Source organism: Rhodococcus sp. NPDC079359 (genome assembly GCF_040702585.1).
Taxonomy (GTDB): Bacteria; Actinomycetota; Actinomycetes; order Mycobacteriales; family Mycobacteriaceae; genus Rhodococcoides.
Genome location: NZ_JBFBLH010000002.1, coordinates 686,247 through 732,076, shown reverse-complemented (window position 1 = coordinate 732,076; position 45,830 = coordinate 686,247). Strand labels below are relative to the sequence as shown.

Annotated in this window: 49 protein-coding genes and 1 pseudogene (1 of these 50 only partly in view); 26 read left to right on the top strand and 24 right to left on the bottom strand. The window is 64.6% G+C overall.

Annotated elements, in window-relative coordinates:
* Together AB0362_RS08095 and AB0362_RS08090 are read left to right on the top strand one after the other, a co-directional pair.
* Positions 1–100 (top strand): annotated as a pseudogene (locus AB0362_RS08095) (acyl-ACP desaturase); the annotation flags it as partial.
* A 76-nt stretch (positions 101–176) separates the two neighbouring features.
* Positions 177–881, top strand: a complete 705-nt coding sequence (locus tag AB0362_RS08090) for a M50 family metallopeptidase (protein ID WP_094640494.1) — start codon at positions 177–179, stop codon at positions 879–881.
* Positions 882–906: 25 nt separating this feature from the next.
* Here AB0362_RS08090 and AB0362_RS08085 read toward each other — a convergent pair whose 3' ends face one another.
* Positions 907–1,377: a YdeI/OmpD-associated family protein gene (locus AB0362_RS08085; protein ID WP_188078737.1), complete on the bottom strand. Its 471-nt coding sequence runs from the start codon at positions 1,375–1,377 to the stop codon at positions 907–909.
* Between the two features lie 130 nt (positions 1,378–1,507).
* Here AB0362_RS08085 and AB0362_RS08080 point away from each other — a divergent pair, with 130 nt between their 5' ends.
* Both AB0362_RS08080 and AB0362_RS08075 read left to right on the top strand, forming a co-directional pair.
* A complete protein-coding gene (locus AB0362_RS08080) occupies positions 1,508–2,470 on the top strand; it encodes an SMI1/KNR4 family protein (protein WP_149406907.1) in 963 nt (320 codons plus the stop codon).
* Between the two features lie 40 nt (positions 2,471–2,510).
* Positions 2,511–3,119, top strand: a complete 609-nt coding sequence (locus tag AB0362_RS08075) for a YdeI/OmpD-associated family protein (RefSeq protein WP_366235418.1) — start codon at positions 2,511–2,513, stop codon at positions 3,117–3,119.
* A gap of 7 nt (positions 3,120–3,126) precedes the next feature.
* Here AB0362_RS08075 and AB0362_RS08070 read toward each other — a convergent pair whose 3' ends face one another.
* A complete protein-coding gene (locus AB0362_RS08070; protein ID WP_366235417.1) occupies positions 3,127–3,705 on the bottom strand; it encodes a TetR/AcrR family transcriptional regulator in 579 nt (192 codons plus the stop codon).
* Positions 3,706–3,761: 56 nt separating this feature from the next.
* Here AB0362_RS08070 and heR point away from each other — a divergent pair, with 56 nt between their 5' ends.
* Both heR and AB0362_RS08060 read left to right on the top strand, forming a co-directional pair.
* Positions 3,762–4,544, top strand: a complete 783-nt coding sequence (gene heR / locus AB0362_RS08065) for a heliorhodopsin HeR (protein WP_149406910.1) — start codon at positions 3,762–3,764, stop codon at positions 4,542–4,544.
* Positions 4,541–5,326: an SDR family NAD(P)-dependent oxidoreductase gene (locus tag AB0362_RS08060; RefSeq protein WP_366235416.1), complete on the top strand. Its 786-nt coding sequence runs from the start codon at positions 4,541–4,543 to the stop codon at positions 5,324–5,326. The genes heR and AB0362_RS08060 overlap by 4 nt, the downstream gene beginning before the upstream one ends.
* Here AB0362_RS08060 and AB0362_RS08055 read toward each other — a convergent pair.
* Complete coding sequence (locus tag AB0362_RS08055) at positions 5,323–6,726, bottom strand: GntP family permease (protein ID WP_366235415.1); 1,404 nt, start codon at positions 6,724–6,726, stop codon at positions 5,323–5,325. The genes AB0362_RS08060 and AB0362_RS08055 overlap by 4 nt on opposite strands.
* Positions 6,727–6,842: 116 nt before the next feature.
* Between AB0362_RS08055 and AB0362_RS08050 the strand changes: the two genes are divergently transcribed.
* From AB0362_RS08050 to fabG, 5 genes are all read left to right on the top strand, one after another.
* A complete protein-coding gene (locus tag AB0362_RS08050; protein ID WP_366235414.1) occupies positions 6,843–7,808 on the top strand; it encodes a lysophospholipid acyltransferase family protein in 966 nt (321 codons plus the stop codon).
* Between the two features lie 95 nt (positions 7,809–7,903).
* Positions 7,904–8,899 (top strand): ATP-binding cassette domain-containing protein, encoded by a 996-nt coding sequence (locus tag AB0362_RS08045; RefSeq protein WP_366235413.1) that lies wholly within the window; start codon positions 7,904–7,906, stop codon positions 8,897–8,899.
* On the top strand, positions 8,896–9,651 hold the full coding sequence (locus AB0362_RS08040; RefSeq protein ID WP_366235412.1) for an ABC transporter permease: 756 nt from the start codon (positions 8,896–8,898) through the stop codon (positions 9,649–9,651). Before AB0362_RS08045 ends, AB0362_RS08040 begins: the two co-directional genes overlap by 4 nt.
* A 15-nt stretch (positions 9,652–9,666) precedes the next feature.
* Positions 9,667–10,404 carry a 1-acyl-sn-glycerol-3-phosphate acyltransferase gene (locus tag AB0362_RS08035; RefSeq protein WP_149406915.1) on the top strand — a complete coding sequence of 246 codons (738 nt, stop codon included), beginning with the start codon at positions 9,667–9,669 and terminating at the stop codon, positions 10,402–10,404.
* 66 nt (positions 10,405–10,470) lie between these two features.
* The gene (gene fabG / locus AB0362_RS08030; RefSeq protein WP_068048880.1) at positions 10,471–11,229 is read left to right on the top strand and encodes a 3-oxoacyl-ACP reductase FabG; all 759 of its coding nucleotides are present in this window, start codon (positions 10,471–10,473) and stop codon (positions 11,227–11,229) included.
* A gap of 79 nt (positions 11,230–11,308) precedes the next feature.
* Here the strand turns inward: fabG and AB0362_RS08025 are convergent, their stop codons facing one another.
* The 5 genes from AB0362_RS08025 to AB0362_RS08005 all read right to left on the bottom strand — a co-directional run bounded on the left by AB0362_RS08025 (position 11,309) and on the right by AB0362_RS08005 (position 16,045).
* Positions 11,309–12,202 (bottom strand): glucose 1-dehydrogenase, encoded by an 894-nt coding sequence (locus AB0362_RS08025; protein ID WP_366235411.1) that lies wholly within the window; start codon positions 12,200–12,202, stop codon positions 11,309–11,311.
* Positions 12,203–12,325: 123 nt separating this feature from the next.
* The gene (locus tag AB0362_RS08020) at positions 12,326–13,120 is read right to left on the bottom strand and encodes an SDR family oxidoreductase (RefSeq protein ID WP_366235410.1); all 795 of its coding nucleotides are present in this window, start codon (positions 13,118–13,120) and stop codon (positions 12,326–12,328) included.
* 118 nt (positions 13,121–13,238) lie between these two features.
* Positions 13,239–14,087 (bottom strand): 3-hydroxybutyryl-CoA dehydrogenase, encoded by an 849-nt coding sequence (locus AB0362_RS08015; RefSeq protein WP_317533528.1) that lies wholly within the window; start codon positions 14,085–14,087, stop codon positions 13,239–13,241.
* Between the two features lie 5 nt (positions 14,088–14,092).
* Complete coding sequence (locus AB0362_RS08010; RefSeq protein WP_068048956.1) at positions 14,093–15,250, bottom strand: acyl-CoA dehydrogenase; 1,158 nt, start codon at positions 15,248–15,250, stop codon at positions 14,093–14,095.
* 147 nt (positions 15,251–15,397) lie between these two features.
* Positions 15,398–16,045 (bottom strand): TetR family transcriptional regulator, encoded by a 648-nt coding sequence (locus tag AB0362_RS08005; protein WP_094640460.1) that lies wholly within the window; start codon positions 16,043–16,045, stop codon positions 15,398–15,400.
* Between the two features lie 116 nt (positions 16,046–16,161).
* Here AB0362_RS08005 and AB0362_RS08000 point away from each other — a divergent pair, with 116 nt between their 5' ends.
* From AB0362_RS08000 to xylB, 3 genes are all read left to right on the top strand, one after another.
* Positions 16,162–16,506, top strand: a complete 345-nt coding sequence (locus tag AB0362_RS08000) for a metalloregulator ArsR/SmtB family transcription factor (protein ID WP_149406920.1) — start codon at positions 16,162–16,164, stop codon at positions 16,504–16,506.
* Positions 16,507–16,614: 108 nt separating this feature from the next.
* Positions 16,615–18,312, top strand: coding sequence for a SulP family inorganic anion transporter (locus AB0362_RS07995; protein WP_149406921.1), 1,698 nt, complete (start codon positions 16,615–16,617; stop codon positions 18,310–18,312).
* Between the two features lie 40 nt (positions 18,313–18,352).
* Complete coding sequence (xylB, locus tag AB0362_RS07990; RefSeq protein WP_366235409.1) at positions 18,353–19,765, top strand: xylulokinase; 1,413 nt, start codon at positions 18,353–18,355, stop codon at positions 19,763–19,765.
* Positions 19,766–19,806: 41 nt separating this feature from the next.
* Here xylB and AB0362_RS07985 read toward each other — a convergent pair whose 3' ends face one another.
* The 7 genes from AB0362_RS07985 to AB0362_RS07955 form a co-directional block, all read right to left on the bottom strand.
* Positions 19,807–20,880: an SDR family oxidoreductase gene (locus AB0362_RS07985; protein ID WP_366235408.1), complete on the bottom strand. Its 1,074-nt coding sequence runs from the start codon at positions 20,878–20,880 to the stop codon at positions 19,807–19,809.
* 65 nt (positions 20,881–20,945) lie between these two features.
* Complete coding sequence (locus AB0362_RS07980; protein WP_366235446.1) at positions 20,946–21,671, bottom strand: sulfite exporter TauE/SafE family protein; 726 nt, start codon at positions 21,669–21,671, stop codon at positions 20,946–20,948.
* 11 nt (positions 21,672–21,682) lie between these two features.
* Positions 21,683–22,678: an oligopeptide/dipeptide ABC transporter ATP-binding protein gene (locus AB0362_RS07975; RefSeq protein ID WP_366235407.1), complete on the bottom strand. Its 996-nt coding sequence runs from the start codon at positions 22,676–22,678 to the stop codon at positions 21,683–21,685.
* A complete protein-coding gene (locus AB0362_RS07970; protein ID WP_366235406.1) occupies positions 22,671–23,690 on the bottom strand; it encodes an ABC transporter ATP-binding protein in 1,020 nt (339 codons plus the stop codon). The genes AB0362_RS07975 and AB0362_RS07970 overlap by 8 nt, the downstream gene beginning before the upstream one ends.
* Positions 23,687–24,673: an ABC transporter permease gene (locus AB0362_RS07965; protein ID WP_269595176.1), complete on the bottom strand. Its 987-nt coding sequence runs from the start codon at positions 24,671–24,673 to the stop codon at positions 23,687–23,689. Before AB0362_RS07965 ends, AB0362_RS07970 begins: the two co-directional genes overlap by 4 nt.
* A gap of 8 nt (positions 24,674–24,681) precedes the next feature.
* Positions 24,682–25,611 (bottom strand): ABC transporter permease, encoded by a 930-nt coding sequence (locus AB0362_RS07960; protein ID WP_068048905.1) that lies wholly within the window; start codon positions 25,609–25,611, stop codon positions 24,682–24,684.
* A gap of 1 nt (position 25,612) precedes the next feature.
* Positions 25,613–27,190 (bottom strand): ABC transporter substrate-binding protein, encoded by a 1,578-nt coding sequence (locus AB0362_RS07955; protein ID WP_366235405.1) that lies wholly within the window; start codon positions 27,188–27,190, stop codon positions 25,613–25,615.
* 338 nt (positions 27,191–27,528) lie between these two features.
* On the opposite strand from AB0362_RS07955, the gene AB0362_RS07950 reads away from it, so the two are divergent.
* Both AB0362_RS07950 and AB0362_RS07945 read left to right on the top strand, forming a co-directional pair.
* Positions 27,529–28,524: a 2-hydroxyacid dehydrogenase gene (locus tag AB0362_RS07950; protein ID WP_366235404.1), complete on the top strand. Its 996-nt coding sequence runs from the start codon at positions 27,529–27,531 to the stop codon at positions 28,522–28,524.
* Positions 28,521–28,916, top strand: coding sequence for a universal stress protein (locus AB0362_RS07945; protein ID WP_366235403.1), 396 nt, complete (start codon positions 28,521–28,523; stop codon positions 28,914–28,916). Before AB0362_RS07950 ends, AB0362_RS07945 begins: the two co-directional genes overlap by 4 nt.
* 7 nt (positions 28,917–28,923) lie before the next feature.
* Here the strand turns inward: AB0362_RS07945 and AB0362_RS07940 are convergent, their stop codons facing one another.
* Positions 28,924–29,100, bottom strand: a complete 177-nt coding sequence (locus AB0362_RS07940) for a hypothetical protein (protein WP_188078738.1) — start codon at positions 29,098–29,100, stop codon at positions 28,924–28,926.
* 319 nt (positions 29,101–29,419) lie between these two features.
* Here AB0362_RS07940 and AB0362_RS07935 point away from each other — a divergent pair, with 319 nt between their 5' ends.
* Together AB0362_RS07935 and AB0362_RS07930 are read left to right on the top strand one after the other, a co-directional pair.
* On the top strand, positions 29,420–29,755 hold the full coding sequence (locus AB0362_RS07935) for a hypothetical protein (protein WP_366235402.1): 336 nt from the start codon (positions 29,420–29,422) through the stop codon (positions 29,753–29,755).
* The gene (locus AB0362_RS07930; protein WP_188078739.1) at positions 29,752–29,916 is read left to right on the top strand and encodes a hypothetical protein; all 165 of its coding nucleotides are present in this window, start codon (positions 29,752–29,754) and stop codon (positions 29,914–29,916) included. Before AB0362_RS07935 ends, AB0362_RS07930 begins: the two co-directional genes overlap by 4 nt.
* Positions 29,917–30,054: 138 nt before the next feature.
* On the opposite strand, the gene AB0362_RS07925 is transcribed toward AB0362_RS07930, so the two are convergent.
* Positions 30,055–30,948 carry a LysR substrate-binding domain-containing protein gene (locus AB0362_RS07925; protein ID WP_068048920.1) on the bottom strand — a complete coding sequence of 298 codons (894 nt, stop codon included), beginning with the start codon at positions 30,946–30,948 and terminating at the stop codon, positions 30,055–30,057.
* Positions 30,949–31,102: 154 nt separating this feature from the next.
* Here AB0362_RS07925 and AB0362_RS07920 point away from each other — a divergent pair, with 154 nt between their 5' ends.
* Positions 31,103–32,611 carry a SulP family inorganic anion transporter gene (locus AB0362_RS07920; RefSeq protein ID WP_269595170.1) on the top strand — a complete coding sequence of 503 codons (1,509 nt, stop codon included), beginning with the start codon at positions 31,103–31,105 and terminating at the stop codon, positions 32,609–32,611.
* A gap of 30 nt (positions 32,612–32,641) precedes the next feature.
* On the top strand, positions 32,642–33,049 hold the full coding sequence (locus AB0362_RS07915; RefSeq protein ID WP_366235401.1) for a MerR family transcriptional regulator: 408 nt from the start codon (positions 32,642–32,644) through the stop codon (positions 33,047–33,049).
* Between the two features lie 8 nt (positions 33,050–33,057).
* On the opposite strand, the gene AB0362_RS07910 is transcribed toward AB0362_RS07915, so the two are convergent.
* Both AB0362_RS07910 and AB0362_RS07905 read right to left on the bottom strand, forming a co-directional pair.
* Positions 33,058–34,314 (bottom strand): lipase family protein, encoded by a 1,257-nt coding sequence (locus tag AB0362_RS07910; protein ID WP_366235400.1) that lies wholly within the window; start codon positions 34,312–34,314, stop codon positions 33,058–33,060.
* 158 nt (positions 34,315–34,472) lie between these two features.
* Positions 34,473–36,098 carry a ribonuclease J gene (locus AB0362_RS07905; protein ID WP_094640472.1) on the bottom strand — a complete coding sequence of 542 codons (1,626 nt, stop codon included), beginning with the start codon at positions 36,096–36,098 and terminating at the stop codon, positions 34,473–34,475.
* A 339-nt stretch (positions 36,099–36,437) separates the two neighbouring features.
* On the opposite strand from AB0362_RS07905, the gene AB0362_RS07900 reads away from it, so the two are divergent.
* The 4 genes from AB0362_RS07900 to AB0362_RS07885 are packed head-to-tail and all read left to right on the top strand — an operon-like array spanning position 36,438 to position 41,018.
* Positions 36,438–37,928, top strand: a complete 1,491-nt coding sequence (locus tag AB0362_RS07900; RefSeq protein ID WP_366235399.1) for a SulP family inorganic anion transporter — start codon at positions 36,438–36,440, stop codon at positions 37,926–37,928.
* A gap of 56 nt (positions 37,929–37,984) precedes the next feature.
* Positions 37,985–39,523 carry an NAD(P)/FAD-dependent oxidoreductase gene (locus tag AB0362_RS07895; RefSeq protein ID WP_366235398.1) on the top strand — a complete coding sequence of 513 codons (1,539 nt, stop codon included), beginning with the start codon at positions 37,985–37,987 and terminating at the stop codon, positions 39,521–39,523.
* Positions 39,520–40,365: an SDR family NAD(P)-dependent oxidoreductase gene (locus AB0362_RS07890; RefSeq protein ID WP_366235397.1), complete on the top strand. Its 846-nt coding sequence runs from the start codon at positions 39,520–39,522 to the stop codon at positions 40,363–40,365. The genes AB0362_RS07895 and AB0362_RS07890 overlap by 4 nt, the downstream gene beginning before the upstream one ends.
* Positions 40,362–41,018, top strand: coding sequence for a TetR/AcrR family transcriptional regulator (locus AB0362_RS07885; protein WP_366235396.1), 657 nt, complete (start codon positions 40,362–40,364; stop codon positions 41,016–41,018). Before AB0362_RS07890 ends, AB0362_RS07885 begins: the two co-directional genes overlap by 4 nt.
* A gap of 1 nt (position 41,019) precedes the next feature.
* Here the strand turns inward: AB0362_RS07885 and AB0362_RS07880 are convergent, their stop codons facing one another.
* The 5 genes from AB0362_RS07880 to AB0362_RS07860 are packed head-to-tail and all read right to left on the bottom strand — an operon-like array spanning position 41,020 to position 44,222.
* On the bottom strand, positions 41,020–41,244 hold the full coding sequence (locus AB0362_RS07880) for a ferredoxin (protein WP_366235395.1): 225 nt from the start codon (positions 41,242–41,244) through the stop codon (positions 41,020–41,022).
* Positions 41,241–42,455 carry an NADH-ubiquinone oxidoreductase-F iron-sulfur binding region domain-containing protein gene (locus tag AB0362_RS07875; RefSeq protein ID WP_366235394.1) on the bottom strand — a complete coding sequence of 405 codons (1,215 nt, stop codon included), beginning with the start codon at positions 42,453–42,455 and terminating at the stop codon, positions 41,241–41,243. The genes AB0362_RS07880 and AB0362_RS07875 overlap by 4 nt, the downstream gene beginning before the upstream one ends.
* Complete coding sequence (locus AB0362_RS07870) at positions 42,452–43,009, bottom strand: ferric reductase-like transmembrane domain-containing protein (protein WP_366235393.1); 558 nt, start codon at positions 43,007–43,009, stop codon at positions 42,452–42,454. Before AB0362_RS07870 ends, AB0362_RS07875 begins: the two co-directional genes overlap by 4 nt.
* A complete protein-coding gene (locus tag AB0362_RS07865) occupies positions 43,006–43,965 on the bottom strand; it encodes an FAD:protein FMN transferase (protein WP_366235392.1) in 960 nt (319 codons plus the stop codon). The genes AB0362_RS07870 and AB0362_RS07865 overlap by 4 nt, the downstream gene beginning before the upstream one ends.
* A complete protein-coding gene (locus tag AB0362_RS07860; RefSeq protein ID WP_149406941.1) occupies positions 43,962–44,222 on the bottom strand; it encodes a hypothetical protein in 261 nt (86 codons plus the stop codon). Before AB0362_RS07860 ends, AB0362_RS07865 begins: the two co-directional genes overlap by 4 nt.
* A gap of 113 nt (positions 44,223–44,335) precedes the next feature.
* Between AB0362_RS07860 and AB0362_RS07855 the strand changes: the two genes are divergently transcribed.
* Together AB0362_RS07855 and AB0362_RS07850 are read left to right on the top strand one after the other, a co-directional pair.
* Positions 44,336–45,010, top strand: coding sequence for a response regulator transcription factor (locus AB0362_RS07855; RefSeq protein WP_317533460.1), 675 nt, complete (start codon positions 44,336–44,338; stop codon positions 45,008–45,010).
* Between the two features lie 6 nt (positions 45,011–45,016).
* Positions 45,017–45,830, top strand: the 5' portion of a protein-coding gene (locus tag AB0362_RS07850; protein ID WP_317533459.1) for an ATP-binding protein. Its footprint extends 572 nt past the window's final position; 814 of the gene's 1,386 nt are visible here — the first part of the coding sequence; the start codon lies at positions 45,017–45,019; its stop codon lies off the right edge, out of view.

Sequence of the window (45,830 nt, the reverse complement as noted above, 5' to 3'; positions counted from 1 at the left end):
ATTCCTCGAAGACCTCGAGCGGCAGGCCACCAAGTTCGAGGAGATGCGCGATCGCTCCCTCGCCCGCGAACGCGCGAAGGCCGAAGCACGCGCCTCCTAGTGCCTGGGCAGTGGCACGGTTAAGTGCCTTCGGCGGCACTTGACCGCACCACTGCGGCGAAGCCGCATACTGGGGTGTGAACGAATTCTGGGACCGCATTTCCGCGGTGAGTCCTGATCCGCCGGTGTGGATCGTCCAAGTTGCCGCGCTGGCCGCTCTTGTCATCGTGGTACTGCCGCAGACCTGGCGCATCGCCCGCAATGTCGTGACCATCGCGCACGAGGGTGCGCACCTGTTCGTTGCGCTGATCACCGGCCGACAGCTGATGGGCCTGCGACTGCACTCCGACACCTCGGGCGTCGCTATCTCGAAGGGCAAGCCCACCGGCCTCGGCGTGATCGCGATGACCTTCGCCGGCTACGTGGGGCCGTCGCTGCTCGGTCTCGGCGCCGCGTTCGTGCTCGGAACCCAGCATGCAGTCGCGGTGTTGTGGATCGGCGTCGTGTCGATTGCGTTGATGCTGTTGATGATTCGCAACATCTACGGGCTGCTCTCGCTCGTCGTCGTCGGAGCTGCCCTGTTCGTCGTGTCCTGGTGGGGCACCGGAGAGCAGCAGGTCGCTGCGGCGTACTTCATCACGTTCTTCCTGCTGATCGCCGGTCCGCGTCCCGTTCTCGAACTGCAGAAATCACGCAGCGCAGGACGGGCCAGGGACTCCGACGCCGATCAGCTGGCTCGGTTGACCTTCCTCCCCGGCATCGTCTGGGTCGGCCTGTTCCTGCTCGTCACCGTCGGCTCACTGGCGTTGGGGGCGTGGCGAATTCTGATGCCGGTGCAGTGACGGGAAGCCGGGTGGTCCTACCGGTCTACGAATTGTCGGTCAACATCCTCACCAGTCGGGCCACCCGATCTGCGCGGGTCTGCTCGCGCGCCGCGTTGTCGATCGGCATCAACAATTGGCGCCGTTCGCTGGCGCGCTTGCGCTCCCAGGCCGCTGTGCACTCTGCGTTCTCCATTGCCTGCTCGAGGTCTTTCGGAACCGGCACCAGATCGGGGTCGGCCGGCTCGAATTCGCACGACAACAGATCACCGATGTTGACGCCCAATCGGCGCTGAAGGCCCGCACCGACATAGACGAAGGACCCGGGCATCACATCTGCATCAGCCTTGTTCAGTCCCAAGTTGAGGCTGAGGCCGTCGATCGAACCGTCGATCCGGCGCGTCGGCCATCGCTTCGCGGCCTCGACCAATTCTGCCGGGACTCGGACGATGGCATACGTGTTCTTGCCCCACGTCAACGGTTCGAGCACTCCGTCGAATCGAATGCGATCACTCACGATTACCTCGCATCGTAGACACACCGCTGAGGGAAAATTCGCCCACGATCGCAGCATAAACGAACGATCTCTGCGGAATGGAGACTCGCATCGAACCCCCTTGCAGATCGAGAACCATTAGATTCGAGTCGTGAACCTCTCCGAGGTATGGACCGCATACATGGCGATGCTTCGTGAACGTGCGCCCGTCACCGCCGCCTCGATTCGGCCCCCACGGACATTGGATGAGCGAGAGGCCGCGGAACGTGAGACCACGCCGTGGACGTCGGAACTGCGAGAGTTCTACGGACTGCACGACGGGCAGCACGAAACCTACGGCGAGGACTACGTTCCGGTCGGCTCGGTGTTGCCGGACTTCACTCTCTGCTCGCTCGACCGAGCTGTCGATCGGCACCGGTTCAGTCTCGAAAATCTGCATCCGATCGACGATCTGGGTGAGGACTGGCCGGCCGAAGTGCTTGCTCAGGAGGCAGGTGAGACGGCCGAGATGTTCGTCCCGGCATATGTTCCCATCGCCGAAGACGGTTCAGGCAGCACACTTTACGTCGACACGCGCCCGGGTGCTCGGCAAGGCTGTATCCGCAGTTTCTCGTACGATTCCGCAGACCAAGGCGCGCCCTGGTTCAACTCGCTGACCGAGTACATCGCAGCGGTGCACCGCAGCGTCGAGACCGGATCGGCGATCTACGACGACGTGACGCCCACGTTCGTTGACGGCGTGCTCCATTGGCGTGACCCCGCGTTATCGGAGGGATCGATGGCATACGCGGCTACTCTGCCAGTCGTTCGAGTGCCATTCCCGCTTATCGATTTTCGACCATCGCAGCTCTCGGACGACGACGACCTGATCAGTCTCGACCATGTCCGTCGCACCGTCGTCGATACCGCTCGGAAGCTGCATCCGCATTCCGTTGTGGAGGACGCCAGAGCGGTATATCGGCAGGTGCCGCGCGTGCGCGGTGCCAACATGAACTGGTGGGTGTCGATGGATGGGTCGGAGGTGGTCTACACCGCGATCGTCACCGGAGAAGATCACGACGTCGTCGTCCTGGAGCTTCCATCCGGGGGATGCGTCTTCGAAGTGGACGAGTGAGACGGGCGCTGGACTGATCCCGACGAACGAAGGGATACGCATGGCCGTCATGGACGACGCACCGAGAGTGCATGCCGAGACACGTGCGCAGTGGCGGACGTGGTTGTCCGCCCATCACGGAACTGCGGAATCGGCGTGGCTGGTGTCGTGGAAGAAGGCCACTGGAAAACCGGCGATCAGCTACGACGACGCCGTCGCGGAAGCGCTCGCGGTGGGCTGGGTGGACAGTCGACCCCGCAAGCTGGACGACGAGCGAACCATGTTGTATTTCTCGCCCCGCAAACCCGCGAGCGCGTGGTCCCGTCCGAACAAGATCCGTATCGAGGCCCTTCGCGAAGCAGGCCTGATGCTTCCGGCGGGAGAGCGCGCCGTCCAGGCTGCCGTGGCCAACGGAGCATGGACCGTTCTCGACGAGGTCGAGGATCTGATTGTTCCCGAGGACCTGGCCGCCGCCTTCGCCGAACACGTTGATGCGGAAAGTAATTGGAACCAGTTTCCGCCGTCCGCGCGTCGCGGGATTCTGGAGTGGATCGTGACCGCCAAGCGGCCCGAGACCCGAGCCTCTCGAGTGCACGAGACTGCTCGGCTCGCTTCGATCGGCGAGCGCGCAGCTCGATGGCAACCCAAGCGGGACCGACAGCCGGGGTAGCCGACCGTCACACGCGAAGCGATCCTCGAAAGATGATGTTCAGCAATCGGCGTCGCGCCTCGGTAGGCGATAGCTGTTCCTCCAGCACGTGAGAGGTCATCGAGGTGATCCCCGCGATGACAAGCCCGGCCAGCATCTCGACGTCCACATCGGCCCGAAGACGTCCTTGCCTGCCCAGAACCGACAGCAGCCCGTGTACGTCTGCGCGGAACCGTTCGATGTGTCCGGTGACGGCCTGCGGCGGCGATCCCAGTGCGGCCGCCGTGAGCAGGGCCCTCGTCGGGGATTCGACGAAATAGTTCAACTGCAGGTCGATGTAGTCACCCAGCACCGTCATCGGATCCGACCCTGCGCCCCGGTCCAACACGTCCTGAAGCCGCGCCTCGACGCGCACCACTTCCTGCTCGACCCAGGCTTCCAGAATCCGAGGCACGTCCGGAAAGTAGCTGTACAGAGTAGGTCGGGACACCTTCGCACGCGCGGCTACTGCGGACATCGTCATGCGCCCGGTCCCCTGCTGGCCGGCCAATTCGATCGCGGCGAGCATGATCCGTTGGCGAGCGGACAGCTCTTCGTCCGTCTTCACAGCGTTCTCCCCACCACTCCTTGTCAGCAGCCTTACAACCTGTAAGGCTATCGGTCATGGCACGCACTCCGCACCCGGCCGTCGCGACCGAGCATCCTCTGTCTCCGGACAGGCTGAGGCGACTCCGCATCTGGAACCTCTCGCTGTCCGCGCTGCACGCTGTTCAGGCCATCGCGGTGCTCGTCATCGCATCCGACTTCGCCATCGATGTGACCACCGCCTACCCCGCGGGACCGCCGGGAACGGTGGTTCCGCAAGCGCAGGAAGCGTTCGCGGTTCCCATCGGTATCGCCGTCGCCGTCTTCCTCGCACTGGCGGCGGTGGATCACTTCGTCACCGGGGTTCCACTACGAAAGTCATACGAACGCAACCTCTCTCGCGGTATCAACCCGTTTCGATGGCTCGAGTACAGCGTCAGCGCCACGATCATGGTGGTCCTCATCGCCCTGTACGCCGGCATCACGCAGATCAGCGCGCTGATCGCGATCGTGGGTGCCAACGTCGCGATGATCCTGTTCGGTTGGCTCCAGGAGCGCTTCAACCCACCTGGACAGCGACCGGACCTCACCGCGTTCTGGTTCGGCTGTGTCGCCGGTGCCGCACCCTGGGTAGCGATCACCGTGAACCTCGTCGGTGCTTCGGAAGTTCCCGGGTTCGTCTACGGAATCTTCTTCTCGCTGTTCGTCTTCTTCATGAGCTTCGCGGCCAACCAATGGCTGCAGTACCGAAGGATCGGGCCGTGGCGGGACTACGCATTCGGCGAGTTCGTCTACCTCGTACTCAGCCTCGCCGCGAAATCTGCTCTGGCCTGGCAGATCGTTGCCGGGTCGCTCGCATGATCGGACGCGGAAGGTCACACCCGGGGTCCTTCGACGACGACGTGGTTCTCATCACCGGCGCGACATCGGGCATCGGTGCCGGACTCGCCACCCGGTTCCACGCTCGTGGGGCCCACGTCGTCGTCACCGGTCGCGACAGCGTGCGCCTGAGTGCGATGGCCGCGGAGCACCCCGGCATGACGCCGATCGTCATGGACGTCTGCGACCCGGAATCCGTGGGCCGCGCGATAGCGGAGATCGCCGCGTCGATTCCGCATCTGACGACTCTGATCAACAATGCCGGAGTCCAACGCCCACTAAACTTCTCGGCGCAGGAGCAGCCGGAGAGTGCCGACATCGCCGACGAGATCGCCACCAATTTCACCGGCCTCGTGAACGTCACCTCGGCAGCGCTGCCCCTCCTGCGCCGTGCTCCTCGCTCAAGGGTGGTGCACGTGGGCTCCGGCCTCGGCTTCGTTCCGCTCACCGGCGCTCCCGTGTACTCCGCGACCAAGGCAGCCGTGCATTCGTTCACCGTCAGTCTTCGGCATCAACTGCGCCGAACCACCGTTCAGGTCGTCGAACTCGTCCCGCCGATAGTCGACACACCGTTGCACCGCAGCATGGACAGCGCGCCGCCGATGGCGATGCCGTTGGAGAAGTTCCTCGACAAGACGATGGCCGGACTCGACAGAGGCCGCGACGAGATCGCCATCGGACTGGGCCGAGTGTCGATCATCGGGTCGAGGCTCGCCCCGTCGGTCTTGCTCGGACTCGTCAATCGAGGCAGTCCACCCCGCTAGAACACCACCCACAGCAGCGATGCCAGGGCGAAGATCGCCAGTCCCAGTGTCGTTTCCATGACGGTCCAGGTCTTGAGGGTCGTCTTCTCGTCCATGCCGAAGAAGCGGCTGACGAGCCAGAAGCCGGAGTCGTTGACGTGGGAGAGCACGGTGGCTCCAGCGGCCAGGGCGAACACCAACAGCGCGATCTTGAAGTTGCTCAGATCCAATTCGGCCACCTGCACCGAGATCAGTCCGGCGGTCGTGGTGAGAGCGACGGTGGCCGAACCCTGCGCGACGCGTAGCGCGGTGGCGATCAGGAAGGCCTGCAGCAGGATCGGCAGTCCGAGGCCGGACAGCGAGGAGGTGAGCGACTGCCCGATGCCACTGGCCCGGAGCACGCCACCGAACATGCCGCCGGCACCGGTGATCAGGATGATCGAGCAGATGGGCCCGAGCGCCTGATCCATGTACTTGGCACCGTCGGCCACCGGGAAGCGTCCCGGCGCGAGGATGAACAGAGCCAGCAGCAGCGTGATGAGCAGCGCGATCGGTGTCTGACCGATGAGCGTCAGCGCTGCGGCCCAGGTCTCGTCTCCGGTCAGCACACCCGACGTGGTCAGTGTGTTGACGACGGTGTTGAGAGAGATCAACACCAGAGGCGTCAGCAGAATGAACAGCACCGCACCGAACTTCGGAGCCGGATCGCGCAGCGCGGCCATTTCCTTGTCGTGCTCGTCGGAGTTGGCAGCGCCGTCGGAGAAGAGATCTGCAGGCAAGGTGTGGAACCGCTTGCCGAGCTGGGTACCGACGAGGTACGAGCCGACGAACCAGGAGACGACGGCAACGGGAACGCCGACGAGCAGTACCGAACCGATGTCGCCGCCGAGGAGTTCGGTGGCAGCGACCGGACCGGGGTGCGGGGGAACGATGGCGTGCATCGCGGCAAATGCGCCTGCGGTCGGGAGGGCATACAGCAGCACCGATCCGCCGAAACGTTTGGCGACGGTGAAGATGATCGGCAGGAAGACGACGAGGCCCGCGTCGAAGAAGATGGGGAAGCCGAAGATGAGTGCGGCGACACCGAGCGCCAGAGGTGCGCGTTTGGCCCCGAATCGGTTGATCAGGGTATCGGCCAATACCTGTGCACCACCGGTGATTTCGAGCAGTCTGCCGACCATCACGCCGAGCGCGACGAGCAGCGCCACCGAGCCGAGCGTGGAACTGAAGCCCGAGAGCAGGGCCGACGGCACGTCCGCCAGCGGGATTCCGGCCGCGACGGCGGTGACCGCGCTGACCAGGACCAGGGAGACGAAGGCGTGCAGTTTCACCTTCATGATGAGGAAAAGCAGGATTGCAACGGCTGCGGCGGCGATCAGCAGCAGAGCTGTCGTTCCGTATGCCGGTTCGATCGGATCCATCGGTATACCTCGTTCGCTCGGCTCGAATTCTGACCATAACGGACACTCGGGACGTCGCGCGGGGTTACGAGCGCTGGTTGTGAGTCGGCTTCGGACGGGTGGAGTACGGTGCGGGTATGAGTGATGGGGATCACGTACTGGGTGGGGACGGCTCCGAAGAACCGACGAAGGAGCAGCTGCGCGAGCAAGCGCAGCGGTACGCCGCGGCGGCGCGTCTGAAGATGAAAGAGCGTCGGGAGAAGTCGTCCGGGGGCCTCGGAGCGGTGGTTGCCGAACGCGCAGGCGGCTGGGACCTCGACGATCAGAACACCGTGGCGATGGACCGGCAGCAGCGACTCTGGAACGGGGTGATGGACCGCTACTTCCGGATGGAGATCGACGGTTGGGAGACCATTCCGGAGTCGCCGGTGCTCGTCGTCGGCGTGCATTCGGGTGCGCCGTTCGTCTGGGACGCGTGGACCGTCGGCGCTCAGTGGTGGCGGCACTTCGGTGAAGGACGCATTCTGCACGGAACCGCGCACGATGCCTTGATGGCGTTCCCCTTGATCGGAAAGGTCTTTCGATCCATGGGGGTGCTTCCCGCGGCACCGGACTCGATGTCGACGGCACTGGCCGAGGGCCGAGACGTCATCGTGTGGCCGGGCGGCGAGGTCGATTCGCTGCGGCCCTGGAGCAAACGGGACGAGGCGACCCTCGGTGGTCGAACCGGCTTCATCAAGCTCGCCATCCGGATGGGTGTTCCCATCGTGCCGGTGGCAACGGTGGGTGGGGCAGACGCGATGCCGGTGCTCATTCGCGGCGACAAGCTGTCGAAAGCGTTGAAGCTGGACAAGATTGCGCGGTTGAAGGTCTTTCCGATCGCGATCTCGCTGCCGTGGATCATTGCGCCCGCGGCGCTACCGCAGATTCCGTTGCCCGCGAAGATTCGCACTCGTTTCATGCCGCCGGTCGAACTGGACCACGATCCGGCGCGGTGCGAGGACGAGGCGTACGTCGACGCCAAGTACGACGAGGTGCGCGCGAGCATTCAGTCCGGGATGGACGCCCTGGCCCGTAAACGAAAGTTCCCCGTCTTCGGTTGATCGACCGCCGCGTGGCATCGCGGACGGAAGCTGACCGCGATCGTTTTTAACGTCTCCGTCGTAGGGATTCACCGCTACGACGAGGGGCGTCACAGATGATCGAAACTTCGGGATTGACCAAGACTTTTCAGCAAGGCAAGAAGACCGTCGAGGCGGTGCGCGGCATCGATCTGACGATCGGTGAGGGAGAGTTGGTGGCTCTGCTCGGCCCCAACGGGGCCGGCAAGTCGACCACTCTGCGGATGCTGACCACGTTGCTGGCACCGACGTCGGGATCGGCCCGCATCGCCGGATTCGACGTGGGCAAAGACCGGGATCGAGTCCGCCGCAGCCTGGGCTACGTGGGGCAGGGCAACGGTGCGGGCCACAATCAGCGCGACCGCGACGAGCTGGTGGTGCAAGGGCAGTGCTACGGCATGACGCGTCGCCGATCAGGCAGTCGCGCAGACGAATTGATCGAGGCACTCGAACTCGGCGAGCTCGCGACTCGTACCGTGTCGACGCTGTCCGGCGGGCAGCGTCGACGACTCGACATCGCACTGGGTCTGGTGCATCGGCCGCCGTTGCTGTTTCTCGACGAACCGACCACCGGCATGGACCCGCAGAGCCGGGCGAATCTGTGGGACCACATTCTGCGGCTGAGGCGAGAGATGGGCACCACCATCGTGCTCACCACGCACTATCTCGACGAGGCCGATTCGATGGCCGAGCGGGTGATCGTCGTCGATCGCGGCACCGTCATCGCCGACGACACCGCCGCCGCACTGAAATCGGAACTGGCAGGTGATCTGATCGTCCTCACCGTGTCCGACGCGTCGGCGCTGGCTGCGCTTCTCGACGGTGTAGCCGGTGTCAGAGACGTGACGGTGGCGGGTTCGCGTCTGAACATCCGGGTCGAGCGGGCCGAGGTGGTTCTTCCGGATCTCCTGCGGCTGAGCGAGTCTCATGGCATCAGGGTGCTGACGGCGGATACGACGCGACCGACCCTCGACGACGTGTTCCTCGGCCTCACCGGGCGCAGTCTTCGTGAGAGCACCGCGACGGATTCCGCATCTCTCGAAACCGCAGGCACGGCAGGAGAACTCCGATGAACGTTCTGTCGGGAAGCACATTGGTGATGGGCCGCGAACTGCGGCCGATGGTCCGCGATCCGTTCACGGTGATCTTCAGTCTCATCCAACCGTTGATCCTGCTCGCACTGTTCGGCCCACTGCTCACCGAGGTGCCCGGCCTCGGGGACGGAAGCGTCTGGGACTGGTTCGTTCCGGGGGTCCTCGCGATGATCACCATTTTCGGAACCTCCATGACGGGCTCGAATTTGTTGGCGGAGCTGCAGCAGGTGTCTCACGAACGGATGTTGGTGACCCCCTTGCCGCGATCGGCGCTGCTCGTCGGGCGCGCGTTCAAGGAAATGGTCCCGCTGGCTGCGCAGGCCGTCTTGATCATCCTGGTCGCCTTACCGCTCGGCCTGTCCGTGAATCCGGTCGGTGCCGCCGTGGGCATCGTGTTGCTCGGCGTGTTCGGTGTCGGTCTGGGCGCGTTGTCCTACACGCTGGCTTTGGCTGTGCGCGGCCAGGATTGGGTGTTCTGGTCGATACAGCAGACTCTGATGTTCCCGCTGCTCATCCTGTCGGGCACGATGCTGCCGCTGACGGCCGCACCGGGGTGGATGCAGTTCCTGGTGAACATCAACCCGCTCGGGTACCTGGTCGATGCCGAACGTGCACTGTTCGCGGGCGACTTCACAAGTTCGACGGTGACGGCCGGTGTCTTCGCGGCCGTGGCTACCGCTGCGGTCGGACTTACCGTCGGGATCCGGGCTATGGGTTCCTCGCGGGTGTGAGGCTAAGCTCGGCTCATGGATCGGCCTGCGGTAATTCTCGAAAACGATGTGACCGTGTACGACTTCTATCTGCGTCATCAGCAGAATCGTCAGGTCGCGAGGTTGGCTTATGCCACCCTGGCCAGGCGATTCCGCCCGAGGGTGTCGTATCCCGACGGTGCCCGTGAGGAGTTGCGTCGTCTCGTCTACGACAACACGCGTCTGCTCATCGCGGTCAATCATCTGACCGAGAACGATCCGTACACCCTCGCAGCGGCGGCATGGGCGTCGCCGCTGCGTCCGGTCATCGGTCGCACCCGGGTGCTGGCCAAGGACGAGCTGTTCCAGGAACCCAAGCAGCGCAAGCGAATCGACATGATGGGCGGTATCCCCGTCTTCCGCGGCAAGAATCACGGCATGCGGGCCGTCAGCGCCGCGGGCAACCGCATGATGGACGTCAGTGCCGAGCGAATGAAGCGAGGCGACGATCTTGCGGTGTTCCCCGAGGGGACCTGCAATCTCGAGGATCCGACGACGGTGCAGCACGTCGGCAGCGGTATCGGCCACATCGCGATGCGGGCGCGCAAGCTCGGGGTCGAGCCGGTGCTGATCTGTATCGGTCTGAGCTACGGTCCCGGTGCGCCGAAGGTGAAGCAGGCCAGCGTCTACATCGACACGCCCATCACCGATTTACCCGAGAAGCCGATCGACTTCACCCGGGTGGTGGCAGAGGGAATGCAGAAGGCACTCGACGGAGCGGTGGCTGCGTACTGATCGCATTGTCGGTGTTGATAGAAACAGAGGACAGTTATCGGGTTCGGCGTCGTAAGGGAGATATTCGTGAGTGATCAGATCAAGACGGCCATTGTCACCGGTAGTGCACGGGGAATCGGTGCTGCGGTAGCCAAGCGGCTGGCCAAGGACGGTTTCGGAGTTGCCGTGGTCGACCTCGACGAGGCCGCGTGCAGCGACACCGTCGGTGCCATTCAGTCCGCAGGCGGGCAGGCAGTGGCCATCGGTGCCAACGTTGCCGACGAGGAATCGGTGCAGACCGCCGTCGATCGCATTGCCAGCGAATTCGGTGCGCCGACCGTACTGATCAACAACGCGGGCATCACTCGCGACAATCTTCTGTTCAAGATGACGGTGCAGGACTGGGATTCCGTGCTCGGCGTACACCTGCGCGGATCGTTCCTGATGACCCGCGCGGTCCAGAAGCACATGATCGACGCCAAGTGGGGCCGCATCGTCAACCTGTCGAGTACGTCTGCTCTCGGCAATCGCGGACAGGCCAACTACTCCGCAGCCAAGGCCGGCATGCAGGGCTTCACCAAGACCCTCGCCATCGAGCTCGGCAAGTTCGGCGTCACCGCCAACGCCATCGCCCCGGGATTCATCGAGACCGAGATGACGGCAGCCACCGCAGAACGCGTCGGCATGCCGTTCGAGGACTTCAAAGCTGCTGCTGCGTCGCAGATTCCGGTCAATCGCGTCGGACATCCCGATGACATCGCGCACCTGGCGTCGTTCTTCGTCAGCGAGGGTGCCGGCTTCATCTCGGGTCAGGTCGTCTACGCCGCCGGTGGGCCCAAGGACTGACCTCTCCTGAACGCGTGAATGGACCATTCACGAGCCCAGACGGGTGTGAACGGTCCATTCACGCCGAACGGACATCGACCTACGGCGTCGGCATGCCGCCGTTGACGTTCAGTGTGTCGCCGGTGACGTAGCCCGATTCGGCCGACGACAGATAGACGTACGCACCGGCGATCTCGGCGGGCTGCCCTGCGCGTCCGAGCGGTGTTTCCTTGCCGAATTCCGGCAGTGCCGAGGTCGGCTGGCCGCCGGCTGCCTGCAGCGGTGTCCAGAACGGTCCCGGCGCAACGACATTGACGCGGATTCCCTTCGGTGCCAACTGCTGTGCGAGGGCCTTGCTGATGGTGTTGATGGCCATCTTCGTGGTCGCGTAGTCCACCAGGCCGGGTGACGGTGTGTATGCCTGGATCGAGCTGGTGTTGACGATGGTGGAGCCGGCGGGCATGTGCGGCACCGCTTCCTGGATGATCCAGAACAGTGCGTAGACGTTGGTTTTGAACGTCTGATCGAATTGTTCGGACGTCAGGTCGGCCAGATCTTCGACGAACTGCTGCTTACCTGCGACGTTGATCAGCAGGTCGAGGCCACCGAGTTCGTCGACGGCAGTGCGCACGATGCCGCGCGCGGCCTGCTCGTCGGTGAGATCTGCCGGTGCCAGGATTGCGGTGCGGCCGGCGTCGCGGATCAACTGCGCAACCTCCTGCGCGTCCTTCTCTTCTGCCGGTAGGTAATTGAGAACCACGTCGGCGCCCTCGCGTGCGATGGCAATGGCTGCTGCTCGTCCGATTCCGGAATCAGCCCCGGTGATCAAGGCCTTGCGGCCGGTGAGGCGTCCGGATCCGCGGTATGTCTGCTCACCGTGGTCGGCGAGGGGCTGAAGATCTGCGGCCAGGCCGGGCGGATCCTGGTGCTGCTCCGGGAAGCCGTCCTGGCGGTACTGCGTGACGGGGTTGGTGAAGGTGTACTGATCGCTCACTGTGGAATCGTCTCCGAATACGGTGAAATGCGTGAAGAACCTCTGCTTGATTCCGTGTATCTCACGCATGCCCCGAAGCGGTCGGCCACAAACTGTGACCGACCGGACCGCCCTGCGAAAAACTCAGGGCAGTATCGAATCGACGTAGCCGCCGTCGACGCGTAGAGCGCCACCGGTGGTCGCAGAGGCCTGCTCGGAGCTCAAGTAGACGATCATGTTGCCGATCTCGCTCGGCTCGATCAGGCGTCCGATGAGCGATTGTGGCCTGTGCTCCTTCATGAACTGCGCCTGCGCCTCGTCCCAGGGGAGGTCGTCGCCGACGAGCTCGCCGACGAACTTCTCGACGCCCTCGGTGTGGGTGGGGCCCACGATCACGGAATTGACCGTAACTCCGCTTCCTGCAGCAGCTTTCGCAAATCCGCGGGTCACTGCGAGCAGTGCGGTCTTCGTCATTCCGTAGTGGATCATCTCCTCGGGAATCACGACCGCGGAATCGCTGCAGATATTCTGGATTCGGCCCCAGCCCGCCTCGGTCATCGCCGGCAGATACGTGCGGATCAGCCGGATTGCCGAGAGCACGTTCACCTCGAAATAGCGTCGCCATTCGTCGTCGTCGATGTCGAGAGCGGGTTTGGCTCCGAAAATACCGAGGTTGTTCACCAGAATGTCGACCACCGGCACCTTCGCGAGCAACGTCTCGACTCCGTCGGCCGTCGCGAGATCGGCAGCGACGACGATCACCCGCGCACCGGGCACTGCCGTCAGCAACTGTTCCTCGGCCGAATCCAGCGCCGACTCGCTGCGGCCGTTGAGGACCACGCGCGCACCGGCGCGGGCCAATTCGGTGGCAATCGCCAATCCGATGCCCTGACTGGAGCCGGAAATCAAAGCGGTGCGGCCGTCGAGATCGATGTTCATGAAGCCTCCCAGAGTTGTGGAACGACTCCAGTGTGCGCCTTTCGAAGACGTGAATGGTCCATTCACCGGCCCTGACGGGGGTGAATGGACCATTCACGCAGAAGGGGGCGGGGGACTACTACGAATACGAGTAGAAACCCTTACCGGTTTTGCGACCCAGCATTCCGGCGTCCACCATGCGCTGCAGGAGCGGCGGCGGCGCGTAGTGCGGTTCGCGGAACTCCGCGTACAGCGACTCTGCGACCGCGAGGGTGACGTCGAGGCCGACGGTGTCGGTCAGACGCAACGGTCCCATGGGGTGTGCGCAACCGTTGACCATGCCCTCGTCGATGTCCTCGGCGCTGGCGAAGCCGGACTCGAGCATGCGGATGGCCGAGACCATGTACGGGATGAGCAGTGCGTTGACGATGAATCCGGCTCGATCACCGGCGCGAATCGTCTTCTTGCCCAGCGTGTTTCCGGCGTAGTCCGTCACCGCTGCGACGGTTTCCTCGCTGGTCAGCAGGCTGACGACGATTTCCACCAACGGCAGTACCGGCACCGGGTTGAAGAAGTGCACGCCGACGACCTTGTCGGGACGCTTCGTCGCGTTGGCCATCTTGATGACCGGGATCGACGAGGTGTTCGTGGCCAGGATTCCCTCGGGCTTGACGATGGAATCGAGCTTGCCGAACAGGTCCAGCTTGAGCGACTCGATCTCCGGTGCTGCCTCGACCACGAGATCGCGGTCCGCGAAATCGCCGATCTCGAGTGTCAACGTGATTGCAGCGCGGGCCTTCTCGGCTGCGTCGGCTTCGATGCGACCGGATTTGACGGCGCGAGCGAAGGACTTGTCGAGGCGAGCTTCTGCGGCGTCGGCCGTCGCCTGGCTCGTCTCCAGGATCAGTACGGAACTGCCGGAGCGAGCACACATTTCGGCGATGCCGGCACCCATGGTGCCGCCGCCGATGACGCCGACGAGGTTGATGTCGCTCATTTGAGCAGCGCCCGCGACATGACGACACGCTGAATCTGGTTGGTGCCCTCGTAGATCTGGGTGATCTTCGCGTCACGCATCATGCGCTCGACCGGGAAGTCGGTGGTGTAGCCGGCACCGCCGAAGAGCTGCACGGCGTCGGTGGTGACCTCCATGGCCACGTCCGAGGCGAAGCACTTGGCAGCCGCGGAGATGAACCCGAGGTTCTTCTCGCCGCGCTCGGCGCGGGCTGCGGAGCTGTAGACCATCAGGCGGGCGGCTTCGACCTTCATCGCCATGTCGGCGAGCATGAACTGCACTGCCTGGAAGCTCGAGATCGAGGTGCCGAACTGCTTGCGGTCCTTGGTGTATGCGATGGCCGCGTCGAGGGCACCCTGTGCCAGGCCGACGGCCTGTGCGCCGATGGTGGGGCGCGTGTGGTCGAGTGTTTCCAGCGCGGTCTTGAAGCCGGTACCGGGCTCGCCGATGATGCGATCGCCGGGAATCTTGCAGTTCTCGAAGTACAGCTCGGCGGTGGGCGAACCCTTGATGCCGAGCTTCTTCTCCTTTGGGCCGACGACGAATCCCTCGTCGTCCTTGTGCACGATGAACGAGGAAATGCCGTTGGCACCCTTGTCGGGATCGGTCACGGCCATGACGGTGTACCAATCGGACTTGCCGCCGTTGGTGATCCAACACTTGGAGCCGTTGAGGATCCAGTCGTCACCATCGGCCTTGGCGCGGGTGCGCATGCTCGCCGCGTCGGATCCCGCTTCGCGCTCGGACAGGGCGTACGACGCCATCGCGCCACCGGCGAGGGACGGCAGGACCTGCTTCTTGAGTTCCTCGGAGCCCTTGAGGATCAGGCCCATCGTGCCGAGCTTGTTGACCGCAGGGATCAGCGAGGACGAGCCGCAGACGCGTGCGACCTCTTCGATGACGATGCAGGCTGCGACGGAGTCGGCACCCTGGCCGTCGTATTCCTCGGGAACGTGGATGGCGTTGAAGCCGGAAGCGTTGAGTGCTTTGAGTGCTTCCTCGGGGAAGCGGGAGTCCTCGTCGACCTCTTTGGCGTACGGCGCGATCTCCTTCTCCGAGAGCGCCCGAATGGCTGCGCGCAGTTCGTTGTGCTCGTCGGGCGATTGGTACAGATCGAAGTCGGGATTTCCGGCCATGTCGGCCACGCTCCTCGGTGTGTCGGGGGTGGCACTGCCCACGGAGGGCACTCAGTGCCAAGGATTGCCCCAGTGTACGTCCGAAACCGGACCTGTTCAAGACCGGGTCTCCGGCATCCGGCACTCAGTGCCATCGCGTCGGGTACGTCAGGTGCTTGTGTGATCGGCCAAGGCGTCGACGACTTTGCTGACGGACGTGCCCCGGGGGAACGACGCGACGACGATCTCACCGAAGAACTGCGCGCGCACTTGCGCGAGTGCCGAACGCAGATCCTCCACGGACGTCGGGAGGCCGTCGCGGATCATCCGACGAAGGATGTAGTTGTGCGTCGCGGTCACCGTGGCCGAGAACTGCAGGATCTCGAGGTGAGGGTGATCGGGCAGAACACGCTGCAGATAGTCGACGAAGAGTCTGTCGTAGCGAAACACGGTGACGATTTCTCGATCGCGCAGTGCGGGGATCTTGTGCACCACCTGGTAGCGCAGGCGCGACATGTCCTGCCAGTCGGAAAACCGTTCGTAGACCAGCTGCGCGGCATCGCACACGGCCCGCCAGGGATCGCCCTCGTTCGCTTCCAGGAACGCGCCGGCCTGCTCGAGCAGTATTTCGTGATCGGCGAAGACGACGTCTTCCTTGGCGCGGAACTGACGAAAGAATGTCCGACGCGAGATGCCGGCGGCACCGGCGATGTCGTCCACCGTCGTCGACTCGTAGCCCTTGACGGAGAACAGGTCGAGGGCCGCCGTGGCCACGGTGAGCCTGAAGTCGGTGGATTCTTCGGGGTCTCCGCGCATGGGAGTGAAGGTAGCCGAGTTTCGGGACGGGCAGGGAGGTCGTCCACTTCGGTCTGTTGATTGCTAGTGTTCGCAAGTAGCCCGCTGCGCGGTGGCGGGTGCCACGGGAGGACTTCATGGCCACGGATTCGAGCCGGCCGCTCTACAGAATGAAAGCCGATTTCTTCAAGACGTTGGCGCATCCCGCGCGTATTCGCGTGCTGGAGTTGTTGAGCGAGCGTGAGCACGCCGTGTCCGAGATGCTGCCGGAAATCGGCATCGAGCCGGCCAATCTGTCTCAGCAGTTGTCCATCCTGCGGCGCGCCGGTCTCATCGAAGGCACTCGGGAAGGCCTGTCGGTGTCCTACACATTGACGTCGCCGAAGGTGGCCGACCTGTTGGTCGTCGCGCGGGAAATACTCACGGGAGTGGTGGCCAACCAGGCCGAGCTGCTGGACGGCGAGTCCGGAGCACGTACCTGACTCGACGGCCCGGGATGGTCTGGCTCACGTCCCTGTTCACCTGATTCATTACTTGCTAAACTTAGCAAGTAGATCGATCAGGATCGATGAGTTCTCAGAAAGCGTCACATGTCCGAACCGACGAAACCTTCCCGCACGACCGACGCCGTCAGGGCTGTGACCGCGCTGCTGCCCAGGTGGAGCGAGTGGAAACCGGCCTTCCGCGCACCCGGCGCGGATCTGCTGGCCGGCCTGATCGTGGCACTGGTGGCGTTGCCTCTGGCACTCGGCTTCGGCGTCAGCACCGGGCTGGGTGCGGCGGCGGGTCTGACCACGGCGATCATCGCGGGAGTCGTCGCCGCGGTGTTCGGCGGATCGAGATTTCAGGTGTCCGGGCCGACCGGTGCCATGACGGTGGTGCTCGTGCCGATCGTCGCCGAGTACGGGCCGACCGGAGTGCTCGCCGTCGGGCTGATGGCCGGAATCATTCTGCTGGCGCTCGCCGGTGCAGGCGTCGGACGAGCCGTCCGGTACATGCCGGCACCCGTCATCGAGGGGTTCACCGCAGGCATCGCCGTCGTCATTGCGCTGCAACAGGTTCCGTCGGCCCTGGGTATCACCGATGCCGAGGGCGAGAAGGTATGGCAGTCCGCGTTCGACGCGGTGCGCTCGTTCGTCTCGAATGCGAGCGTTCTGACGCCCGCCGTGGCCGTCACGGTCGCGATCGTCATGCTGGTCGGCGGCCGCTTGGCTCCGAAAATCCCGTTCTCCCTTGTTGCGGTCGCCGGAGCAACGGTGGTCACTCAGTTGTTCGACCTCGATATCGCCCGCATCGGCACCATTCCGTCGTCGTTGTCCGCCCCGAGCCTGAGCTTCTTCCACCTCGGTGACGTGACGGCGTTGTTGGCACCGGCGTTCGCCGTCGCTGCGCTGGCTGCACTGGAATCGCTGCTGTCCGCGACCGCGGCGGACTCGATGGGCGTCGGCCCGCGGCACAATCCCGACCGTGAACTGTTCGGGCAGGGACTGGCCAACATCGCCGCGCCGTTGTTCGGCGGTATTCCCGCCACCGGTGCCATCGCCCGTACTGCCGTCAACGTTCGGTCCGGAGCGCGCACCAGGCTCGCCGCGCTCACCCATGCGGTGATCCTCGCCGCCATCATGTATTCCGCCGCGGGCTTGGTGGCCGACATTCCCCTCGCGGCTCTGGCCGGGGTGCTCCTGGCGACGACCGTGCGCATGGTCGAAACAGCCTCCATCCGAGCAATTTCCCGCGCCGGTCGCGGCGACACCGTGGTGATGGCGTCGACCTTTCTCGTCACGGTTCTCTTCGACCTGGTGACGGCTGTGGCGGTCGGCGTCGGTTTCGCTGCGGTGCTGGCACTGCGCGCCGTCGCGCGTTCGGCCACGGTCGAGCAGGTACCGCTCGATGCACTCGACGCGGTCTCGAAGGAAGAAGAAGGTCTGCTGCGTGAGCACATCGTCGCCTACCGGATCGACGGTGCACTGTTCTTCGGAGCTGCGCACAGCTTTCTGCTCGAGCTCGCTGACGTGTCGGACGTGAAAGTGGTGATCCTGCGCATGTCGCGAGTGACCACCATCGATGCCACCGGAGCTCTGGTCCTCAAGGACACGATCACCGAACTCGAACATCGCCGCATCACCGTCCTCATCTCCGCAGCCAAACCCGAACACCTGCGTCCGCTGACGGCGCTGGGCGTGTTCACCACCAAGGACGACGAAGCGCGCCGTGTTTTCGAGACCACGCCGCAGGCCATCGCCTACGCGCGCACGTTGGTGACCGAGGCGACCGCGCCTCGCGGGTAGGGTCGTAGATCACACTTGCGTAGGAAAGGACCCGCTCACCGTGGCTCTCGTTGCCGGAATCGACTCCTCCACCCAATCGTGCAAAGTCTTCGTTCGTGACGCCGAGTCGGGGGAGTTGGTCCGCCAGGGGCGAGCCGCCCATCCCGACGGTACCGAGATCGACCCGCAGCGATGGAAGGATGCGCTCGACGAGGCGATCGCTGCCGCAGGCGGACTCGACGACGTGGACGCGGTGTCGGTGGGCGCGCAGCAGCACGGCATGGTCTGTCTCGACGACAACGGATCCGTGGTCCGTAAAGCCCTGCTGTGGAACGACACTCGATCGGCGCAGGCCGCGACGGACTTGGTGTCCGAGTTGGGCGAAAAAGAAGGCACCGACGGCGGGCAGGCCTGGGCCGACGCCGTCGGAGTGGTCCCCTTGGCTTCGATCACCGTCGCCAAGCTGCGATGGCTCGCCGACCACGAGCCCGAGAACGCCGATCGCACTGCGGCGGTGTGCCTTCCGCACGATTGGCTGAGCTGGCAGCTCGGCGGGGCATCGGGGCTCGACGCTCTGGCCACCGATCGAGGCGACGCCAGCGGCACCGGATACTTCTCCGCGGCCACTGACGAATATCGAACGGATTTGCTGCAGTTCGGTTTTCGGGGTCGTAACCCACTGCTGCCTCGAGTGGCCGCACCCAGCGAGGCCATCGGCCGCACTCGCAGCGGGGCACTGATCGGGCCGGGTACCGGCGACAACGCCGCGGCAGCCCTCGCCCTCGACGCTCAGCCCGGCGATGTGGTGGTCTCGATCGGCACGTCGGGTGTCGTATCTGCCGTGACCTCGGTTGCGGCCGCAGACGGTTCGGGTCTGGTCGCGGGATTCGCCGACGCCACCGGCCGGCAGTTGCCGTTGGTGTGCACCCTCAACGCGGCCCGGGTGCTCGATGCGACAGCGCGGATGCTGGGCGTCGATCACGACGAGTTGTCGCGGTTGGCGCTGTCGACGACGAGCGACGGTGTGGTGATGGTGCCGTACTTCGAGGGCGAGCGCACCCCCAATCGTCCCGATGCATCCGGTGCAATTCACGGTCTGCGACTGAACAATTCGACGCCGGGCCACCTCGCGCGAGCGGCCGTCGAGGGACTGCTGTGCGGTTTGGCCGACGGTATCGACCATCTGCGTTCGCAGGGGGTCGAGACGAAGCGGGTGCTGCTCATCGGCGGCGGTGCGAAGTCTGCGGCATTGCGCGAGTTGGCCCCGGCCATTCTCGGCGTTCCGGTGATCGTGCCCGAGCCGGGTGAATACGTCGCCGACGGTGCCGCGCGCCAGGCGGCGTGGACACTGGCCGGGACCAGCGAGCCGCCGACCTGGGCGCAGGCAAAGTCGAAGACATACGAGGCCGACCCGACCCCGGCGGTACGGGAGCGCTACGCGCAGTATGCGGCTGCGCCGCAGTGGCGTGGTTGAGTGCCGCAGAGGGCACTTAACCGCACCACTGCCGCAGGCACTCAGGGAATCAGGCGCGCATCTCGGTAGCGCTGGATCACCGAGGCAATGGCGTCCGGGGTCGATCGAAAGCCCAGGAACCCGGCCTTCTTCGACTTGTTCATGTCGGTCAGGCATTCCATGTCGCGGCCGAGGTCGCCGTCGGTGTGCCACCACGACGCGAGGCGTGAGACATCGCTTTCGACCAGATCGTGCTTCTCGGCGATGCGCTTCCACGTTGCGGCCGCGTCGGACATGCGGGATTCGAGTGGACGCGGCTCGCTGTCGTAGCCCTCGGGCTCGACGCCGAAGTGCGCGGCGAACTGCGGCCACAGCCAGCGCCAGCGGAAGACGTCACCGTTGGCGATGTTGAACGCCTCGTTGTGTGCGTTGTCGTCGGTTGCGGCCCACACCATCTGCTCGGCGAGCAGGTCCGCGTCGGTGAGGTCGGTGAGGCCGTTCCACTGCGTCTCGGAACCGGGGAAGACGAACTTCTCGCCGAGCTCCTTGCAGATCGCTGCGTACACGGACAGCGTCAACATCATGTTCATCGCGTTGCCGACCGCGAATCCGGAGATGGTGTGGGCGCGGTGCACGCTCCAGCCGAATCCGAACTTCTCGGCCCCGGCGAACAGTTCGTCTTCCTGGGCGTAGTAGAAGTTCGGGGTGTCGAGGCGGTCCTCGGTCTCGTGGAACGGCGTCTCGGCCATCACTGCCTCACCGTAGGCATCGAACGGCCCGAGGTAGTGCTTGAGTCCGGTCATCAGCGCGACGTGCTTCACCGAGTCGAGGGGGCCGAGCACGTTCAGCACGTTGCGTAGCGTCGCCGAGTTGACCTCGATGTTCTCCTGCTCGGAGTCCTTCTTCATCCATGCGGTGAAGAACACGACCTCGGGGCGCAGGTCCGTCAGCGCCTGGGTAAGCGAGTCGATGTCCAGCAGGTCGGCGGCGACGGGCACGACCCCGTCGACCGGAGTGCTGCCACTACGGCTGAGTCCGTACGTGTCCCAGCCTGCGTCGAGAGCGACGCGGCACAGAGCTTGTCCGGAGATGCCGGTGGCACCGACGATCAATGCGCGGGTGTTGTTCGTAGTCATCGACACCGACTACCCGATCGACGCGTTCCGACACGAGATGGCGATTCAACTCACTATTTCGTGAGTTAGGCGAAGGCCGACACCTGCTGGACAACGAGCACGAGCGCGCCGACGGCGGAGACGGTGATCGCGGCGATGCGCAGCCGTCGACGATCGAGGACCTTGTTGACCACCCGGGAGAGCAGGAAACCGAGAATCGTCGCCGGGGCCAGGAACACGAACAGCGTTGCCGTATGGGCATCCACCGCGCCGGCGACCGCGAGTACCGCCAGCGAAATGATCGAGCCGACGAGAAAGAAGCAACTCATGGTGCTGCGCAGCTCGGCCCCGGTGTTGCGTTGCCACACCAGGGCCATCGGGGGTCCGCCGATCGAGGTGGCCGTTCCCAGAATTCCCGACGCGGCCCCGGCTACCACCAGATTTCGTCTGTGCGGCAACGGGACCCAACCGAACGACGTCAGTGCGACGCCGCAGAGCACCACCAGCGCGAGCAGGATGGCCAGTCCGCGCTCGGGTAGCAGCACGAGCAGTAGTGCGCCCACCACCGAACCGGGTAGCCGACCGGCCAGCGCCCACCCTGCACCCGAGAGGTCGAGGGCAGTGCGATCACGAATCAGAACGAGCACACTGACCACGACGGCCAGCATGATGAGCGTCGCCGGGATCAGGCCGGGGTCGACGATCGCCACGATGGGCGCGGCGAGCATACCCATGCCGAATCCGATGGACGCCTGCATCGCCGATGCGAAGAAGATGGCCAGGGCGACGACGACGAATCCGGTGACGCTCAGGTGTGTCGCCATCACGTCCCGGCGGCGACGAGGCCGAGATTGCCTGCGACGAGGGGATAGTGGCATTCGGCGATGTGATCGGCCTCGTCCGCGTCGAGCGCCACCGGGGGTGCCTCACTGGCACACAGGTCGGTTGCCTTCCAGCAGCGCGTGCGGAAACGGCATCCCGACGGCGGATTCAGCGGCGACGGTACCTCGCCCTTCAGCAGAATCTTCGTCCCGCGGTTCGACGCGTCAAGAGTGGGTGCGGCCGACATCAACGCCGCGGTGTACGGGTGGGCGGGCCGATCGAATACTGCCTCGGTGGCTCCGGATTCGACGATGCGCCCCAGGTACATCACCGCGACTCGGTCGGCGACGTGTCGCACGACCGACAGATCGTGCGAGATGAACACGTAGGAGATGCCGAGTTGCTTCTGCAGATCGTTGAGCAGGTTGAGCACCTGCGCCTGCACCGAGAGATCGAGTGCAGAGACCGGCTCGTCGCAGATGATCACGTCGGGGTTCAGCGCGAGCGCCCGCGCGATGCCGAGGCGTTGGCGCTGACCACCGGAGAACTCCTGCGGGAAGCGGTTCTCGTCGCTCGGGCGCAGGCCCACCAGGTGCAGCAGTTCGCGGACCCGTGCGGATCGATCGCGGCGAGTCTTGTACAGGCCCTTGTGGGTTCGCCACGGCTCGCCGATGATGTCGCCTGCCGTCATGCGTGAGTTCAGGGAACCGTACGGGTCCTGGAACACCATCTGCACACGTCGACGCCACGCGAGGAGTTCCTTGCCGCGCAGCGCGAACGGATCGATGCCGTCGAAGGCGACCGTGCCCGAGTCGGGTCGTTCGAGCATCATCAGGGTGCGTGCGAGAGTGGATTTTCCGCAACCGGATTCGCCCACCAGCCCCAGGGTCTCACCGCGTCGCAGATCCAGGTCGATGGCGTCGAGGGCACGGAGCTTGCCGCGGCCGACGTCGAAGGTCTTGTTCAGGCTGCGCACGGTCAACAGTTGCTCAGGCATGGCTGGTTACCTCGTTCGGGAAGTGGCAGGCCGACATTCGACCGGTACCGACGGATTCGAGCGGCGGGCGAGCACTGATGCAGATGTCGCGGGCGAGGGGGCAGCGGGCCTGGTACACACACCCGTCGGGAATGGAATGCAGGTCCGGTGGCGTGCCGCCGATGGACTTCAGATCCTCACCGCGGACGGCGTGGACCGGCACCGAGTCGAGCAGTCCCTTCGTGTACGGGTGGCGTGGTTCACCGAACACCTCGGACACCGGTCCGGTCTCGACCACGTTGCCCGCATACATGATGGCGACCCGATCGGCTTCCTCGGCGACCAGCGCGAGGTCGTGGGTGATCAGCACGACGGCCATGTCGTGTTCGGTACGTAATTCCTTGAGCAGAGCCATGATCTGGGCCTGGACCGTCACGTCGAGCGCGGTGGTGGGTTCGTCGGCCAGCAGTACCGACGGACTCAGTGCCACGGCCATGGCGATCAGCAGACGTTGGCGCATACCGCCGGAGAACTGGTGTGGGTACGAGTCGGCGCGTGATTCGGGCTCGGGAATTCCCACTCGGGTCATCAGCGCGATGGCTTCCGCGCGTGCTTGCTTAGCGGACATACCCCGGTGAATCCGAAATGGTTCGGCCAGTTGGGTTCCGACGGTGTAGACGGGATTGAGGGCCGTCAGTGCGTCCTGGAAGACGATGGCCAGTTCGGTGGCGGCGATGGTGCGCCGCACTTTGGTCTTGGCGGTGACCAGGTCCACCTCACCCATCTCCACCGAGCCGCCGGTGATGTCGGCGATCGGCTCGAGCAATCCGACGATGGCCTGTGCCGTCATGGACTTACCGCAGCCCGATTCACCGAGCAGAGCGAGGGTTTCACCGCGTCGGGCGGTGAAGGTGACGTTATCGACGGCGCGAATGACGCCCGACGGAGTCCGCAGATCGACGGTCAGTCCGCGAACGTCGAGGGCGACGCTGCCGGTGTCGGGTCGCTGGGGTGCGGTTGCCGGTGCGCTCATGAGACGACCTTTCGTGCGGGGATCAGGCGAGACCGCTTGGAGCGGGGAACGTTGAGCCGCCACCGCTGCGCCGGATCGGTGGCGATGCGGGCCCAGGCAGCGAGCACGGTGGCCGAGACGGTCGTCAGCACGATGGCCAGACCGGGGAAGAACGAGAGCCACCAGGCGGTCTGCAGGTAGGTGCGGCCCTGCGAGACCATCAGTCCCCACGAGACGTCCGGTGGCTGAATGCCGATGCCCAGGAAGCTCAACGACGATTCGGCGAGAATGACGAAGCAGAAGTCCAGGGTCGCGACGGTGAGCAAGGTCGGCAGCAGGATCGGGGCCACATGTCGGCGGATCACCGATCCGCTCTTCGCACCGAAGGTGCGGGCGGCGTCGACGAACAACCGACTCTGCAGTTCGGCGGACTCGGCGCGGGCGGTACGTAGGTAGATCGGAATGCGCGTGACAGTGAGGACCAGAACGATGTTCGCGGCACTGGGCGAGAAGACGTAGAGCACCACGACGGCCATCAGCAGCGACGGGAAGCTGAGAATCACGTCGGCGACGCGCATGGCCGCGGTCTCACGCCAACCGCGATGGAAGCCGGCCCACATGCCGATGAACGAGCCGATGATCGCCGAGAGGATCACGGCCGGAATGGCCACCGAGAGTGTGGTTCTGCTGGCCACGATCAGCCGGGCCAGCATGCTGCGTCCGAGCGGATCCGTGCCGAGGATGTTCATCCACCCGGTGTCGAGGGTGAACGGCGGCAGGTTCGAGCGGTCCAGATCCTGATCGGTGGCAGCGTCGCCGACGAGCATCGGGCCGAAGATCGCGGTGAGGAAGACCAGTACCAAGATCGCGGCCGCGACGGTGGCGACCCTGTCGCGCAGCAGCAGCTTCCACAGCGGAGCCGACGCCTTGCGGGCTTCCACCGGAACCGACGGTGGAACATCCTCGGGCTCGGATGTTTTCGGTGCTTCGAAGTCGAGTGACATGTTCTTACCTAGACCTTCACCTTGTCGCGAACCCGGGCGTCGAGCAGTGCGTAGCAGGCATCGATGACGATGTTGAGCACGAATATGCTCACCGCGGTCAACAACACGGCCGCCTGCAGAACAGCGAAATCTCTCTGCAGGATGGCGTCGATCATCAGTTTTCCGATGCCGGGCCAGCCGAAGATGGCCTCGACGACCACCGCGCCGTTGACGAGCCCGACCATGAGGTCGCCGGCAACGGTCAGCGCCGGTGCAGCGGCGTTGCGCAGAGCGTGGTGGGTGACCACTCGAAGATCGCCTGCCCCTTTGCTTCTCGCGAGGCGAACGTAGGGGGCCGACAGAGCCGAGACCATCGCGCCGCGCACCACCTGTGTCAGGACGCCGAGAGGGCGAATGAGCAGGGTGGCGATCGGCAGCACCCAGGAGAGCATTCCGCTGTCGACGCCCGAGGTGGGCAGCCAGCCGAACAGGATGGCGAAGACGTAGACACCCATGATGGCGAACCAGAAATCGGGGATGGACGCGGCCGTCATCGACAGCAGGCTCGAGATGCGATCGGCCAGCGAGTTGGGTCGGTAGGCAGCCCAGCACCCGATGATCACAGCGCCGAGGATGGCGAGGAACATCGTCGCGAACGCCAACTGCAGCGTCGCGGGGAACGCGCGTAGTGCCATCGCCGACGCGTCCTCACCGGTGCGCAGCGACTGCCCGAAGTCCAGTTGAACGACGCCCTTGAAGTAGTCCATCAGTTGCGTCAGGACCGGCTGGTCGAAGCCGTTGGTGGCGCGGAACGCCTCGCGTTGCGCCTGGGTTGCAGACTCGGGCAGGTACAGGCTGGTGGGGTCGCCGGTGAGCCGAGCGAGGAAGAACACGCCCAGCAGAACGACGAACAGCGGGATCAGGCTGGTGTAGATCCGTCGGCGCAGGAATCTGAACATGTCAGGGCCTCTCGGTGTCGGCGCGGGTCATGGCGGCGAGGTGCATTTCGTCGACCGTGGCCGAGTTGGGGGTGTAATCGACCGAGGATGCTTTGGCGAGCACCCCGTTCATGTGCGCGATGTAGGCCATCTGCATGATGTCCTTCGGTTCGTCGGCGAAGACCTGCGCGTAGGCGGCCTGCCTGTCCTCGCCGGTGAGAGCCCCTGCGGCAGCGATCTTCCGGTCGAATTCAGCTGTGCCGTAGGCACTCTGGAATCCGTCACTGGTGAAGTACTGATCGACGGTGAACGCGGAGTCGCCGGCTTGATTGCCGTGCTGAATCACCAGCAGATACGGGCCGACGTCGGGGAACGGCCGCTCCTGGTACTCGGCGGTGCCTGCGGCGTCCATCATTTCGATCGTGACGTTCATGCCGATCTTGGACAGTGAGTTCTGGATGACCTCCACCGTCTCGTTGATCTTCGGGAACTGCCCGGTGCGTCCGATCAGGCGGATCTCGGTATCGACGGGTACTCCATCGGCCCGGGCCTCGTCGATCAGTGTGCGGGCCTTGTCCATGTCGTAGGGCCACGGTGTCAAGTCCTCGTTGAAGCCGACGACACCCTCGGAGATCAATTGTTCTGCAGGGGAACCGAGTCCACGGAACAGTGCCTTGACGATGCCCTCGCGATTGATGGCGTAGTTGATCGCCTGGCGTACGCGCATGTCGTCCAGGGGCGGTTGCATGGCCTGGATGCGCAACGCCGTGGTTTCGTTGTTGGGGTACGCGACTCCCAGATCGCCTGCACCGTCCTCCGGTCCGACCGAGGTGGCGATCTCGGCCTCACCGTTGGTGACCATCGATGCGCGAACGCTGCCCTCGCTGCGCCACTGGTACTCGGCCCTGGCGTACTCGGGCTTCGGGCCCCAGTAGGTTTCGTTGCGCACCAGCGAGAGCTTCTGACCGTAGTCCCAGCGCTCGATCGCGAACGGTCCCGTTCCGATGGGTTCGCGTACCCGCTCGGTGTAGCTCGAGGTGCGGGGCACCATCTCCACGAACGAGAGCCGAAGCGGCAGAATGGGATCGGGCTCGGGCGACTGCACGGTCAGCGTCATCGGGTCGACTGCGGTGACCACCAGGTTCGCGTCGCCGAACACGTACCCCTCGACGTTGCAGCCCAGCTCGGAATTGACGGTGCGATCGATCGAGAACGCGGCGTCCTCGGCCTCGAAGGGACTGCCGTCGCTGAACGTCACGCCGGGGTGGATGGTGAACGTCCATTCGGTGTCGGAGGTCTGCTCCCAGGAGTCGGCGAGCTTGGGCTCGAGATCGCCGGTGCTGGGGTTGCGTTCCATGAGCGGCTCGGTGATGTTCGAGCGCGTCACCACACCCACCGACGTCAACGAGACGTCGCAGGCTTCGAGGGTCGGCGGCTCCTGCGGCAGAACGATGCGAAGAGTATCTGCGCGGGCGGCTCCGCCGTTGTTGGAGTTGGCGACGGTGCATCCGCTCGCCACAAGTGAAAGTGACAGCGCGCCAACGGCTATTACGGCGACGCGGTGGGTCCGTCCCTGCTGCACGAAGAGTGCAGGGCTCATGGTGGCCTCCAGTGGGAAAAGGATCCGCGTCTGCAAGTCGCAGCCGAATCTGTGACGGTAGACACACGGTATGAGCGGGCCATCTCCACCGTCAACCGGACGAAATCGACTTTTCGACCAGTTCTGTGGGTCACAGTCACGGCATGACTGCGGTCCGAGTCACAGCATTGCTGGACTGACCAGGCAAGATGCACGACGACCCCGGCAGGGCTGCATCGGCGACGCGTCGTCCATGCCGTTTGGGTATCGGTCCATGTTATTTCCGTGTTGGACAGGTATTCGAAGGGCGGCATACCGTACAGGAAACGTGCACGCTCCACCATCTCGCGAGGAGAACCATGGTCACCGTCAGCTCGCAGAAAACCTCTGTGTCTCAATCCGATTCGCAACGAGGCGGTCGAGTTCTCCGAGTGGGACCGCTGAAGCCGTCGTTGATGAACACCTTGGTTGCCGAGTACGACGCGCTGGAACTGCCCGAGGGCGACGATCGCGACGAGTTCCTGTCCGAGCACGGTGCGTCGATCTCTGCGGTGGTCACCTCCGGCCGCACCGGCGTCGATGCTGCGTTGATGGAACGGTTGCCGCAGCTCGGAGCCGTTGTGAACTTCGGCGTCGGCTACGACACCACCGACGTCGACGCGGCAGCCGAACGCGGCGTCGTCGTCAGCAACACCCCCGACGTGTTGACGGACTGTGTGGCCGACCTCGCCGTCGGTCTGGTGATCGACACCGTGCGCGGCCTGTCCTCGGCCGAGCGATTCGTGCGCGCCGGCCGCTGGCCCACCGAGGGCAACACGCCACTGACGCGTCAGGTCACCGGAAAGCGCGTCGGAATAATCGGACTGGGTCGCATCGGCTCGGCAATTGCCCATCGGCTCAACGGTTTTCGCTGCGAGATCTCGTACCACAATCGCAACGAGATAGACGGTTCGCCCTACGTTTACGCTGCCAGCCCGACAGCGCTCGCCGAGAACGTCGACGTACTGATCATCGCCGCATCCGGCGGTTCGGGGACTGCGCATCTGGTCGATCGCGCAGTGCTCGAAGCTCTGGGACCGCAGGGATATCTGATCAACGTGGCCCGCGGAAGCGTCGTCGACGAGGGGGCGCTCATCGAGTTGCTCGCAGCGGGGCAGCTCGCCGGAGCCGGCCTGGACGTGTTCGCCCACGAACCGGACGTGCCCGACGCTCTGGTGGCGATGGACAACGTGGTGCTGCTGCCGCACGTGGGTAGCGCGACGGTGGAGACGCGGGCCGCGATGGAAGCGCTCACGCTCGAGAACCTCGATCGCTTTCTGGCCGACGGCACCCTCGTCACTCCGGTGACGCAGTGACCGTCGTCGTCGGTTACTCGCCGACCACCGAGGGAAAAGGCGCACTGCCATTCGCATTTCGCGAGGCACACATGCGTGGGACGGACCTGATCGTCGTCGCCGAGGACAGCAGTGCATCCGATGCCGACTTCGGTGCGGCCGTCGAATCTGCCCGCGAGGAGGCGTCGGCCATCGGGGTGACGACGAAAATTCACGACAACGAAGCGGGCCGCTCGCATGCCGACAATCTGATCGACCTGTCGTTCGAGGAGCAGACGCAACTGGTCGTCATCGGCATCAGGCGTCGATCACCCGTCGGAAAGCTGTTCATGGGCAGCATCTCTCAGCGCGTTCTCCTCGAGGCGCACTGCCCGGTGACGGCCGTCAAGCCGCCGGTGGGGACACAGCGTTGAGTGCGCTTCATCGGCGGGTCCTGCCGTGTCGAATCAACACCGCGATACCCAGTCCGATCAGGGTCAGAATCAATGGTGCAACTATCGCCATGTTCGAGCCGATCGCAGTGAACAAGATGAACGCCGCGAGAGCCGCGAGGAAGTACACAGCAGCGAAACGCGGTGTCCAGAAAACAGTGTCCATCGGGCCCTCCTGAGTGAGAAGCGATGTGGCGGCGTCCGAAACCTTTACCGGAAGCCGCACTGGTAAATCCTAAGTCAAAGTAACGACCGTCCGCCACCCCTGTCATGCAGACGATCCATCTATCCAAGAATCTCGCGTAGCGATTTCTCGAACCTCGCTGGTGCTCGAATTGGCATGTCGATTTCGTGTCGGTGGGTCGGGCTACGGTTTACGTACTCACGGGGGAGAGCGTGGCGGGAGCGTCCGGCGATCTGACGCCAACGGCTCGGCCAGGTCCCCACCCACGATGTCTCGACCCCATCTGGAAGGAACCTGCCAGGTGCCAGCACAAGCCTGGATCACCCTCATCGTCGGTTTGATTGCCGTCGTCGGCGTGGTGGGAACCGTCAGCCAGCGCACTCGGGCGGACAACCGTTCTCAATCCTGGCAACGCATCACCTGGTGCCTCGAGAGGACCGTCAGCGAGAACGACGACGAAGCCGCACTCGGCTGGAAAGTGTTCGGCACCGTTGCCACGACTCCGTTCATCGCGCGCTCCGATCGCGACACGCTGCAGGCGATCGCAGATCTCACCGTGAAGCCACAGGACTACCTGGCGGAACCTGCCGAAACCGGCGACAATGAAAACGACACAGAGACGGAGAACCCCCGATGACCACCACCGAGAACCGCCCCGCGGGCCGTGGACGCTCGATGAAAGTCCGGTCCGCAGCCGCCGAAGCATCCATCAAGCTCCGCGAGTACGACAAGAAGCCCGTCCCACAATGGCTCCGTGACGTCGCAGCTGGCAAAGACACCAAGCCGCCCAAAGATTGAGCAACCCACGAACCCGACAAGGCCCGCTCCCAACCAGGTGCGGGCCTTCGTCGGCTTTCGAGGCGCGCCGTATTCACACGAGCACTCGACCGAGACCGGCTTCGGGCACTGTCGAACCACGGCTCGATCAGCGTCGCGTCACGACCACTCCCGCGTCGGCAGCACATCGGTCATGAAGCGGTGCAGTGCCGGATTGTCGTTGTCCACTCTCCATGCCGCGTCGAGTTCGACGGGGCGTTCCTTGACCGTCCGAACCGGCCGGAACACAACACCTTCCGGCCGCATGGTCGATGCCGACTCCGGTACCAGTGCCAATCCGATTCCGGAACGAACGAGCACCAGCATCGTGTGCACCTGGGTCACGTACTGCACGTAGCGCGGAGACACCCCGACGATGGTGAAGGTACTGATCAGCAGTTCGTGGAAGTACCGCGCGTCGACCGGCGAATACATGATGATCGGCTGCTCGTCGAAGTCCTCCACCGACAGTTCGCTCTTCTCGGCCAGCGGATGAGTGTCGGGCATCGCCGCGATCAACGACTCGTGCAGTACCGGCCGCGACGCGATGCCCGGACGCTTGAGCGGTGGCCTGGCCAACCCGAGATCGATATCGCCGACGGCCAAGGACTCCATCTGCACCGCCGAGACCATTTCGCGTAGAACGAGTTTCACGTCGGGCAACTTCTCGCGTGCGGCGTCGAGCAGCTGCGGTAGCACCGCATGCGCCGATGCGCCGGTGAATCCGACGACGACGGTCCCCAGGTCTCCGGTGGGGACACGTCGCACAGTGAGGAGGGCGCCCTCGGCGAGGTCGAGGATGCGTCGGGCCTCGGGAAGGAATGCCAATCCCGCGGCCGTCAGGGTCACCGATCGGCTGGTGCGGTCGATCAGCTGGACCCCGACCTCGCTTTCGAGCTGTTGGATCTGCCTGCTCAGGGGCGGCTGCGTCATGTGCAGACGTTCGGCAGCGCGGCCGAAGTGCAGTTCCTCGGCGACGGCGATGAAGCAGGACAACCTGTTGAGCGAGAACATCGATTCATTCCTTGCATCGCGCTGGCGGTTCCGGCATGCCTTGTCATATCAATCTAGCGGAGAGCCGACAGTGGCGACGAGTAGCAACCTTCCCTCCGGTAAGAGTAGAGTCGCCCGCGCAGGACGTCCCCTGCACTCATCGAATGGAGCCGTCGTGTCTCGAGCTGCCCAGGTGCCTGCCACCGCCGTCGAAGACGTCTCGGTGCTGGGTGCATTGCGCTCGCCGAAGCGACTGAAGACCGAAGTGCTCGCAGGCCTGGTCGTGGCGCTGGCGTTGATTCCGGAGGCCATTTCGTTCTCGATCATCGCCGGCGTGGATCCGCGCGTCGGGCTGTTCGCGTCGTTCACCATGGCCGTCACCATCTCCATCGTCGGCGGCCGGCCGGCGATGATCTCCGCGGCCACCGGAGCGATTGCGCTGGTCGTCGCTCCCTTGGCACGCGAGTACGGGCTCGACTATCTGATCGCAGCGGTGATTCTCGGCGGAGTGCTGCAGGTCGTGCTCAGCGTTCTCGGTGTCGCGAAGTTGATGCGATTCATTCCGCGCAGCGTGATGGTCGGATTCGTCAACGCGCTGGCGATCCTGATCTTCAGCTCCCAGGTGCCGTACCTGATCGGGGTGCCGTGGTTGGTCTACCCGATGGTCGCCGTGGGCCTGCTCATCATGTTCTTCCTGCCCAAGCTGACGACCATCGTGCCGGCACCGCTGATCGCGATCGTGATACTCACCGGCGTCACACTCGTCTTCGCGTTGGCAGTTCCGGATGTGGGCGACGAGGGTGAGCTGCCGTCCTCGCTGCCGTCGTTCCTGATTCCGGACGTGCCGTTCACGTTCGACACACTGTCGATCATCGCGCCGTTCGCACTTGCGATCGCGCTCGTCGGCCTGCTGGAGTCTCTGATGACGGCCAAGCTCGTCGACGACATCACCGATTCGCATTCCGACAAGACCCGCGAGGGTTGGGGCCAGGGCGTGGCGAATCTGGTCACCGGATTCACCGGCGGCATGGGCGGTTGCGCGATGATCGGCCAGACCATGATCAACGTCAAGGTCTCCGGTGCGCGTACGCGGATCTCGACATTCTTGGCCGGAGTCTTCCTGCTGATCCTGGTCGTCGGTCTCGGCGACATCGTCGCGCTCATTCCGATGGCCGCACTCGTCGCGGTGATGATCATGGTCTCCATCGGCACCTTCGACTGGCACAGCATTCATCCGAAGACGTTGCGGCGCATGCCCAAGAGCGAGACCCTCGTCATGGTGGCCACGGTCGCGGTCACCGTCGTCACCCACAACCTCGCGTACGGCGTGTTGGTCGGTGTGGTCACCGCGATGGTGTTGTTCGCTCGACGGGTCGCGCATCTGACCGAGGTGGTCGATGTGGCTCATCCCGACGAGGACACTCGCGTGTATGCGGTGAAGGGTGAGTTGTTCTTCGCGTCGAGCAACGATCTGATCTATCAGTTCGACTACGTGGGGGATCCGAAGAACGTCGTCATCGACATGTCCGAGTCGCACATCTGGGACGCGTCGACCGTCGCGACCCTCGACGCCATCACCACCAAGTACGCCGCGAAGGGCAAGACGGTGGAGATCGTCGGCCTGAACGCGTCGTCGATCGAGCGGCACGACCGCCTCAGTGGAAACCTCGGTGCCGAACACTGACTAGGGTGGGCGATCGAGGAGAGGCGGCACATGGCAGACGACGGCATGCACATGCAGATCGGACAGGTAGCTCAGAGAACCGAGCTGTCCATCCGTACGGTGCGTCACTACGACGACGTCGGCCTGGTCACGCCCTCTGCTCGGACCGTCGGCGGCTTCCGGCTGTACACCGAGTCCGATGTCGAACGCCTGCTCGTCATTCGCCGCATGAAGCCCCTGGACTTCACGTTGGCCGAGATGAAGCAGCTACTGGAATCTCTCGATGTTCTGGGCGACGCGAACGCGACCGACGGCGATCGGTCGTCGGCCGCGGCTTTCGTTCGTGAATGCCACGCCAAGGCAGAGGAAAGCTGCCGCACGTTGCGGCGGCAGCTCGCCTACGCCGAGGAACTGACCGAGGTGCTGTCGACTCGCGGGGCAGCAGCCCGGAGCGAGTAGGTTCGGCTCTAGCGGCCGAAGCTACTGCATCCGGGTCGAACCGGAATTCCCGCGAGGCGGTCGTCCAACCACGCGAATGCACCGGGAGCTCCACTGCCGGCAACGATGCTGTGCTCACCCAGGTATTCCTCGAGGCGGACGTCGGCTCCGCGTGAACACCACTTGTCGAACACGGCCTCGGGACCTTCCTTCGGAATCCAGAACTCCTGCTGTCCGTGATACACGAACACCGGTGCCGTCGGGGTTCCGCCGTCTCCCAATCGATTCTGATCGGCAACCGCGAGCGCCAGCGGCGAATCGAACGCATCGGGAGTGATGGACAGTGACTCGATGCGGATCGGAGCAACGATTCCGAACGGTGCAATCCCGACGATGCACAGGTCCTTCGACGCCTGTGCGAGCCGCCACCCGTCGTCGTTGTAGAGCGACAGCATCTCCGGGTACTCGCGCGCAACGCCCATCGCTGCCGCGAGGAACACCGCCGACGCTGCGTTGCCGTTCATGGACTGACGTAGCAGTGCGAAGTCGGTGGGCGTTCCGCCGAACGCTGCGCCGACGATGTTCAGTTCGGGGGCGTAGGCTGGAGCCTCCTGCACGGCCCAGCCCGATGCGATCGCCCCACCCGAGTAGCCCGTAATACCCAGGGGCGCAGTCGGATCGAGGCCGACCGCGGCGGTCGTGACCGCGCCGCGCAGACCGTCGAGTACGGCGTGCGCCGCCATCGGTCCGACGGCGTACGCATGGCGTGGCCCCTGGTGGTCGGTGACTACGACGGCGTAGCCCCGCGCCAGAAGCAGCTGCACGGGCGCCAATTCCGGAGCGATGCCCCGTTGCATGGTCCACGATGGCTCACACGTGGCGCCGAGCGAATCGATGGCCATGTTGTAGGCAACAACAGGGCGCGGACCCGGCGAGGTCCAGGGTGTGGTCGGGACTATGACGCTGGTGACGATGGCAGCGGGGCGGTCCTTCGCGTCGGTCGAGGCGACCAGCAGTTGGGTGGTGGTGACCGGGGTGACAAGTGGTCCGACGGTGACGCTGCGGGTCCGCAGAACTGTTCCGGGAGCGGCTGTTTCGTATCCGGGCGGCGGAACGACCCACGGATCGTCGAGCGGTGTCGCGGCGATCGATTCGGCGGTTCGCGGTGGATTTTGGAAATCGCCGAGTGGATCGGCACCCGCCGACCATTGCCCGCCCGACACCACCAACGAAACCGCAGCGACCGCCGCTGCACACCGACGGCCGAACTTCGCGAACTTCCCCATCTGAGACCCCCCGGTCCAAGTTCCGGGTCGTTACCGGAGCTTTCCAAACGACTCTAGGGGCCGGAATCATCTACAGGGGCCGAACGCACTATTTTCTCGGATCGAACCATGATGAATTGCTTCGGCGTCACGTCACCTCGCCACTCACACGAGACGCTTTAGCCGTCGACGACCACCGGGACGATGAGGGGCTGACGGCCCAGGGTCTGCTTGGCCCACCGCGCCGATTCCTGCACGATGCGCTTCTCGATGTGCTCGCGTGAGGCGACGTTCCCGTCGCTCTCGCGCGTGAGGGTCTTGCCGATCGCCTTCGCCAGTGAGTCGAAAGCGTTTGCCTCGTGGGCGAATCCGCGTCCGATGAAGTCGACGTCGTCGACCAGCAGGCCGGTGTCGGGGTCCACGATCGCGATGACCGTCAGCACGCCCTCGTTCGCGAGCAGGCGACGTTCGGCCAACGAATCCTCTGTCACACCGCCGACGGCACTGCCGTCGACGTAGATCAGTTCGATGGGTACGGAGCCGGTGATCTGCGCGACGCCGTCGAACAGATCGATGACGCTTCCGTTCTCGGCGATCAACACTCGATCGCGGGGAACGCCGGTCCTGATCGCGAGATCGGCGTTGGCGCGCAGATGCCGCGACTCACCGTGTACGGGAAGCACATTGGCGGGTTCGAGAATGTTGTAGCAGTAGACGAGCTCACCTGCGCTGGCGTGACCGGAGACGTGCACCTTGGCATTTCCCTTGTGCACCACGCGCGCGCCCTTGTCGACGAGGCCGTTGATGACGCGGTAGATCGCGTTCTCGTTTCCGGGAATGAGGCTGCTCGCCATCAGCACGGTGTCGCCGTCGCCGACCTTGATCTGATGCTCACCCGACGCCATCCGCGACAGCGCCGCGAGAGGCTCGCCCTGCGATCCGGTGCAGATCAGCGTGATCTTGTTCGCCGGGAGTCTGTTGAGCTTCGGTAGATCGACGACGAGCCCGTCGGGCACATCGAGGTAATTCAGATCGGTCGCAATCTTCATGTTGCGCACCATCGATCGGCCCACGAACGCAACCTTGCGGCCCTGCGCATGCGCGGCGTCGAGTACCTGTTGAATGCGGTGCACGTGACTGGCGAAGCTCGAGACGATCACGCGCCCCGTCGTTTCGCGGAACACCTTCTCGATGGCCGGGACCAGATCGCGTTCGGAGACCATGAACCCGGGAACTTCGGCGTTGGTGGAGTCGACGAGGAGCAGATCGAGCCCTTCCTCGCCGAGGCGTGCGAAGCTGCGGAGATCGGTGATCCGGCCGTCCAGCGGGAACTGGTCCATCTTGAAGTCGCCGGTGTGCAGCACCAATCCGGCGTCGGTGCGGATGGCGATGGCGAGACCGTCGGGAATCGAGTGGTTGACGGCGATGAATTCGAGCTCGAACGGGCCTTCCTGACGGGTTTGGCCCGCCTCGACCTCGATCAGCTTTGTCGAGACCTTGAACTCCTCGAACTTGGCAGCGAGGAAGTGCAGTGTCAGACGTGACGAGATGACGGGGATGTCGCCGCGCTCGCGCAGCAGGTACGGGACGCCACCGATGTGGTCCTCGTGACCGTGGGTGAGGACGATCGCGACGACGTCGTCGAGACGATCGCGGATGCAACTCCAGTCGGGGAGGATCACGTCGACGCCGGGCTGGTGCTCTTCGGGGAACAGGACGCCGCAGTCGACGATCAGCAGTTTTCCGTCGTATTCGAAGACGGTCATGTTCCGACCGATCTCGCCGAGACCGCCGGTCGCGATCACGCGAAGGTGCCCTGCCTGGAGCGCGGAGGAGGATCGCTTTCTCGGTGCGGCGGGGGATCTGCGGTTCCGTGGTGATCTCGACATGCCTCTTACGCTACGGGGGGCCTCCGACCTGGTGTCGACCCCGGTCCGAAGACTGCCGATTTGCGTCAACTCTACTGTTGCGTAAGAGTAGGGATCAGTTTCCCGACTGTTTCTCCCCTACCTGATGTGTGCGGGACGCGTGAGATGCCCATCGGGCTCCACGAACAAAGCCTTCGGGCGCAGCGATGCGCCCACCCATGGATGAGAGCGGCCGTTGGTCGGCACGTGAAGTCCATCGATCACGAATGGAGAGATATGAGCGACTCCGCCGAGCGGATTCCTACCGTCATGGGTGCCCTGCGGTCCCCCCGAATGCTCAAAACCGAGGTGCTGGCCGGCCTGGTTGTCGCGTTGGCGCTGATTCCCGAGGCCATAGCCTTCTCGATCATTGCCGGTGTCGATCCGCGAGTGGGCCTGTTCGCGTCCTTCACGATGGCCGTGTCCATCGCATTCCTCGGCGGTCGCCCCGCGATGATCTCCGCGGCCACCGGTGCGATTGCGCTGGTCATCGCTCCGGTCGCCAAGCAGTACGGCCTCGACTACTTCATCGCCACCGTCATCCTCGCCGGCATCCTCCAGGTGGTTTTCGGTCTTCTCGGCGTTGCCAAGCTGATGCGCTTCATTCCTCGCAGCGTCATGGTGGGCTTCGTCAACGCACTGGCAATTCTGATCTTCACCTCGCAGTTCCCGTCGCTCATCGGAGTTCCGTGGCTGGTGTACCCGCTGGTGGCCGTCGGTCTGTTGATCATGTTCTTGCTTCCGAAGGTCACCTCCGTCGTTCCCGCACCGCTGGTCGCCATCGTGCTGCTGACCGTTGCTGTGGTGGTGTTCGCGCTGAACGTCCCCGATGTCGGCGGCGAGGGCGAGCTGCCGTCGAGCCTGCCCGCACTGCTGTTTCCCGACGTGCCGCTGAACCTCGAAACCTTGAGCATCATCGCTCCGTACGCGTTGGCCATGGCCATCGTCGGTTTGCTCGAGTCGCTGCTCACCGCCAAGCTCGTCGACGACGTCACCGACACGCACTCGAACAAGACCCGGGAAAGCTGGGGCCAGGGCGCAGCCAACGTCATCACCGGCTTCTTCGGCGGCATGGGTGGTTGCGCGATGGTCGGCCAGACGATGATCAACGTCAAGGCCTCGGGTGCCCGGACGCGCATCTCGACGTTCCTCGCCGGTGTGTTTCTCTTGATCCTCGTGGTCGGACTCGGCGATGTCGTGGCGTTGATTCCGATGGCCGCTCTGGCGGCCGTCATGGTCATGGTCGCGATCGGGACGATGGATTGGCACAGCATTCATCCGAAGACGTTGCGGCGCATGCCCAAAAGTGAAACGGCAGTCATGCTGGCAACCGTGGTCGTCACCGTCGCCACCCACAACCTGGCCTACGGAGTCGTGGTTGGAGTGGTCACCGCGATGGTGTTGTTCGCCCGCAGGGTCGCCCACCTGACCGAGGTCGTCGATGTGGCCCATCCCGACGAGGAGACTCGGGTGTATGCGGTGAAGGGGGAGTTGTTCTTCGCGTCGAGCAACGATCTGGTCTATCAGTTCGACTACGTGGGGGATCCGAAGAACGTCGTCATCGACATGTCCGAGTCGCACATCTGGGACGCATCCACCGTCGCGACCCTCGATGCCATCACCTCGAAGTACGAGGCGAAGGGAAAGCACGCCCGGATCATCGGACTGAACGCCGCATCTGCCGAACGGCACGTTCGATTGAGTGGGCAGCTGTCCGGCGGGCACTGACGCAGCAAGTCCGGTTCCGAAACCATTGCGGAATCGCGCGTCATCACTTTAAAGTGATGACGCGCGTCATCGGATCGCGTCTCGTGCGGGAGGGGTTCGTCAGCATGCACATTCACACCGCGGTGATCATCGGCAGCGGTTTCGGTGGCCAGTGCGCCGCGAAAGCACTGCTCGATCGGGGAATCGACGACCTCGTGATTCTCGAAAGGCGTCCCTTCCTCGGTGGCACGTGGAAGCAGAACCGCTACCCGGGTGCAGCCGTCGACGTGCAGAGTCCGCTCTACTCGATTGCGTCGGAGCCGTTCGAGTGGACGCGGATGTTCGCCGAACGTGAGGAACTCGACCGGTACACCCAGCACGTGCTCGATTCCAACGGGCTGCCTGCCCGAACACATGCGAACACGGATGTGCAGAAGATCGAATGGGTCGGTGATCACTGGGCGATCTCCACCTCGCGCGGCGAGTATGCGGCGAAGTTCGTGGTCAATGCCTCGGGACCCCTCAGCACCCCCGTCGTACCGCCGTTCCCTGGCCGAGAGAAGTTTCAGGGCAAGCAGTTTCACACGAACGACTGGGACACCGGGTACGACCACGCCGGCAAGCGGGTGGCCATCGTCGGCAGCGGTGCCAGTGCCGCGCAGGTGATCCCTGCGATCCAACCCGCCGTGGAGCAGCTGCACGTTTTCCAGCGCACCCCGCACTGGGTGATGCCCCGTCACGATCGCGAATTCACGCCGTGGCAGCGCAGGTTGCTGAAGTTGGAACCGATCCGCAGGCTGGTCCGCGCGGGGATCTACTGGAGTCTCGAAACTCGCATCATCGGCTTCAAGTACTCGCGGACGATGTTGAAGGCGGTGGCGCAGCGAACTGCGTTGAAACACATTCAGTCTCAGGTGCCGGATTCCGAGCTTCGAGCGAAAGTAACCCCGGACTACGTCATCGGGTGCAAGCGGGTTCTGCTGTCCAACACGCTCTATCCCGCGCTGGGGCAGGCGAACGTCACCCTGCACGACAAGAACGACGGCATCTCGGAAATCACCGAGACCGGAATCGTCACCACCACAGGCGAACACGTCGATGTCGATCTTCTGGTGTGGTCCACCGGATACGACGCCACCGACGGAGTCATCTCGTACCCGGTGATCGGACGTGACGGCCGGGCCCTGTCCGACCTCTGGGATCCCTACCCACGTGCCTACCTCGGCACCACAATTCCCGGATTCCCCAACCTGTTCGTCGTCACCGGACCGAACACCGGAATCGGCCACACCTCTGCGATCTTCCTCATCGAGGCGCAGATGGAGTACATCGTGCGGGCCGTCGACGCCGTCCGGCAGGTGGGTGCGACGGCCATCGAGGTCACCGCAGCTGCCGAGCAGGAATACACCGACACGATTCATCGCGAGATGGAGGGCACCGTCTGGAAGGACGGTGGCTGCCACAGCTGGTACCAGTCCAAATCCGGGCACGTCGTTGCCATGTTCCCCGGGTTCAGCTTCACATTCCGCCGGTGGGCCAAGCGTTTTCGACCCGAGGCCCATCACATCCACCGGTCGTCCACCGAGGCGACGACGAAGGACGAGGTATCGGCATGAGCAAGCACACCGGCCAGGTCGCGCTGATCACCGGAGCGGCAGGCGGGATCGGTTCCGCCGTCGCCACCGCGCTGCATCGACGCGGTGCCTCGATCGTTCTGGTCGACATGAAATCCACCGATCTCGAATCGGTGGCGGCGAAGCTGGGCAACCAGCGCGTGGCGATCGCGTACGCCGACGTCACGGTGCGCGAGCAGCTCGACGCAGCCGTCGCAACCGCGATCGACACCTTCGGCACGCTCGACGTAGTGATGGCCAACGCCGGAATCTCCAGCGGTGCACAGGCATCGACCGTTCGCTCCGTGGACGACGGAGTCTTCGAGCGGGTCATCGGCGTCAACCTGATCGGAGTGTGGAACACGGTGCGGGCTGCTCTGCCGCACATCGTCGAGTCCGGGGGCTACGTGCTGCTCACCTCGTCCACGTACGCGTACCTCAACGGCCTGGCGAATGCGCCGTACGCGGCTTCGAAGGCGGCGGTCGAGCAGCTCGGTCGTGCATTGCGCGCGGAACTCGCGAGCACGAAAGCGACTGCCGGAGTGCTGTATCCGGGATGGGTGGCGACGCCGATCGCCGAAGTCGCGTTCGGCGGTGACGACGTGGCGACGGCCATGATCGACCGGGCTTTTCCCTCGCCGCTGCTCCGTCCGATCACGCCGGACAAGCTCGCGCGCGTGGCCGTTCGAGGTATCGGACGGCGGGCTGCGCGTATCGCCGTCCCCGGTCGCTGGATCCCGATCTCGATACTGCGCGGCATCGTGAACCCGATCATGGACGCCGCGATGGAGCGGGACGCCGAATTGATCCGTCTGACTGCCGAATTGGATGCCCGACGGTCATGAGCACGGTGTCCGAAGCCGCAGGCCGCGCCTACGGCGGTGAGAGCGCGGCCGACCGCGACGATCGCCGGCGGCGGCAGCTGCTCGACGCCGGGCTACGGGTGTTCGGCAGCGTCGGGTACCGCGCCGCGACGGTCCGCGGACTGTGCCGCGAGGCCAAGATCGCCGATCGAGACTTCTATCGGCACTTCGACAAGACCGAGGACCTGCTGCTCGCCGTCTACGCCGAATGCATTGCACGCCTCACCGATTCGGTGTCCGACGCAATCGTGCAGGTGGACCGGAACGGTGATCTCAGGGATGTTGCGAAGCAGTTGCTCGACCCCTTCTTCCAGGTCATCGAAGATCCGCACCTGGCCCGAGTGGTGTGGATGGAGGTGCTCGGGGTCAGCCCCCGCGTCGAGCAGACGTACCTGACGGTGATGCAGCAATTCGGAACACTGCTGCTCGGCTACCTCCGTACGTTCGCGGGCGATGTTCCCTCGGGCCCTGATCTGGATGTCGACCTGCTCGCCACCGCGGCCATCGGCGGCATCAGCCACACCGCGATGACCTGGTATCAGAGCGGCTACGCCGCAGACCGACGCATCGTCGTTGCGACCATTGCGACCATGCTGGCCAACATCGTCGCGCCCCTCGCCCTGCCGCCCACATGATCTACCTGATGCGCAACGCCATTCGTGGACACAGACGAACGGCATCCGCGGCTCGCCGCGCATCGTTTTCTTCGAGGACGACGGTGCTCCCACCGTGGCGGGCGAGTGGATAACCCCACTCGTCTCTGATGAGAGTGTCGGGGAGCAGTTCGGTGCACACGCCGCGTCCGTCGCAGCGTGTCCAGTCGATGTGGAGGGCCGTCCCGCGTCGGCCTTCGGCGGTCATCGGATGCGTCCTCGGTGAATCTCGCACGTGTCCAGTCGATGCAGGTGTACGTCCTGAGCGAAGACCGACATCGCCGATCGGATCAGGCGGGCGGTTCCGTCGGGGTGATGGCACGCGCCGCGGCCGTCGACCAGTCGTGTGTAGCGCGCGATCTCGGTGATCGCGCCGTCGGCGTCGTCGCCGATCGACAGTCGTGAGAACACGTCGGCCAATCGCGGCAGACCGTTGAGGCAGGGACCGCATTGCCCGGCACTCTCGTTCGCCAGACAGCGGACGAACTCGGCGGTGGCCAGCAGGCCGCACGAGCCGGTCCCCAGGACGTGGACGATGCCTGCGCCGGGGCGGGACCCGATGTCTGCCAACGATTCCTGGGACATGGTGCGCCCGGTCAGCGCGTCACGGTCTACCCAAGTGCCGTGAAATCCGCCGAGTAGCACTGCTCGCACCGAGCGTAGGTCGACGCCTGCACCATGGGTGAGCATCTCCTCGATCGACGCACCGAGAGGGACCTCGGCGACGCCGGGGCGTCGCACTGCGCCCGAGTAAGTGACGAGCATGGTGCCGGGCTCCGATGCCGTTCCCCGCGAACGGAACCACTGCGGTCCCCGTCGCTCGATCAGGGCGATGTGGGCGAGGGTTTCGACATTGAGCACCAGGGTGGGTCGTCCACGAACCCCGGCCTCCGACGCGTGTGCCTTCTTGTCCCGGGGTAGTGCCGGACCGCCCTCGATCGCAGAGATCACCGCGGACTTCTCGCCGGAGACGAAGCCGGGAGCGGCCGCGATCACCTGGACGTCGGTGCGATCCCATCGGGTACGGCGTCGTTCGTCCACGGCCGCCCGTACGGCGTCGACGCGCTCCGGGGGCGCATACAGGTAGCAGTCTCGGGCACGGATGGCGGACGCTGTCGCGGCGATACCGTCGAGCACCAGATGCACCGACCGATCGAGCAGCAAATGGTCTTTGCGGCTCAACGGTTCTCCCTCGGCAGCGTTGGCGACGAGTACTGCCTTGCGGCCGGTGATCGAGCGCATCTTCGCGCCGGTGGGGAATGCCGCGCCGCCGTGCCCCAGAAGGCCGGACCGAACGACGGCATCCACCAGGGACTCGTCAGCGGGTGGACGTGCTCCGTAGAGCTCGGTGTGGCGGCGCAGATCGTTCGTGCCGTCCTGTGCGAGCAGCGAATCGGCGAGATATGTCGGTGCGGTCATCGGCTTACCTTCACTCTGGTGTGCTGGTGTTCTTGGAAGTTGTGGCGCAGTCGCCAGGTCGTGGCCGAGGCGACGACCACCGTGCAGGCGAGCGCGGTGGCCAGGAACCATCCGCTCCCCGAATCGGTTCCGTTGCCGAGAGCGTGGGCCAGCGCGATCGGCCACAGTGCGTACGAAAGCCAATGCACTGCCCGGAAAGTGCGGAGCCCAAGTCGGTGTCGGAGTAGCCCGGTCAGAGTTATCGCGATCAGCAGATCGAATGCGAGGGTGCCCAGTCCGAGCCAGAACGGCTTGTACGCCCCGGCGAAGGGAACGAACGCGTCGATCAGGTGCAGTTGCGCATACGGGTCGAAGAACAGTGACACGATGTGAATGCCGACGAACATCGATCCCAGAAGTGCGGTGCTGCGGTGCAATTCGACGACCCCGAACCGGGGCACGGTCAACAGGGGTCGCCCCGACCGAGTGAGGATTCCCGACGCCACCGCGAGGGTCAGCAAGACCAGGGCGGCCATGCCCGAGCCACGGCCCAGTGCCCACAGTGCCTCACTCATGATCGGTCCTCTCCGTCGTCGGGCCAGTGGCCGCTGTGGATGATCGTGCCGTCGGCGGCCACCGACCGGGCGGGCAGTCCGATCCGGTCGAGCCAGGCCGTCGCGGCCGGCCCTCGAACGATGCACGCGGTACTGACCGTGTTGGCGGTGAGAGCGCTGGAGGCAATCACTGTCACGGTGCGCCAATAGGGTTCGGCCGGACGCGCCAGCTGCGGATCGAGAATGTGATGGAGCATCTGCCCCTCGTGCATCCAGCGTCGTCGGAGGGTGCTCGACGTCGCCACCCCGGTGTCGGATCCGATGACGACGACGGTCGAAGGTTCGCCGTCACCGTCGCACACCTCGATACGCCAGCCGTCGTCGGGATACGGCCCACTGGTGGCGATATCGCCACCGAGGGAGACGAGCACGCCGGTCCCGAGCTCGTCGTGTACTGCGCGGGCACACCGATCGGCCGTCAGTGCCTTGGCCGTGGCACCCAGGTCGAGACCGACGCCGTCGGGGATCGTGACGTGATCCTCGCCCAGGGTGACCATCGACCAGTCGCTTTCCGTGACGAATCCGGTTCTGCCGATGGCAGATTCGATCTCATCACAGGACGGGACCGTCGGACCGAGATCAGCGAAATCTCGGTCGTATCCCAGGTGCACCAGTGCCGAACCGACGGTGGGATCGACGTCTCCGCCGGTCAGTCGCGCGGCGGAGAGTGCGGCCTCGAGAAAAGCGTGCAGAGTCGGGCTGATAGAGGTGGGGCGACCGCCGGCCCGCGCGAGCATCGAAAGTTCCGAATCGGGCCTGAATCTGCTGCAGGCGGCATCGACCGTGGCGAGTTCGGCACGCACGATGCGTTCTGCGTGTTCGATGGTGCCGGGTTCGGTGACCGACAGCTCGGCTGCGCAGCCCCACACCGACCAGCTCCTGGAGGCCGTGGTCGTCCCTGCAGCGACGCCGGTCACGATCCCTGGGTCCTGGCGTGTGTGGCACCGGAGCCGGATGTTGTGCTGGGCGTCGTGACGCGAGGGGCCGAACCGAATGTCGGTGCGGTGGCTGCATCGTCGCTGTCCACCGTGTCGGCCACCGTTGCCGTGGACTCGGGTTCGTGTGTGTCGAGGTACGCCAGTGTCGCGGTTCCGCCGAAGACGGTGATGCCGAGGGCTGCGATCGCCGCAGTCGCGATGCGGGTGCGGCGGTACCCCTGCTCCGGTGTGTTCATGGAGACCAGTGTGCGGCGGTGGAGCTGAAGGATCGCTGAAAGATCCTGCACGGATGGGCCGTCGATCTGATGTACTCGTGTTCCCTGCCGCCCCAACGATTCGAGAGGGCGTTGTGCGAGTACTACTGGTCGAGGACGAGAAACTCCTGGCGGAGACCATCCGTCGTGGTCTCGATGCCGAAGGATTCGTCGTGGAAGTCGAGTACAACGGCATCGACGGCTTCGACAGTGCGGTCACCGGCGATTTCGACGCGATCGTGCTCGACATCATGCTGCCGGGAAAGCAGGGGTACGACGTCGTTCGAGACCTGCGTAAGCAAGGGGTGTGGACGCCGATATTGATGCTCTCGGCGAAGGACGGTGAATACGACCTGGCCGATGCCTTCGATCTCGGTGCGGACGACTATCTCGTCAAGCCGTTCTCGTTCGTTGTTCTCGTCGCTCGGCTGCGTGCCCTCGTTCGACGGGGTGCACCGGCGCGCCCGGCGGTTCTGACGGTCGGGGACCTCGAGCTCGACCCCTCTCGCCACCGCGTGACCCGGCAGGGGACGGAATTGGCGCTGACTCCGCGGGAGTACAGCGTGCTCGAATACCTGATGAGGCGAAACGGCGTGGTGGCGAACAAATCCGAGATCGTACGTTCGGTGTGGGACGCCAACTACGACGGAGACGAGAACATCGTGGAGGTCTACATCGGCTACCTGCGCAAGAAGGTGGATCTCCCGTTCGAGACCAGACTGATCGAGACGGTGCGTGGTGCCGGTTACCGCATCGCCGCGGGGCACTGACTCCTGATGCGCCTGCACACAGACATGCTTCGGCCTCGATCGTGGACGGTTCGCGTGCGATCGGCGGTGGCGTCGACGCTCGTCGTGGCTGTGTGCCTGATCGCGGCGGGTGGTGCGCTGGTCGGTGTCCTCTACTCCTCGCTCGAGAGGTCGGCCGTGTCGGCGGCCTCTGCCCGCGTGGCGCTCATCGCTCAACAATGGGAATCCGAGGATCGAGACGACGACAGGGGGCCGCGCGTCGAGAACTCTCTGCTCGCGACGGATGGGCAGGTGGGCATCGTGCAGGTCGTCGACGCATCGGGGGCGGTGCTGGAGAGTTCACGCGGTGATGCGACCACACCGCTGACGACGCAGCAGGTTCCGTCGTCGGGGGTGCAGGACCTCGGCCGAGTGGATATCCGCGGAATCGGTGAGTTCTGGGTGTTCGCGACGGGAGTGACGTCGGCTCGGGGCGGGGCGACCGTGGTGGTCGGGGCCGACCGGGAGCCGGTCGAGAAGGTGGTGGGCACGGTGGCGCTCCTGCTCGTCGCGGTCGGTCCCTTCGTCGTCGCTCTGGTGGCCTTCGCCACGTATCGGCTGGTCGGTGCCGCCCTGAGTCCGGTGGAGGACATCAGGTCTCGGGTCGCTTCGATCTCGGGAGCTCGACTGATCGAACGTGTTCCGGTTCCCGACACGCACGACGAGATCGCCCGTCTCGCACTCACGATGAACCACATGCTCGAGCGGCTGGAGGCGGGCCAGCGCGCTCAGCAACGCTTCGTCAGCGATGCCTCACACGAATTGCGGAGTCCCTTGGCGACGATCACGGCGGCATTGGAGT

What these genes read in the sequence shown, in the direction of transcription:
- AB0362_RS08075 (WP_366235418.1), top strand. Translation starts at nt 2,511, where the DNA reads ATGGCCGTCATGGACGACGCACCGAGAGTGCATGCCGAGACACGTGCG.
- heR (WP_149406910.1), top strand. Translation starts at nt 3,762, where the DNA reads ATGGCACGCACTCCGCACCCGGCCGTCGCGACCGAGCATCCTCTGTCT.
- AB0362_RS08060 (WP_366235416.1), top strand. Translation starts at nt 4,541, where the DNA reads ATGATCGGACGCGGAAGGTCACACCCGGGGTCCTTCGACGACGACGTG.
- AB0362_RS08055 (WP_366235415.1), bottom strand. Translation starts at nt 6,726, where the DNA reads ATGGATCCGATCGAACCGGCATACGGAACGACAGCTCTGCTGCTGATC.
- AB0362_RS08050 (WP_366235414.1), top strand. Translation starts at nt 6,843, where the DNA reads ATGAGTGATGGGGATCACGTACTGGGTGGGGACGGCTCCGAAGAACCG.
- AB0362_RS08045 (WP_366235413.1), top strand. Translation starts at nt 7,904, where the DNA reads ATGATCGAAACTTCGGGATTGACCAAGACTTTTCAGCAAGGCAAGAAG.
- AB0362_RS08040 (WP_366235412.1), top strand. Translation starts at nt 8,896, where the DNA reads ATGAACGTTCTGTCGGGAAGCACATTGGTGATGGGCCGCGAACTGCGG.
- AB0362_RS08035 (WP_149406915.1), top strand. Translation starts at nt 9,667, where the DNA reads ATGGATCGGCCTGCGGTAATTCTCGAAAACGATGTGACCGTGTACGAC.
- AB0362_RS08020 (WP_366235410.1), bottom strand. Translation starts at nt 13,120, where the DNA reads ATGAACATCGATCTCGACGGCCGCACCGCTTTGATTTCCGGCTCCAGT.
- AB0362_RS08010 (WP_068048956.1), bottom strand. Translation starts at nt 15,250, where the DNA reads ATGGCCGGAAATCCCGACTTCGATCTGTACCAATCGCCCGACGAGCAC.
- AB0362_RS08005 (WP_094640460.1), bottom strand. Translation starts at nt 16,045, where the DNA reads ATGCGCGGAGACCCCGAAGAATCCACCGACTTCAGGCTCACCGTGGCC.
- AB0362_RS08000 (WP_149406920.1), top strand. Translation starts at nt 16,162, where the DNA reads ATGGCCACGGATTCGAGCCGGCCGCTCTACAGAATGAAAGCCGATTTC.
- AB0362_RS07995 (WP_149406921.1), top strand. Translation starts at nt 16,615, where the DNA reads ATGTCCGAACCGACGAAACCTTCCCGCACGACCGACGCCGTCAGGGCT.
- AB0362_RS07985 (WP_366235408.1), bottom strand. Translation starts at nt 20,880, where the DNA reads ATGACTACGAACAACACCCGCGCATTGATCGTCGGTGCCACCGGCATC.
- AB0362_RS07975 (WP_366235407.1), bottom strand. Translation starts at nt 22,678, where the DNA reads ATGCCTGAGCAACTGTTGACCGTGCGCAGCCTGAACAAGACCTTCGAC.
- AB0362_RS07970 (WP_366235406.1), bottom strand. Translation starts at nt 23,690, where the DNA reads ATGAGCGCACCGGCAACCGCACCCCAGCGACCCGACACCGGCAGCGTC.
- AB0362_RS07965 (WP_269595176.1), bottom strand. Translation starts at nt 24,673, where the DNA reads ATGTCACTCGACTTCGAAGCACCGAAAACATCCGAGCCCGAGGATGTT.
- AB0362_RS07960 (WP_068048905.1), bottom strand. Translation starts at nt 25,611, where the DNA reads ATGTTCAGATTCCTGCGCCGACGGATCTACACCAGCCTGATCCCGCTG.
- AB0362_RS07955 (WP_366235405.1), bottom strand. Translation starts at nt 27,190, where the DNA reads ATGAGCCCTGCACTCTTCGTGCAGCAGGGACGGACCCACCGCGTCGCC.
- AB0362_RS07950 (WP_366235404.1), top strand. Translation starts at nt 27,529, where the DNA reads ATGGTCACCGTCAGCTCGCAGAAAACCTCTGTGTCTCAATCCGATTCG.
- AB0362_RS07940 (WP_188078738.1), bottom strand. Translation starts at nt 29,100, where the DNA reads ATGGACACTGTTTTCTGGACACCGCGTTTCGCTGCTGTGTACTTCCTC.
- AB0362_RS07930 (WP_188078739.1), top strand. Translation starts at nt 29,752, where the DNA reads ATGACCACCACCGAGAACCGCCCCGCGGGCCGTGGACGCTCGATGAAA.
- AB0362_RS07925 (WP_068048920.1), bottom strand. Translation starts at nt 30,948, where the DNA reads ATGTTCTCGCTCAACAGGTTGTCCTGCTTCATCGCCGTCGCCGAGGAA.
- AB0362_RS07915 (WP_366235401.1), top strand. Translation starts at nt 32,642, where the DNA reads ATGGCAGACGACGGCATGCACATGCAGATCGGACAGGTAGCTCAGAGA.
- AB0362_RS07910 (WP_366235400.1), bottom strand. Translation starts at nt 34,314, where the DNA reads ATGGGGAAGTTCGCGAAGTTCGGCCGTCGGTGTGCAGCGGCGGTCGCT.
- AB0362_RS07900 (WP_366235399.1), top strand. Translation starts at nt 36,438, where the DNA reads ATGAGCGACTCCGCCGAGCGGATTCCTACCGTCATGGGTGCCCTGCGG.
- AB0362_RS07895 (WP_366235398.1), top strand. Translation starts at nt 37,985, where the DNA reads ATGACGCGCGTCATCGGATCGCGTCTCGTGCGGGAGGGGTTCGTCAGC.
- AB0362_RS07890 (WP_366235397.1), top strand. Translation starts at nt 39,520, where the DNA reads ATGAGCAAGCACACCGGCCAGGTCGCGCTGATCACCGGAGCGGCAGGC.
- AB0362_RS07885 (WP_366235396.1), top strand. Translation starts at nt 40,362, where the DNA reads ATGAGCACGGTGTCCGAAGCCGCAGGCCGCGCCTACGGCGGTGAGAGC.
- AB0362_RS07880 (WP_366235395.1), bottom strand. Translation starts at nt 41,244, where the DNA reads ATGACCGCCGAAGGCCGACGCGGGACGGCCCTCCACATCGACTGGACA.
- AB0362_RS07875 (WP_366235394.1), bottom strand. Translation starts at nt 42,455, where the DNA reads ATGACCGCACCGACATATCTCGCCGATTCGCTGCTCGCACAGGACGGC.
- AB0362_RS07870 (WP_366235393.1), bottom strand. Translation starts at nt 43,009, where the DNA reads ATGAGTGAGGCACTGTGGGCACTGGGCCGTGGCTCGGGCATGGCCGCC.
- AB0362_RS07860 (WP_149406941.1), bottom strand. Translation starts at nt 44,222, where the DNA reads ATGAACACACCGGAGCAGGGGTACCGCCGCACCCGCATCGCGACTGCG.